Origin of the sequence: Pseudoramibacter faecis (genome assembly GCF_036289405.1) — a bacterium.
GTDB classification, from domain to species: domain Bacteria; phylum Bacillota; class Clostridia; order Eubacteriales; family Eubacteriaceae; genus Pseudoramibacter; species Pseudoramibacter faecis.
The window spans coordinates 1-48929 of the sequence record NZ_JAYFFI010000015.1; the positions used below are offsets into that span (position 1 = coordinate 1).

A 48929-nucleotide genomic window follows, 5' to 3' on the forward strand; every position below is an offset into this window, starting at 1 on the left:
TCCTTTGAACCGGGAGAGGTCAGCTTTGAAAAAGCACATGAGATCGGAAAGCAGCTTGCGGACGCAGTCACGAAAGGACAGTATGAATATGTCCTTACCACTCATATTGATAAAGGGCACGTCCATAATCACATCATTTGTGTGCCGTTAATTTCGTAGACTATCACAAATATAATTCCAATAAAAGCGAAAGAGCATTCGATCTGATTTAATGAAACTGGTTATTGAGGTTGATTATATTCTGTCTTGAAAGTTATATCTTAAAAGTTGTATTAAGCCCGATAGAAGTTTCGCTCTGGGGACCTTGTCTTGCTGATGTGAGTATCAATTTTTGTCATTATTCTATTGTCTTTGACGAACCTGATAATTAGTTTCAATGTTATTAGTTATATAACTCCCTTTTCTTAATCCGTTGGTTATCTCCGAATAAATATCATTACCATTGGAATTTTTGATTGTGATAATTAAAACGAATTCCTGAGGTACATATAGTCCATTTAAAACCATTTGCTACTCGCGCTGTTTCAAATTTTTCATCCCATTTTGATTCGAGAGAAACTTGTCCTTTATCATTAATTTTCCCACCATCCAAATAAGAATATGTTTCAAAACTAACATCAATATTAGTTCTACAATACTCACGATCGTATTTCGAGTTAAGAGTCGGTCAGTAGGAAAAGGGCATCCGCATTTCACCGATATATCTGTCGTTTTTGATAAGAAACTTTAGATATGAGAAATTATACATTTCCAGATGTGATCCCTGAGATATTTTTATATAAAAACACAGCTTTTTATCAATACCGGTCATTTTAAGCACAAAAATAAGCGACCGGGCTGACCGCTTATTAAATCCCTTTATTTTTTATCGGCTTATTTTTCGATATTGCCGGCTTCGACCATCGCCACCAAATCGTCGCAGCCGCCGATGAAATGGTCCCCGAAGAAAACATAGGGGACGGTGGTCTGGCCCGTCTTTTCAATCAGGGCAGCTTTTTCATCGTTCCTGCCCCAAATGTCGTGATCAATAAACGGAATCTCCAGTTCGTTAAGCAATCTTTTTGCCCGAATGCAAAACGGACAAGTCGGCCAAGTGTAAAGTTCAACATTTTTTGCTTTCATTCGAATCTCCTTTTTGCTTTGTAATGATTTGATGGTTCTTATCTTCGCGATTGCCGGCGAGTCAAAATGGCGTCAACCGTCATTTTAAGTAAGTCGACACAGCCATCTTCTCCCAGAACGCCGCTGTTCAGACAGATATCGTAATTTTCGGCATCGCCCCAGCGTTTATCGGTGTAATAAGCGTAATAATTGGCACGGCGTTTGTCCATCTTTTTAACCATCTCGGCCGCTTTCTTTTCGGTTTTATCGTAAAGCTTGGCGACCTGATGCACCCGCTCATCATGATCCCGATGGATATACACCGAGATCGCATCCGGATCTTTGCGCAGAATATAGTCGGCACAGCGTCCCAAAATCACGCAGCTGCCCTCATCGGCATAACGCCGAATGACGTCGCTTTGCGATAAGAACACACGATCTGTCATCGGCAGTGCCGTCAAGGCCGACGGTGTCACAGCACCGCCGTAAGCTGTGCCCGCCGCAATGGCATACAGCAAAGAATTGGTCGGCGTTTCCTCAAGCGCCTTGACCATATTCGGGGCAATACCCGTATCCTTAGCGCTTTCTGTAATCAATTCCTGATCGTAAAAAGGAATGGCCAGCTCCTTGGCAAGCCGTTTGGCAATATTACTGCCTCCGCTGCCAAATTGTCTTGAAAAAGTAAGAATGACACGATCTGTCATTGTTTGTCCTCCCTTGCCTAATTCTCTGCGATGTCGTTCCATCATTTTTTACCCTGAGCCGGCGTCGACGCAATTTCGCCGCGCGCCGATAAGGCCTTAAGGGACTGCGCCATCGTGACGCTGCCCGCCTGCGCCCCGGTGAGCATCGCGTTTTCAATTTGCGACAGTTTGCCCTCGCGGATCATATGGCAGATAGCCGGCGTTGGCATCATCACCTCACAGGCCAGCACCCTGCCGCCGCCTTTTCGCGGTAGCAGCCGTTGAGACAGCACCGCTTTAAGCGTCATCGACAGCGTCGTTCGAATCAACGGCTGACGGCCTTCGGGAAAAACGTTAACGATGCGGTCAATCGCTTCCACCGCCGAGCCCGTATGCAGCGTTGCAAACACCAGATGCCCGGTTTCCGCTGCCAGAATGGCCGTTTCTACCGTCTCGAGATCCCGCATCTCTCCCACCAGAAGGACATCGGGATCTTCCCGCAGCGCCGATCGCAGCCCCGTTGCAAAATTCGAGGTGTCGCGGCCGATCTCCCGCTGATTGATCAGCGCCAAATCCGGCTGATACAGATACTCGATCGGATCTTCCAAGGTAATCACGTGCACCGCCCGCCGATGATTGATGTGATCGATAAGTGACGCCAGCGTCGTCGACTTCCCGGATCCCGTTTCTCCGGTTACAAGCACCAAGCCTTTGGGAAAATCGGCAAAGGTGTGAACCACTTCTGGCAGCCCCAGGGTTTCAATGCCCGGAATGCCTTCGGCCAATAGGCGAATGGCAATTGACGGCTGTCCCTGCTGCAAAAATAAATGGGTCCGGCATCGCCTTCCGGCCAGTGTCACAGCCAGATCCTGTTCGCCCGCCTGCAAACACGCCTGCCAATCCGCGCCAAGCAGTTCCTCGGCCAGACGTTCACACCCCTGCCGCGTGACCCTTTTCTCTGAAAGATTGCTCAAAGCACCATCAACTCGGCATTTCAGGAGACTTCCGCTCACCATGTGAATATCCGACGCCCCGCGTTTTACCGCTTGCCCGACCATTTTTTCTGCAATCATCGGCTGCTCCTTTCCCGGCACCTGCCTTCTGTTGGCGATTTCATTTTAACATGTCAGCTTTCAAATAACAATGCAGAAAAAACGGCCGTTTCCAAATTTATTTTCGGAATAACATCCTTCTGTCCCAAAACAAAATCGCATCAAAAAACCACTGCAAAACAGCAGTGGTTTTTCAAATTCTCTTTCTAACACATCATCGTTTTATTTCACCACATTGGTGATCGGCTGATCTTTCGTACGATATTGCTCGTCGTATTTCTTGAGGTATCCGCGCAGTTCGTCGTCGCTCTTGCCATCCACTGCATTTTTGTGGAGAAACAAGCGACGAACGCGATTTTTCCGATCGAACATGTTGTTGTAAAGCACCTTCTGGTAATTCTGAACACTGGTATTGTACTTTTTGCCGTCTTCAAGTGTCAGGTAATCACCATCCGATGTTTTAACTCCCTTGATGCTGAGAACCGGCAAGGTATCCTTCAAGGACTGCTGATATTTGTCATAAGCGGTCGTTTTGAGTCCAAGCGTCTGGAGCAGGGTGGTTTGCAAGTAATTCACCGAGAGATCGTTATTGCTCTTTTCCTGAATGTCATAATTGGTCCAGATCACATAAGGAGTCACATATTGCTGTTGGGTTTCTTCATTGGTCCAATTATCTCGGGACTTGCCCTTTATATCGGTGTAGAAATTATCGTTCAGCCGCGGCTGATGGTCGCCAAAGAAAACGACGGCCACCGGTTCCTTTTGCGATTTGAAATAATTGATCATTTCTTTCAGCGCTTTGTCGGATTCGCGCATGAGAGTCAAATATTCCTCTTCGTAAGAATAATCGGTCGCACCTGATGTTCTGTGGGGCATGCTGGTGATATGCACCTGATCCATGCCTGCCGTCCCTACCGAATAGCCTCCGTGATTGGCGATGGTCACGTCGAAGATGAACTGCGGCTTACTGCCGCGGTTTTTATAGAGGTTAATAATCTTTTGATATGTCGCGCGATCACTGGTGTAATTGCGGGTCAATTCAGCATTTCGGAAAGAATCTTCATAGAAATAGGTGTGATCAAAGCCAAGATATGGATAGACTTTGTTGCGCTTCCACGCAGTCGACTGCCCCGGGTGCATAGCATAGGTTTCATATCCCTGAGCCTTCAGATTTTTAGCCAAGCTAGGCGTCGTATTGGTCACATACATCTGATACGGACGGCTGTTCTGAGGCACAAACGCCGTGGAGTTCCCCGTTAAGAAGGAGAATTCCGTATTGCAGGTCCCGGCGCCGTAAACGTCCACATAGAGTTTTCCGCGCACGGTGTTTTTTTTCAAACTGTTAAAGAAAGAAATATAGCTCTTGTCGGTCTGCATATTCCCAAGGACGGATAAATCTGAAAAGCTCTCGTTCATCACCGCGATGATTGTGGGTTTTTTCGTGTTGCTCCCCGTTGCTGTGGTTATAGCATTTTTGCCAGTCTGGGCATTGGCCCCCACTTCGTTTTCCGCCTTTTTCGCCCCCGAATGAACAATTCTCTTGACAGATGCCACCGAATAACCATCCGGCTTGGTGACGTGCAAAAGCTTCGCGTTAACGGCAAAGGCCGTAACGTATTGGTTGTTTTTCGGCGCCCACGAATCATAAATATCTTCTACCGGCACATGAGCAAACAGCAACGCAAACACGGCCGCCAATCCTACGGCGGAAAGACGCATTACCAAATTTTTGCGTTTGACCGGCGTCAACTTTTTCGGCAGGTGAAAACTCATGACAAATACGGTGATAAACAAATAAATCCCCGCAATGATATCGCCGCTGATACTCAAAGTATAGCCTTTAACCACCTCTAAACCGGTACCTGCGGAAATTAAATCACCAAAATAAAAAGGATCTCCGCGAAACAGCAGCAGAAAATGGTTGGTAATCCCTAGAATCAAAAGGATGATGGCCCCGGCTTTTACACTGATGCGCAGCCGTCCGGTAATGGCATAAAAAATAAAGAAAATCATCAGGATGATGAGGAATGCCAAAAAAAGATTGCCAAAGCCCATCGGATCCATGCGGCTACCTGTGAATTCCGGCATCCCGCAGGCCAATTGAACCATGCCCTGGGTCATCAAGAGAACGAGCAGCATCACGATGACCCGCCATGTTTTGGCCGCGCGGTCTTCAAAGTTGAGCTTAAAGGCTGTGAACAGCGCAGTCAGCCCAATCGAAACGACGACGATCCCCCAATAGCGCATGCGGATTTGAGTCTGCTCGAAATGGCCAAACACCGACATCGCCACGCCTAGGCCAATCATTAAAATCAATGCTGCGATCAAGCGAATTCCGCTGGTTTCAATCGGAATCTCGAAAGTTCGCCTCATCAGTTTAAGCAATCCTTGTTGGGGATTAGGATTCCCCGCGCCTTTCAAGCCAAGGCGAACTTTTGGCCGCGCGCTCTCTTTTTGTTCGCCGCGATCGGTTCGGCCAAAGTGAAATTTTAAACCCGATAACTTAGGCTTCAATACCTTGTCCGGCGTTGCTGTTTCCGGCGGCGTTTTCGCCTCAGTCGCATTCTGTTCGGACATTTGCTTTGTTTCTTCAGGTCGTTTTGTCGCAGGCTGTTTCGATTCTGCCACCATTCTACCTCCATGCTGATTCTATTTAATGATGGTGCGCCGGCCGGATTCCGTTCCGGTGCGTTAAATCACCACCGTTTTCTCACCATCGACGGCCCACAAAAGGTCCCATCCTCCAAATTTGCTTTAAAAAAGGGCAAACTGGCCCCGTAATTGGACTCCAGTTTACCCTTTTTTTATATGGTATGCAAGTTTTTCATTTAAAATTTAAAGGTTATTCCAAGCTTGGAAACACTCTCAAATGCGTTTATTGCGAACCGCGCCCTGATAAATCATCCCATTGAGCGGATCCACAGTGATCAATTTACCTTCATCAATCACGGAGGTCGCCTTTTGAACGCCTTTAATCACCGGAATGCCATAATCTTTCGCCACGTGATCTGCCTCGGTGTTAAAACCTGTCTCCGATGTGATCACGGCCGCCGCTTTTTCGATTGCGCCATAAATACCCGGCGTGATCACCCGTGTCACCACAATATCGCCTTCGTTGAAATCGTCCAGCGTATCCGGGGTAACAAAACGCGCAAAACCCGTGACCATCCTATCCCCGACGCCCATCCCGGAAAGAATGGCATTGCCGACTGTCCGCACACGAATCATGTTTGTATTGCCCTGAATTCCAAAGGGGAGTCCGGCCGACGCGATAACCAAATCGCCGACTTTGACAATACCCATCACTTCGAGGATGCGGTTAACATCGCTGACAAGATCTTCAATTTCGGTAATCTTTGGAATATAGATGCAGTAAACGCCCCACTGCAGACAGCAGCGCCGCACGGTTTTCATATTATCCGAGACCGCTGCAATCAAACAATCCGGCCGATACTTCGAGAGCATCCGCGGCGTATAACCGCCGGATGTCGCGGCAATAATCGCTCGGATATCCAAATTGTCCACCATGTTGACCACTGCCGAACATACGGCATTCGTCACCGTTCTTTCGCCATTCGTCACGTGATGGCGCATCTGGTAGGTTTTAGAATTTTCCGTTTTGCGCACGATTCGCGCCATGGTCTGGCACGCTTCGACGGGATAATCGCCGGCTGCCGTTTCACCTGAAAGCATCACTGCATCCGTGCCGTCAAAAACGGCGTTGGCCACGTCACCGACTTCCGCGCGGGTTGGTCTGGGATTGCGAATCATCGAATCGAGCATTTGCGTCGCCGTGATCACCGGCTTCCCGACGATATTGCAGCGCTGGATGATGTTCTTTTGTACCAACGGCACATCCTCTGCCGGAATTTCGACGCCCAAGTCCCCACGGGCCACCATAATCCCGTCCGAAACAGTGATAATCCGCCGGATATTGTCGACGCCCTCCTGGCTTTCAATCTTCGAGATGATCTGCACGTATTCCCCTCCGGCTCGATCAAGTACCTTGCGAATGGCAATGACATCCTGGGGTTTACGAATAAAAGAAGCCGCGACAAAGTCGATTCCCTGGGCTACCCCGAATTTCAAGTCCGCTTCATCTTTCTCCGTCAGGCCCGGCAAATTGATGGCCACACCAGGAATATTCATGCTCTTACGGCTGCCCAGTTCACCGCCATTATCAATACGACAGACGATGTCTTCCCCTTTAATTTCAGTTACCGTCATTTCAATCAGACCATCGTCGATCAAAATGGTGTTGCCAACTGACAAATCCCCGGGCAATTCCTTGTAACTGACCGAAATCCGTTCGGCATCTCCTTCGATATCTTTCGTCGTGATGGTGATCGTTTCCCCCTCGGTCAGAGTCGCTTTATTGTCTTTTAAAACGCCGGTCCGGATTTCCGGGCCCTTGGTATCCAGCATGATCGCCACAGCGATGCCGGCATCTCTTCTGGCTTTTTTAATGCGGGTAATGCGTCTGGCATGTTCTTCGTGATCCCCGTGGGAAAAATTCAGTCTAGCCACGTTCATTCCGTTGGCGATCAATGCCTCCACCACGCCGTCACGATCTGTCGCCGGCCCCATCGTACATATCATTTTTGTTTTCTTCAGCACTGCCGGATTTGGCATTTTCTCTTCCTCCTGCCTTTAAAATCAATTCATCTGCAAGATCAGTCTTCTGCATTCTCGCCTAAGCCGCCTTATCATTCACCGCATTGATCATTGATTGTTTTCGATCCGGCATGCTCTACATCGATAAAATCTGTGTCATCTGATACATGGCTTCATCAAAAACCTTGGGTGTTGCAAGAGCTTCTTCAAGTTCAACCGCCAGATATTTGCCGTTGCGATTGACAATGACCGTCCCCGTATTCCCTTCCAGAATAGCATTCACCGCCTGATACCCCATATTGCTGGCCAAATTCCGGTCGAAGTGGCTGGGTGCCCCCCCCCGCTGGATATAGCCGAGGTTCGTCCCTTTAGTTTCAACCCCGGTCAACTCTTGAACTTTTTTACAATAATCACGATAACCGCCGCAGCCTTCTGCCAGCATGATAATGCTGTGCATTTTGCCACGGTCCCGACCTTCGATCAACCGCTGACAAAGCACTTCAAGCGGCACATCCCTTTCCGGGATGATCATCGCCTTGGCTCCACAGGCCAAGCCGGCATACATGGCAATATCCCCGCAACGGCGCCCCATCACCTGCACCACATTAATGCGATTGTGGGAAAACGTTGTATCCCGAATCTTGCCGATGGCTTCAATGGCTGTGGATACCGCCGTGTCAAAACCGATGGTATAGTCCGAAGCGCCAAAATCGTTGTCAATGGTGCCCGGAATGCCGACGACTTCAATGCCCAGGCGCTTTAAACACATCGCCCCATTGAGACTGCCGTCGCCTCCGATCACCACCAAAACTTCGATTTCGTATTCTTTTAACACTTCGGCAGCCCGTTTCTGCCCGGCGGAAGTCGGGAAAAAATCCGATCGGGATGTTTTTAAAAGCGTGCCCCCGCGATCAATAATGTTTGCCACCGAATGACTGTTCATCGGATAAATATCCTGCTCCAAAAGCCCGGCGTAACCACGGTTGATGCCATACACCTCAATGCCGTTAAATACCGCGGTGCGAACCACTGCGCGAATAGCCGCATTCATGCCCGGTGCATCACCGCCACTGGTTAAAATTCCTATGCGTTTCATCGTAGTTTTACCTTATCCTCTCCGAGGATTCCTTTCAATTGATTGATTAATACCTGATCGAACCGGATCCACAGCCGCTTGTCGGCTTTAAATTTTTTCTGCTCATGCACAAAATACAACACGACTGGAGTCTCTCCCGGAAACCGCCGCAGAATTGGTTTAACCTGCTCAAGAAGATACTTCTTGGAAAAATCATTGAATGTGAGCACCAGCGACCGGACACACTTTGATGCATCGGTACTGGTGTTATTGACCGACGGCAACGGTTTGCCCCCGTTACGCACCTGATCGATGGGCAGAATCTGATCGGCAATGATCGAAATGTTCATTTCCTCATTATAGTTGATGCGCCCGCGTATTAGAAGCGGTTTATCTGATTTTAACAAAGTTCGCGACCGCTCGAAGGTTCTTGGAAAGACGACCACCTCCATGCGGCCATACAAATCTTCCAATGTCAGAAAGGCCATCTGTGCATTGGCTTTGGTCAACTGGATTTTAAGCTGATCCACCAAGCCGCCAACGGTGACCCGCCCGCCGTCAGGAATACCTGAAGCCACCAAATCTTCGTAACTATCCATCATGCCCGAATTGAGATTGGTCTCCGACGACAAAATCCCCACATAATGCTCAAGAGGATGTCCCGAAACATAAAGGCCGAGCACTTCCTTCTCGCGCGCAAGTTTTTCGGCCTTGCTAAATGGCGGCACTTCCGGAAAGGTGTCCCCTTTATAGGCGCTCAGTTCTCCCATATCGAGCAATGACATCTGCCCCGACAGCCGGTCCTGCTTTTCCTCGGCAACCTGCTGCACAATCAAGTCACTGCCCAGTACCATTCGCGCTCGGTCTATTCCCAAAAAGTCAAAGGCGCCGGCCAAAATCAAATTTGCAGCCGCCTTCTTGTTCACGGCATGACTGTCTACCTTCTCGCAGAAATCCCGGAATCCGGTAAACGCACCTTCGGTCTGCCGTGCATTGACAATGGCTGCAATGGGTTTATCACCCAAACCTTTGATCGCTCCCAGTCCCATGCGGACGTTCTCGCGGCCATCGGCATTGATCTCCACCGAAAATTTTCGGCGGCTGATGTTTACATCCGGCAACAGCACCTGAATACCGCGCCGCTTGCAGTTATCGATATATTGCGAAATTTTCTTTTCATTATCCATCACAGAGGACATGAGCGCTGCCATGAATTCTGCCGGATAACGCCGCTTAAGCCAGGCCGTCTGATAGGCGATGACTGCATAGGCCGCAGCGTGGGATTTATTAAAGGCATATTTAGCAAAATCCTTCATTTCTTCATAGATTCTGCGCGCCGCTGCTTCCGGAATGCCCTTGGCCACCGCACCGGGCACCACCACCCGGCCATCGGTGTCTCGTTCGCCATGAATAAAGACTTCCCCTTCGGCGTCCATCACCTCGCTTTTCTTTTTGCTCATGGCCCGACGCACCAAGTCGCTTCGCCCCATCGAAAAGCCGGCCAGATCCCGGAAGATTTGCATGACCTGCTCCTGATATACCATGCAGCCATAGGTCACGTTCAGAATGGGGCGCAGCGCCTCGTGGGTATAAACGATGTGTTCCGGATCTTTTTTATTGGCAATGTAGCGCGGGATCTGATCCATCGGCCCCGGTCGATAAAGCGAGATGCCAGCGATGATATCTTCAAAAGTCTGAGGCTGAAGCTCGCGCATAAAAGCAATCATCCCCCGGCTTTCCAATTGGAAGACGCCCAGGCAATCACCGGAAGCGATCATCTCGTAAACACCGGCATCGTGCATATCAATGTGATCAATATCCACCGCAATCCCCCGGGATTCCTGAATATTGGCCACCGCATCGGCAATGACGGTCAACGTGCGCAAGCCCAGAAAGTCCATCTTGATCAGGCCCAGATCTTCCAAAAAGTTCATGGTGTACTGAGTCGTAATGGCATCCCCGTTGCGGTAAAGGGGAACGTATTCCGTTAGCGGGGCATCCGAAATGACGACACCGGCCGCATGGGTGGATGCGTGCCGGGCGAGCCCCTCCATCTTTTCCGACATGGCAAGCAGTCGCCTGACCTCAGCGTCACTATCTGCCATCTGTTTGAGATCGGGATTTTCTTCAATGGCTTCGTGAATGGTCACGCTCTGGCCGGGACGCATCGGGATTTCTTTGGCAACTTTATCCACCTGTGCATAGGGAATGCCCAGCACGCGGCCCACGTCCCGAACGGCACCGCGGGCCGCCATGGTCCCAAAGGTAATGATCTGCGCCACCCGGTCCTTTCCGTATTTTCGGATGACATAATCAATCACTTCCTGGCGCCGCTCATAACAAAAATCGCAGTCGATATCCGGCATGGTCACACGTTCCGGATTCAGAAAGCGCTCGAAAAGCAGATTGTACTGCAGCGGGTCCAAGGTGGTTATATCGAGGGCATAAGCCACCAAAGAGCCGGCGGCGCTGCCACGGCCCGGTCCTACGGGAATATTGTGGGTTTTCGCATAATGGATAAAATCCCAGACCACAAGGAAATAATCGTCGAATCCCATCGTGTGAATGGTATTCAATTCATAATCCATGCGCTCGCGAATTTCCGGCGTAATCGTCTCGTAACGTTTGGAAAGACCCGCTTCACAAAGGTGACACACATAATCACCCGCCTCAGTATAGCCTTCCGGCAGTTCAAACTTCGGCAGATGAGCGCTTTCCAAGTCGAAGGTGACATGACAGCGATCGGCGATCTTCTGAGTGTTGGCCAACACCTCGGGATGATCCGGGAACAGGGCCGCCATTTCCTCCGGCGACTTCATATAAAACTGATCGTTGGCATAACGCATCCGATCGGTCTCGTCCACCGTCGATCCGGTTCCGATGCACAGCAAAACATCGTGCGCTTCATAATCGTCCTGGCGCACATAGTGGCAATCATTGGTCGCTGCAAGCCCGATACCGTATTTGTCGGCCAGATGAAAGAGAAATTCCCGAACCTTGGCTTCCTGCGGCAGGCGATGATCCTGAACCTCCAAAAAAAAGTGATCCTTGCCGAAAATGCCGATATAGGTTTCGCAAAACGCTTCGGCCCTGGCTGGCTGTTCCTCCAAAATCGCCCGGGGAATTTCGCCGGCGATGCAAGCTGACAGACAGATAATTCCTTCGTGATAACGCCGCAGTGTATCGTGATCAATGCGCGGCTTGTAATAAAAACCGTCGATGAAGCCCTTGGAGACAATTTTAGACAGATTGCGATAGCCTTCGTTGTTCTCCGCCAGCAAAATCAGATGATAGGGCCGGTTGTCCTTCCCCGCTTCTTTATCCAACAATGTTCGCGGCGCCACATAAACTTCACAACCAATAATCGGATTGATCCCCTGAGCCACACAGGCTTTATAAAACTCAATCCCGCCGAACAGAACCCCGTGATCTGTCAGTGCCAACGCGTTCATTCCCATTTCTTTCGCCGTTTGAACGTAATCCGAAATTCGGCCAAAGCCGTCCAATAAACTATATTCCGAGTGAACATGCAAATGGGTAAAGGAAATGGTCATTGTGGCGCCTCCTGTTTAAAAGTTACTCCTATTATATCACAATCTCTCAATCCTTCAAGAAAAAGTCCCAGTCGGTCGAATTTGTTCCCGACTGTTATCTGTCGTGCGTTCGGCTTGCTCGCCGCGCACGCCGTCTACTTAACCACCAACACAAAGCAAGTCCCACAATCACACCAGCACTGTCGATAACAACATCCCTGGGTTGTCCGGCACGGCCGGCAACCAGCAACTGGTGAGTTTCATCTGTCATGGCATAAGCTACTGCTATGACTGCCGAACGCCAAAGCTGACGCTTTAACAACGTTTTGAAGTCAAAACTGTTAAAGAGCAGAATGGCCAGAATCGCATACTCCGTCATGTGGGCACCCTTTCGAATAATGAGCACTATCATCTGCGCTGACAACTCTTTTCCACCCGGCAATCCCGCGATAAGCCAGTGCGCTATCGACGAACTCAGCGTGCCTGAATGACTGCCGTCCTGAGCGCTAAAGCTGAAAATTACCGCCATCCAAATGAGACTGACTATTCTAAAAAAATATCGCCTTCGCATGTATTCCCCCCTGATCCTTTAAAATGATGCCCGTTATTTTAGCATATTTATCAAAGCAAACCCTTTGCTCATTTTCTTTAAAGGCCACCATGTGTGATTGCGTTTTCTAAAAAAGCGCAAGCGAAAACCAATCACGCATCTAATGCGTGGTTTTCTTCACAACAATAAAAAACCGGCCAGTGGCCGGATTATTTTAAGATTGACACGGGATGCCAAACTCCATGCAAAACAAATACTTTTGTTCCGGACGAAGCGCCAAATAGGTTTCTGCTGCCGAAGCCTTCATCTCGCCGATGCAGCAACTGCCCAATCCCAGAGCCGCCGCCATCTGTGTGAGGGTTCCTGCGAGAATCCCCGCATCTAAAATTCCGTAAAAATAAGCTCGATCTCTATATTTAGGCGTCGCAATTGCCGAATTGTACACCATGAACAGCGTAAAAGCAGATGATTCAAAAATCGGTTTGTTCAAAAACAAATGCGCATTCGCCGTGAACCTTGAAGGCGGCGTCTGCCGCAGCAGCCGTCCGTGTTTGGCATCCACCCCGTAAAGGCCGCCCGGCACCTGCTCCACGCGATTGTCCTTGACCAGACAGTAAATATCCAACGGGTACAAACCGCCGGCACTGGGATAGGCACAGTGCCGGAACGGTGATGTCCTTGCTGGCATCTGGCGCATTACGGCCATACATTGATCAAAATGCGCCCGAGAAACGAACGGCCGTGTGTCAAATTGTCGGCAGCTTTCCCGCTCGCGGTAAACCCGCGGCAATGTCGCTGATGAAAAATCCACGGCCTCGGCATTATCCGCCCCGATCCACTCCCGGTCCAATTGCTTGCGCCGGTAAGCGGCCACATAGTCTGCATCCTGAAAATGCGTCTGCGCGTCGTTTGGATCCTCCGGCATCAACGCCGCCTGACCATAAAAAATTTCGTCAATGGTTTGTACTTCTCCGATGAGAATGCGCAGGCTCTCCAGCTTGGCGATAAAGCGCTTCAGCCTGACGGAATTGAACTCCCGGTAGGACTGAAGCAATTGCTCCCGTCCAATGCCTGACTGCGTCCAAAAATAAAATTCCGGAAATAGAATGACGTAGCTCTCGGAAAAATAATACTGAGCGATGCGCAACTTGCCGTCTTCACAGATGGCCCAGTGCACGCCCGGCGCCCAATACAGCCGCTTTGTTTCCATGAGTGCAGTCCTTCCTTTCTTCACCAAACGGCGGATCGCAGGCCGCCAAGATTTCGCCGATTGCTTTCTCTACCGATGCCGGATGCTCAAAAAGATAAAAGTGACCGCCGGCAAATGCTCGAATGTTGATCGGGGACGCACTCACCTGCTGCCAATCCGACAGCTTGTTCAACGCGATCTCCGGATCCGACACGCCATAAAACACGTGAACCGGCGCCTGTATTTTTGGGCGGCTCGCATCCTTCGCCGGTTCATAGGCATCTAAAAGCGCCATATCCGCACGCACCGACGTCAGAAAAAAAGACAAATAGTCCGGATGCTCCAAAATTATCGGTGGTATTCCGCCCAACACCTTAAGGTATGCAATGAGCTGCTCATCACTTTTTTCACTGTGATGGCTGTTGATGTTAAACGGAGTTGTCTGCCCCGACGCGATAACGGCCCGCACATCAAATCCCGGCGATGCTTCCAAGCGCTTCGCCGCTTCCAAGGCAACAAAGGCCCCCATGCTGTGACCAAGCAAAACCGCCGCCTGCGTTTCACCTTTATTCTCCGCGAGGATTTCCCCCGTGAGCACATCGGTGAGCGCCGCCATCGTGAGCATACAGGGCTCTCGGTGCTTGCGCCCTCTTCCGGGATATTCGTACAGGTTTACCGTCAATCCCGGCAGTGCCGTCTCCAATCTTTTGAGGCCATAATAAGCATTGGCACTTCCCCCGGCATGGGGGAAACAATACAAGGTAAGCGCCATTTCACTCCCTTTCTTTCAGAACGGCCACTGCCTGGGTTTCCTTCCGCCGCAGATAGCGGGACAAGGCTGCCATGACCAGCGCATACACCAAGCAGGCAAACCCCATGACCATCAGGTAGTGCCGCGGCTGATAGGTCAAGTCGAGGCCGACCGAAACATGAGCTACAAACATGGGCCACAAGGCATCCATGATCGCTTTTCCCGCAAAGGTCGATACCGTCAATGCCATCACGAAAATAGGTAAATCGCACAACATGTACAATTTGCGGATTTCCCGGTGCGAATAGCCGAAGATGCGCATCAGTGAAATTGAAAATTCGGACCGATCCAGAATAAATTTCATCATCAGATAAATGATCGCCACGAAGATCACCATGGCAATGATCGTCGTCATCGCGGACAAGGGCCGCATGTTTTTCTGCAGGGTGGCCGCAAAATCCCGGATATCCTGTCGGCTCATCCGGGAAGCCACGATGGCATGATCCAGATGCAGCGGTTTTTTTGAAAAGAGCACATTATAAGTACCCGGGCGCTGCCCTTCCTTTTTCAGCAAGGTCTGCTTATCCATGAACACCGTTGTCCCGATGGAATACGAGCCCACATTAGCAATTCGATAGTGCACCTTGTCATCGGTCGTTTCATCCTTTAAAGTCAGGATATCGCCGGCTTTTGTCTGCGTTTTAATCGCCACGGAAGAAGACGCGATCACCTTCTGCCCTTTGACCGTGTGAATCTGCCTGAAATAGCTGCTCTTCCGATCGATGCCCAGCACCGTAACCTCGATATGCGATCCGTCCGCCGCGTCGCAGCTGTAAATTTTAGCATAAGCCGCCTCGCTGCCTTTTGGCTGCGTCTTTGGCTGCCGTTTCAAAACATACATGTAACGATAGGTGCAGTCCCGGCGATTCTGGGCGACCAGATTTTGCACACAAACCTGTATGTTCATTGCCATCATCAAAAGCAAAACCGAAAGAAAAACGCCGACAATCATGGCGATGCGGCATTTGTATTCCCGCAGCAGCTGGCGGATCATAAATCGCGTGTTAAAATCAAATCGCTTGAGCGGCAGACCTGACGTTTTAACGACTCTCCGCTGGTGTCGCAGCAGTTCAAGGGGACTGCGCGCCAGTTTGCGATTTAAGAGAATGCCATTGACCGCCACGATGATCAGCGGCGGCACGAAAATCCCATAGACAAACAAATACTGGGAGTAAACGGTCGGCAGCAGGGGCAGAGAATAATAGCCCGTCGTCGATGACAGTTGCAGACCGATACCCGCCTTGGAGAAGCCGAGTAGGGTGCCGGCGATTCCTGCAAACGCGGTCACGATCAGCGGCAGCGTCAAATAATGGCGAATCATCGTTTTTCGGTTAACGCCCATGGCGAAGAGCGCACCGATGACCGCACTTTCCTTTTCAACAGCGTTGGCCTGGAAAATCGAAATCACAAAACCGATTAATGTCAGCAAAATCACCCCGCCGACAATACCGGACACGCGGTTCATCGAAAGATCCTCCACCGCCTCACCGATTCGCGCGTTGTTCTCGGCCCTGGTCTGAGAAAGCACCACCGCCCCGTTGGCCGAGAATAGCCGTTTCACTTTCTGATCGGAGAGTTTTCCGTGCCTGCGGTACGCATAAGTAAAACTTTGAGCAGAAACCGCCCGGCGGGTTGCCAATAATTTTTCATAGCCTTCCTTTGTAAAAAAAGCCGTGCCGAAATTTTTGCTGTCAGCGCTGACGTCGCTCAAATTTTTCAGCGGAGTTTCGTAATCCGGCGAGCAACCGACGCCGACAAGCCTAAACGTCTCGCCGGCCAACGTCACATCATCTCCCACGCGCCATCCGCGCGCTTCGCTAAAATGCTGTTCTAAAAAAATCTCATCCGATCGGCGCGGCAGCCGGCCCTTCGTCGCCGTTATCTTGTTGATCCCGCTGCGCTTGACAAATGCGCGAACCGTCGCCTTCCCGCGTTTAAAATCCAGATATCGCTGATCCTCGACGCTCACCCCGGCAGCCGTCAGCGCCTTTACGGCCCGATCACCGGCGGGCATCAGGGTCGTGATTTCGCCGTCTTCCGCGTGAACCCTCCGGGCATTCGCTCGCATGCGCAGATCCACCGTATCCGCCGAAGCAATCATCGAAACGATAAAATACATGCCCAGTGCGATAAGCACAAACAAGGCAAGGTAAGCCGGCAAATGCTGTCTGAAATTTCTGAAAATACGTTTTTTTAACACGCCGCTGCCTCGCTACCATTCCAACTCGCCGGCGGCCAGAGGATGATCATGATACAATTCCTTGGCTATCTTTCCATCCCGGATCTCCACCACATGATCGGCCATTTCCCCAATGGCCATGTTGTGCGTGACGATGATGATCGTGGTGCCGTATGCCTGATGCACGCGGGTCAAAAGCCCCAGCATCTCTTTTGAAATCGTGTAATCCAGGGCCCCTGTCGGCTCGTCGCAGAGAAGCAGCCTGGGATTTTTGATCAGTGCCCGAGCGATGGCACAGCGCTGCTGCTGTCCGCCGGAGAGCTGTGCCGGAAACAGATCACGCTGATCCTCGAGCTCCAAGGTCGCCAGTAGCGATTCAAGACTCAAAGGCTGCGGCGAAAGATTTTGACATACCGCAATGTTCTCCACTACGGTCAAGTCCGGAATCAAATTGTAAAACTGAAATACAAACCCCAGCGTATCGCGGCGGTACACCGACAGCTCATCGCCGTTCATCTGCTCCAGATGGGCACCGTCAACCACAACCTCCCCGCCATCCACACGATCCAGAGCGCCAATGATATTGAGCAAGGTCGATTTCCCGGAACCGGAGGGTCCGAAGATCACACAGATTTCACCCGCCTCAATTTGAAGTGACAGCGTCTTTAAAACCTCATTGCGATTTTCCGCCGTACCGTAGCCTTTTTTAATGTTTTTTAATTCAACCAGCATTTTTTCTCTTTTCTTTATTTACATTTTCTTCGCTCATTCTGTCTTCCCAGCCGAATCATGTCCTTATCTCTCAAGCATGGCGCGTATCTTTTGCGCAATGACTTTTGCATTTTTTGCCAGAAAATAATGATCGCCGTGCACTGTGAGGGTTTCGCGCGGCCCGAGAATGTACGCTTGCCATTTTGCTAAATCCTCTGCAGGCGCCAGCGAATCCTCATCCGCCTGCACGCAAAGCAGCGGACAGTCGATTTTAAAATCTGCCGGATAACGGTATTTGCCCAGCAATTGCATATCCGCTTTTAAAATCGGAAAATAGTAATCCATAAAGGCCGGCATTTTAACAGCGGCTTCATCGATGCGCCCGGATTCCAAAAGAAAGGTCAGCAGATCCGCATCCGACATCGCCGCTACATTGGCACCGATGGCCTGATTATCGGGCGGCGTACTCCCTGAGGCCACGAACAGTCGCGGCGCTTTTCCCTGTGCCTTTAAACAACGCGCCGCTTCATAGGCGATCAGGCCGCCGGTGCATTGCCCGAAGAGAACCGCCGGCTTCTCAAAAACCTGTGCGTTTTCCTCGATCAAAGACGCGGCCAAGGCTTCGACGCTCTCGGGCATCGTCTCGGCCATACGCCGTTCCCGCAGCGGATAAAGCACCGGATAAATGCCGTACGCCTCTGGAAAAAGGCCTTTCCATTCGCTGAACTGACTCGCCGTCCCTCCGGCAAAAGGGAAACAGACGATATTAACCGCCGCCGATTCCCGCGATGCGCCATGGGCAAACCATGGCGTTAGTGACGTTTTTGCCATTACGCTTCCTCCCAGCCGAAGACGGCTACCGCCATTCGGCGCACCTCCTCCTCGGAGTCGGCATAAACCTTCATCGTGCAATGCATTTTATCACCGGAGGTGAAAATTGTCAGACGATTTTCTTCAATATTTTCTCCGAGCTTGGTCAGCTTGGCTGCGGTTATTGACGATCTTGTGATCGGCACCACCTGAAGCAAATCCTCGTTGGTTCCCTGATATTCGGGAAACAGACCGACGTAATTCAGAATCGGAAGGTGATGTGCCAGAAAGCGAGAAGACCAGCGCGGCATAATTTCATAAATCAGCTCCGGATTGGCCTCGCTGGAAAAATCGGCCGAATTATGCGTGGTTTTCATTACCTGAAATCGGGGATTATAAATCGCCACAATCGTATTGAGCCAAAGCCCTAGCGTGTTGGCGTTGTGACGATTCCGACCGTTAGCCAGCACCGCGATAGGCAAACGCCCTGCATAACCGGTTGTGAACGCGTGACATTGGACGTAAAGCCGGGCGGTTGTCTGCAGGGCATCCTGCTGAAACCCCTTGCGCATGCTGTCGCTCATGGTTTTGCAGATGGTCATCGAATAAAAGCGCTTTCCCCGAATGGACCGCATGTATCGCAGCAAAGCTCCCGTCAGGCGAACGGCAATTTTCCCCAGCACGCGTACCCGTTCCTCCAGGGTCGGCCGCCTTGTCCGCACGTATTCGCTGTAATCCAATATGCCGTCACCGCTTTGCGCCTCCCCTTTTAAAATGGCCTCTAAGCGATCGGCCACCACCAGGTGTGACATCCGATCCCAGATACTGTGGTGCGCGTAAACACGGACCAGATGCTCGTCGTCGGAAAGGATAATGATTAGTACCTTGGCCAACAACTGTCCTTCCCCAAATAAATTCATGGCGTTGCGCGCGTCGGCCAGCCCTTCACAGATCGTTTCCCGTGTTTCCGAGCACTGTGCCGTATCAATCACCGGAATCTGCCAATCTGCGCTGTCGTATACATGCATGCGATGGCCCGAAGCCACACCGGTCCGCAGCGCCTCCTGTTCCTCAATGAACTGGCAAACGGCCGCCTTTACCCGCTCCGTGGTCGCCCCCCAAACATGCACCCGGGTGGATAGAATGCCTAAATAATTTTCCTTGCTCATCTCGATCAGATAACGCTGAAAACGAAACATCCGATAGTTCTTGCTCACAGCATGCAGCGCGTTGTCATTATACGCCTCAAAGCTGTCCCGGATCACCGCACTCGTCAGTCGGCGGCCCGCATCAACAATCTCTGTGTCGGCCTTTCCCGTCACACTGATCGTTTTCGGTGCCGTCTGCTCTCCGATTAAATGCAAAAATGCTTCAAGGGTTTCGTGCGCATAAATATCTTGGATGCTTAAGTCGACGTTTAACTCCTGTTTGATCATCTCCAGCATGATCACCGCCTGCAAGGAGTTGCCGTTCATGTCGAAAAAGGATTCCGACCGGTCGATGGTCTCTCTTTTCAATACTTCTTTCCAAATCTCCGCCACTTTTTCTGCCGTCGCTGCTGTCACCGCATTGCCTCCCGTTCTTGTTCACAAAATTGCGTTAATGTTTGCAGTGTCACCTGATTAAAAACAGGCATGGTTTCTCCGAAAAATGTAATCACGTTGTTTTTTCTGGCCGTATTTTCGTGCCAAAGGCCTGCCCGGCGTCCACAAAATCCCACAAGGGGTGTCATGTCCGTCGCCTTTAGCTCGCCACTCAGCCCGATCCCTCGGTATTTCCCGGCGGCCTCCTTGAGCGACCACAGCTGGGTGAGCGTCACCGCGCTGCGATGTTTCCGCCAATAGCGCATTTCCGGCGCCGATAAGAAAAATGCCGGATCACATACCGTTTCAGAAAAATACGCCTCGACATCCACGCCCACCGGCCGGTCGGACACGGCGCAGACAACCGTCGCGTCCCGATGACTGAGATTAAAATACGGCCCGTTTGAATAATAGGGTTTGCCGAACGCTCCGCGTCTGAGCACGCCCGGATCTTTCCCCAGGTATTCCCGGCGCATTGCGAGTCTCAGCAAAAGCGCCCCGACGATGAGACCGCGCTTTTTCAGCGCGTTCTGCTGTCGCCTCACCCGTTCTTTTCGCGCCTTTGACAACAAACACAAAGACCGTGCGCACCACCGTTCGCTCAATCGATCAGCTTCATCAAAAATGTAAATCATCCGTGCTCCTCGGTTTTAACCGGATTGAAGATTTCACTGGTATTGAATTTATCCTTCAGAATCCGAGCATTCTCAATCCATTTTTGATACGCCTTCTGCTTGGTATTGTCGATGCTCACTGCTTTCTTCGCCCATTCCCGGCAATAGGTGCAGTCGCACTTCGTCGGTTTTCCGGCAAGGTCGCTTTCCAACCAGCAACTTTTACGATCACATTGATAATCGTGGATGAAATGCTCGAGAAAGCCGTCCAATTTTTGATTGTCAATATAGATATCCGGCAGCGCAAAAAACGCTGAATACCGGATCAGAGTATCCATGTCAATCTTTCCCGCCCGCAGGCTCTGGACATAGCCCGCGACATCAAATTGCTTTTGACTGTCGGCGTTATCACTGCCGATCCAATTCATGATATCCAGCAGATTTCCCTCGTATTTCTCTTCAATATAGGCTTTGACCACCCGGCATAAAAAAGCTGTGCTCTTTGTCCGTTCCACCAATTTAAGCACCAGGCGATCATTCCCCGTGCGCTCGCAAAGGGACTCATAATAATGCTGATCCTCCGGTCGAATCCAGTCCGATGCAATCATATTCGCCGGATGGGTCACCTTGCGTGTGTAGCAATTAACCAAACTGAAGTCGAAATAGTTTTTCTGTGAACGGCTGCCCATCTGACTGGAAGCAGAAACAGCTCCCGCATGGTTCAGCGCGTAGGGGCAATCATGCAGGCAGCCGTTATTGGCAATGATCCGAATCTTTACATTCCGATCGCGGTAAGTCTGAAGCACGGCCTCGAGCAAATCGAAATTGCGGGTGCAGTTTTCCGTTAAGGTCAGCTCATCGGCGCCCATCTCAACCCAGCTTTTCGCCTTGGACAGCGATCCGACAAAAGCGTAAATGCCGATAGTCACTTTGATGTGCGGAAACTGTCTTTTGACCAGCTGCAGCAAATAGGGCGAGCAGACAGTCAGCCAGCGAATCCCCATATCGCTGAGGGTCCCGATAAATTCGACGAGACGCCGATGATCCTCGGGAATGATGTCGCGATTTTGCAGCGTCAGTGTGTTCAACAGATAATTAAAGTCGATACCCATAGACCGGCAACGCGCATTATAGCGCGCCACCTCGTCCAGGCTGACCTCGTTTAAGGCGACCGATGCCCGCCCGCCGCCGACAATATCCGTTTTGAGCTTGCCAAACATGCTGACGATCTGGCCCCGCGTGTCCGTCTTCTCGATAAAATCCAGCAAAGTCGGATCAAAATTCGTCCCCACATCCAGCTTGATTTTTCCCATGATTCTTCCGCTCCATCATTCTCTGTGCTCGGCCACAATATCCGCCATCTCTTCAATGGTTTCAAACGCGAAGTATTGTTCCCGGGGAAACTTCAGCTGATAATGACTCTCCACTTCGTTGATGATCGTGAAGAGCTTGATCGAATCACCGCCAATATCGTAAAAATTTTGATCCACGCCGATCCCGTCCACGGTGAGCACCCGTGACCAAATCCGCTGGATCTGAGTTTCAAGCGGTGTCGCCGGCTGTTTTTGTGCTCCGGATCCAGCCAATACCTCCGCCTCCGCCAATTGTTTGCGGTCCACCTTGCCATTGACTGTCAACGGCAGGGTGTCCAACGCCACGACCGCCACCGGTACCATGTAGTTCGGCAACTGCCCCTTCAAGTCGGCCTTGACGGCTTCCGTGTCGACAGGCTTATCTGACACGACAAAAGCGAGAATTTCCTTCGCCTGGTCCCGTTCCTGCACCACCGCCGCGCTCTCATCAATTCCGTCCAATGAGGTCAGGGCCTTTTCGATTTCGCCGAGCTCGATGCGATGTCCGCGGATTTTCACCTGGGTATCTTTGCGGCCGGAAAAAATGATGTAAGTCTCTTCGCCCGCTTCATGCAGTCGGCCCATGTCCCCGGTCCGGTAAAGTCTGCCCAGAGCGGGATGTTCGATAAAGGACGCCGCGGTTTGAACCGGATTATTTAAATAGGCCTGTGCCACGCCGGCACCGCCGATAAAGAGCTCGCCCTCCACCTCCGGCGGACACAATGCCCCGGTGTAATTCAACACATAAACCTGCTGATTGGCCAGCGGCATCCCATAGGGAATGCTTTGCCAGTCAGGCCGGATCTCGCAGATCGGGTATTCGATGGACCAAATGGAGGCCTCGGTCGCGCCGCCCATGCTGACCACCTCAATCCCCGGCAGTAAATCCATGATCGTCCCCGGCAGGCTTACCGGAATCCAATCGCCGCTTAAAATAGCCAACCGCAGCAGATTATCGGTTACCGTGATCATCTGGCCGCCCGCTTCGGCAAAGCTGCGGCTTGCCTGCCGCTTCAATTCTTCCGCATACATCTGCATGAAAGCCGGCACAGAATTCCAGACGGTCACCCCCTCGCGGGCCACCAACGCAGCCACCTCACGGACATCCCGCGGGTCCTGCACCATGACCAGACGCGCACCGGCTGCCAGACTGCCGAAAATATCGTACACCGATAAATCAAAGCAAATGGAAGACAACCCGATGAAACGGTCCTCGCTGCCGACGCCGTAACGCCGATTGACATCCAAAATGGTATTAGCTGCAGCCTTGTTGGTAATCACGACGCCCTTCGGCCGGCCGGTGCTCCCGGATGTATAAATCGCATAAGCTACTGCATCGGGATCAGCCGCCGTTTCCGCGCAGGACAAATCGTTTGTGTCAAACGCATCCATGCTGTCGATCACGAGTCTGCAGCCCGCACTCGTCACAATCTTTTGCCGTCTACTCTCGGGATTTTCGGGATCCAGCGGAACATAAGCCGCGCCGATTTTTAGAATCCCGAGAATTGCCGCGATGGTCTCTTTCCGGCGATAGCCCATAACACCCACATAGTCTCCCTTGGACACGCCCCTGGCGGCGAGTCGTGAGGCCACGCAACCGGCCGCCTCGTGAAGCTGCGTGTAGGTATAAAACCCTGCGGCATCCTGCACGGCGACGCTTGCGCCATGCACGGCGACGCTTGCGGCAAACAGTTGATAGAGGGTTGTTCGGGGTATGGGCGCTGCCGTTTCGTTGTAGCGTTTCCATTTTTCGTGGCAGACCTCACTCGGCTGCAGGTAATCCGCGACGTTTCCGGCCTGATCCAGCGTTTGAAGGCAATGTTCGAACAACGCGAATATATCCCTCATCAGATCATCGTCAAAAAGGACCTGCAGATAATCCCAGGTCACCAAAATTCCCGCCGGCGTCTCCCGGGCCTGGCAGTCCAGATAAACCTGGGAGGTTTGACTGATGGCGTATCGCAGATCGCCGAGCTCGACCGCCGGCGCATCGGCCTGATCCAGCGTGCTGGTGAAAACGATGGGCATCGCGGCTTTGTTGCCGGTGCCCTGTTCCTTTTTGATATCCCGGAGCAATTCCACCCCGGTGTAATAGCGATGCTCCAATCCACAGAAAATTTCGTCCTGTATCGCCTGAAAGACCGTTTTGATCGGCGGGTTGTCCGCGAAGTCAAAAGGCAAGAGCATGGTCGAAGTAAAATCGCCCATCATCCGCGCGACATCCGGATGAAAGTCATATTTATTGAAGATGGTAACATTCAGCGTGCACCGCGGCTGATTGGCATAGGCCGACAGCGCCAATGCGTAGGCCGTGCAGATCGCCGAGGATAAGGAGATGCCGCTTGCCGTGGCCAGGGCGCGAAGCCGCGCAGTCTGATCCGACGAAAGGGTCAGACTCAGGCGTTTAAAAACCGCTGTTTTAGCTGCCGTGGTATCTTTGAGCCCCGGCAGTTGAGGCGCCGGCGGAATGGCGGCCGCCCGCGCCTGCCAAAAAGCCTTGTCCCGCGCATATTGCTCTGAGGCGTGAATCGCGTCAATCCCCCGCATAAAATCCCGGAAGGTGAAGGCCAATGGCTCCAGCGTCTTCCCGGGATGATCGTAGCACCACAGGAGCTCGCGTTTGAACATTTCGATGCTGCTCGCGTCCATGATGAGCAGATCGATGCCCAAAAAGAGATCGCTTTCCCGGTCGTTGATGCGCAAAGCCTTGAGTTCGAACAACGGCCAACGTTCCGCAGCAAACACCGCGTGGGACATCCGCGCCCGCTCCTCGGCCCGGATAGCTTCAAGCGTTTCGGCGTCCTCGCCCCGCCCGTCGATCACCTCGATATGATAGTGCGGCACCGCCTGTAAAATTTGCTGCCGGCGATCTTCGGTCATCACCAGGCGCAGATTATCCTGATGGGCAATTACACGGTTAAGCGCATCTTCGAACCGCGCCAAATCCAAATCCGTACGGTATTCATAATAACCGTGAGTCGAGATGCCGCCCATATCAAAGGCCTCTTCCCGACCCAACAAATAAGCCCGCTGGATATCCGTCAACGCAAAGGGCTCTGCCCGGCGCGCGGGATCGGGTTCGACGGAAAGACGCACCGGCGCCGCCGCTTCGTCCACATGCGCCTTGACAAGCGCCACAAAACTTTTTACATCAAAAACCCGCATCAGCGCTTTAAGGCTGAGGCGAATGCCGAAATGCGTCTGAAGTTTTGTGGCCAGCTGCATGAGCACGATAGAACTGCCGCCGGCTTCGAAAAAGTTTTTAGAATGCCGGTTGCCGCCGCTCTGAACGCTCTCGTTCCACAGATCCTGCAACTGCATGGACAGCGAATCGCCAAAGACAACCGGAACTGTTTCGTCTGCCGCAAGCGCTGCACGAATATCGCTGATAATCGGTTCAAACATCCCATCCTGATATTGTTTAATGAGTGCCGAGCGCTGAATTTTCCCGCTATTGGTTTTCGGGATGGCTTCAATGGGAAGATAATAATCAAAGGCGATGAATCGCTCCTGTTTGATGGCCAGATCCAACCGCCGAATTTTTACTGCAAAATCAGCCGTCGCCTGACTGCTTTGAATGAACAAAACGAGCTCGGGCTCGTTGTGACGGTTATAGATCTGAGAAGCGACAATCCGATCCTTAAGCGCCGGAAAAATACGCGCGATCCGATTTTCAATATCCAGCGGATAGTAATTCTGCCCGTTGATAAAAATAATGTCTTTTTTCCGGCCGGTAATGACGATCTCTCCATCAGAAAGATATCCCATATCTCCGGAAGCCAAGTATTCGCCGACCATGCGCTTTTGCATTTCGTTTTGATGGAAGAAATAGCGTTCGCTGATCGATTCCCCGGCATAGCATAGCTCGCCGATCGTTTCCTCCGGCAAAGCATGGCCTTCGTCATCTGCCACTAAAACCTTAAGCCCCGGAATCGGCGTTCCCACAGAGGCATACCGAACCTGCTGCCGATGTTCGTTCGTCTCGCCGGCACGTATTTGCGCGCGATTTTCACCCAGCGCATCAAAATCCAGGCGGTCCACGCGCATGGGCTTCCCTGCTTTCCCCAGAGAAACCGCAAACGCCGATTCCGATAAGCCATAGGCCGTTCGCAGGGCCACTGGCGAAAGACCCGCCGCCGCAAAGCGGCCGGCAAAATGATCGGCCAGTTCCGCATTGACCGGCTCTGCCCCCAGGAAAAAGTTTTTGACACAGGAAAGATCCAACATTTCTAACTCGGCGTCCGAAACGGCCGCATCCAATAATTTAAGGGCAAAATTCATGCCGCCCAGGACGGTGATCCTCCGATCGCTGACCTGGCGAAGAAACCAGTCCGGATGCTGCACAAACAACGGCGGCGGCATCACGCCCTGACTCGCCCCTTTCGCAATGGGAATCAAATGAAATCCGATAAATCCAAACGCATGGGTCAAAGGCAACCAGCTCAAACTCCGTTCCGAATCGTCATAATCCATGATGGAAAGCGCTGAGCAAATGGACGCCGCCATGGTTTTCTGCTTGAGCACAACCCCTTTGGGAAGATCCGTACTCCCGGAGGAAAAAAGAATGCAGCATTCATCTTCCGGAGTAATCTTCGGATAGACCATTCCCGTATTGCTGATGCGCCGACCTTTTTCCATCAGATCTTCATAGACCATCAGCGTTATGTTTTCAAAGGGCGCAATCGCTTTCTGATAATCTTTGAGCGACGCCTCGGGAATTAAAATCGTCAGTCTGACAATATCCCGACAAATATTGAGCTGTTTATCGAGAACGTCCCTGCCTGCCGCATCGCCCATAGCGAAGGGCAGCGCCATGGGCACGGCCCCCGCGTATTGAATCCCCCAAAAGGCTCGCGCATACTGTCCCGGCGTCGGCAGCTGTAGCAAGATCTTATTTCCCTTTTCGACGCCTGCAGCTATCAATGCATCGGCCAGCTTTTTGCCCTCCGCATTTAATTCGGCATAGGAAACCACTTCTGCCTCCACTGCACTTTTCCAAAAGCGTGCAGTCTTTTTGCCATAGAGTTTCAACGATTGGTCAAACATCTCCGTCATTGTCTGAAATAGTCTATCTCTCATTTCTCTCCCCCTGAAATTATTAGATCGAGTTAACATTAGAATCATTTTAAAACACCGTGTCCCGGTGTTCATTTAAATTTTAAAAATTAAACGAGTATTATGATTATACGCTTGCCGATAATTATCTGTCAATATTTATTCTTATCTTTTACATTATTATTGATTTTGATATGGCCTTCCATCTCTCGAATCCCTTTTTCGGCTGCAGACCATTGCCCACACATTTCAAGTTTTACCGGAATATGTCTTTCGGAAGTGACACAAAAAAACAGCGGAAGCCCTGGCCTCCGCTGCTTAGATCAAATTTTTGCACGCTTATCGCGCTTTTGCCGCATCAATATCAAAAGACACGATGCCGTTCGCCGACCTTTTCTCTTTGATTAAGACATGCTGTCTGCTGCATCTACCCGTTTCTGGGCTCTTTCAAACAATCTTTTAACTGCCGGAATACACAGCACGATCACCGTGACGGCGCCTTCCGCCGCGATATAAGTTAAATTATACCACAGCGACCAAGTCCAGGCATTAAATTGTTTTGGCGCATAGGCGCCAAAAAAGATAACCCCTGAGACCACCGCGCAAATATAGCGCCCAAAAATCCCCATCAGATACCCTTTAATCAAACCGTTTTTCTGATACCGCACTAATCCACCAATGCCCAAGGCGCCAAATGCCAGGATATAATCAATAAGCAGCTGCGCCGGATGAATCACGTACGGATCAAACATCAGATTGATCAGCCCCAGGCAAACCCCAGCCATGATGCCCCGCTTCGTCCCAAACAAATAAGCGCACAGCGCGATGGGCAACATCGAAAAAGCGGTAACGGATCCGCCCTGGGGCATTTTGAACAATCGGATCTGCGAGAGCACCATGGCCATCGCAATCATCAATGCTGAAATGGTCAATGCCCGGACATCAAGCGGCCGAGAATTGCCCGTCTCATCCCGATAACCGCGATCCATCAGCGAAAGTAACGCGAGCAGAACGACCACCGCCGCAACAATCGCGGTCTTGCCGATTCCCGCTTCAAAAAATCCCTGCAAATTCTTAAACATAAAAAACCTCCTTGATTTCAGGAGGGGCTGTGCTTCACTCCCCGCGCCGGCATTGTCCGGATCAGGTCATGAGGGTCAGGCATGTGCCTTTCTCAGCAAGAGCTCCCCTGTGATATTTAAAGCTTAACGATAATGTTAAAACTTGTCAATAACAGAAATCATTTGGTCACAATCATTCAATTATCCAACTCTCAGCACAAAAAACTGCTCCAAATTCAAAGGAGCAGTTTTTGAATACTGATGCTTCAATCGACTTTTGGCAATTCCGAAAGGCTGCCGCTCAATTCGTCATCGCCCGGAATCGTATCCCCCATGACGTGGTCGTTAAATTGTTCATAGGCCGTCATGTCAAAGAAGCCCGTGCCCGTCAGGCCAAAGAGAATGGTTTTGGCTTCGCCGGCTTCCTTGCTTCTGAGCGCTTCGTCAATAGCCACACGAATGGCATGCGCGCTTTCCGGCGCTGGCAGAATGCCCTCAACCCGGGCAAATTGTTCCGCGGCGGCAAAGACCGAAGTTTGTTCCACCGCCACGGCCTCCATCAGTCCGTCGTGATAGAGCTGGGAAAGAATCGGGCTCATGCCGTGAAAGCGCAGTCCGCCGGCGTGATTGGCCGATGGAATAAAGTCGCATCCCAAAGTATACATCTTCGCCAACGGCGTAACTTTGCCGGTATCACAGAAATCATAGGCAAATTTGCCCCAGGTAAAGCTCGGACAAGAGGCCGGCTCTACGGCCACAAAGCGATAGTCCTTTTCGCCGCGCAGCTTTTCTCCCATAAATGGCGAGATCAAACCGCCGAGATTAGAGCCGCCGCCGGCACAGCCGATGATCACGTCCGGCTCGATACCGTATTTCCGGCAGGCTGTCTGCGCTTCCAGCCCGATCACCGACTGATGCAGCACCACCTGATTGAGCACCGATCCCAGCACATAACGATAGCCTTCATGAGTTGTGGCTGTTTCTACTGCTTCAGAAATAGCACAGCCCAAACTGCCGGTGGTCCCAGGATGTGCTGCGTTGATTTGCCTGCCGATTTCGGTGGTCATCGACGGCGACGGGGTTACATCGGCGCCATAGGTGCGCATCACCTCCCGGCGGAAAGGTTTTTGCTTGTAGGACACCTTAACCATATAGACCTTGCAATCGAGGCCCAGATACGCACAGGACATGGAAAGTGCCGTCCCCCATTGGCCGGCGCCGGTCTCGGTGGTTACGCCTTTAAGCCCTTGCTTCTTGGCATAATAGGCCTGCGCGATGGCCGAATTGAGTTTGTGGCTGCCGCTGGTGTTGTTGCCTTCAAATTTGTAATAAATCTTTGCCGGTGTGCTCAGCGCCTTTTCGAGATTGTAGGCCCGAACCAACGGCGAAGGGCGGTAGGTTTTATAGTATTCTCTGATGGCATCCGGGATATCAAAATACGCCGTGTCATCGTCCAGTTCCTGGGCCACCAAATCGTCGCAGAAAACCGACGTCAAATCGTCAAAAGTGACTGGCTGTTTGGTTGCCGGATTTAATAACGGCGCCGGTTTGTTTTGCATATCGGCACGGACATTGTACCATTGTTTCGGAATTTCCGATTCTTCGAGATAAATCTTGTAGGGAATATGCTTGCTCATGTTTTTGCCTCCGCTGAATTGAAATACTGTCGATCGCCATTGCGAAAGATTGTAAATAAAAAGTCCCCGCAACACGATCTCAAAGGATCTGATGCAGGGACAGAAAATACACTTTGATTTCTGCGGTGCCACCCGGCTTGACTGCCATTATTGGGCAATCCACTTAGCGCATACGCGGACAAATCCGAATACGCCGTCTTTTGTTAACGAAGGGACTTGCTCCGTCTCCCATAATAGCGGATTGCCGTTCACAATCCGCGTTCCGGTCGCGCTGGGAAGGCCATTCATTCAAAATCGCACGCACTGTTTCGCACCAGCCAACAGCTCTCTGGATCAGCTTTATTTTGAATTACTTCTCTTCCGTTCCACTTTAAATTGTTTCTTTATATATCACAACACACACTTTTTTGTCAAGTTGGAAATCACTATCAAGCCAATATATCCGCCACAGCAAAACGATGATTCCGCGTTAAAATGCCTCGTAAACAAACCCCGGCGAGCTGAGCATGCTGCCGAACATCGAAAACAGATAAAGCACGACCATTAGGATGAAAAAATAAAGCGTGTAACGCCAGGAAATCGTCCCGAGAATTTTTTTAATTTTGCTGATAATAGGCATTAATTTTCTGATCAATTTGAAACCATCCTTCGTTCCAGGGATGAACGGCGTCCGTCGTGATGTACGGTCGATAATCGTATTTCGACAGCGAAACATACCTCGCGCCGTAAGCAGCCGCCATTGCCTTGACTCTGCGGTTCACCACACTGCGCTTATCGGCCGTCATTCCGGTATAGTCATACCAATAACCGTTGACCGGCAACACGAGCAGCATCGGCTTGATACCCCTGGCCTTGCAGATCTTTAAAAAGGCACGCAAATCGTCGTATTCCGCAGTCTTTTCCCAGTTTGCATGGGCGTGAGCCCCGGCCATCTTCGGCGCAAGCCTGGCATACTTGCTTCGCCACATTCTATCGGACATATAAAATGCATTGTTCGATCGTTTTTGGCTGGCTTTGCGCACCTGCTGCCAGACTTTTTCGCGCGCCATAAATTGTTTGAGATCTTTCGACGTCACAATGCCTTTCCGCCTCAGTCCCTGAACCACCTGCATCCGGGCTCTCTTCCGCAAGGGCCCGAGCACCTTCTCTACCGCCCGGTTGTGGGTATTGCGGTCTGCCATAAAGGTCATGGCCACTCTCATAGTAATATAGTCCGTGTCTGTGGCGTAACGCTTGCTGGACAGATACAGAAGACGCTGAAAAAGCTTCGGGTTTTTCCCAAGATTTACCTCATTGCAATTTTTTACAAAGCGACTCAGCTTCGGATCGTGCGCCAAAAGTTTCTCTGAACGTCTGGCCACGTACCGCTTAACATCGACTGGAATTTTCGGATTCTCCATAAAAGCCATATATTCTGTTTTGGAAAACCGCAGCGCATAGGCCTTTGATTTAACGCCCTTGCCCGCAAACCACGTCGGCGAAACCAGCAGTACTACTTTTTTACTCTTCACCTGATCGCCGATTGCCCCGAGTGCCACTGTGTGAAAAAGAGTCTGGTTGAAGGGACCGCCGATCGTCATCAGCCGAACATCCGAATGGGCAAATATATTGCGTGGATGATAGGCTGTGTTTTTGCCATGCCGAAATTCTGAAGAGCCAAACACGGCCATGGTCTTCTTTGCGATATTCATCCGCAGCCCGTTATAAGACAGATCTTTATAGCGATTGTCCCAGGTGCCAAACCGATGATCCTTCGCTTTAAGTCCGGTGCTCACGCAAATGGCGTGCAACCCCACAGCAAAGCAGCAAAACAACAGCGTCGCCACGCAAAACGCTTTGACTTTTCGCATCGTAAAAGCCTACTGTACCAAACGCTTTTTAACCTGAGCGATGATTTTATTCGGCGTGTCCATGTCTTCCCGGGCGACCTCTGATGGCGAGATCACGATACCGAAAGTCGATTCGATTTCCGTCAACAGTTCAGCATAATCCAAAGAGTCGAGCAGGTCTTCTTCCGTTAAATTAATATCCAAATCTTCCCGAACGACTTCGTCGCCGCATAATTCCTCTAAAATCGCCAAAATTTCTTCTTCCATTTTTTTCTCCTTCTTTCTTTGTTTTCCTTTGCTGCTCCGCATCTATTTTTCAGCCGTCGCATGCTTGCTGTCTTTCATCCGTTAAAGGTGGAGCAAAGCGTTCAAATGCCCTGAAAAAATCAAAAATCCAAACATGACCAAATTAAAAGTCACAAACCACGATATCACTTTAAACCCTTTATCTTTTTTGTGTCGCTTATAAAATTTCGATTTCTTCTGAAAGATCTCCGTTGCCGAGAGCAGCGCCCCGTGATACAGGCCATAGGCAATATAATAGGACGTGAGGCCGTGCCAGCAGCCCATGATGCCCATGTTGATAATAAACGCCACCGATGCTCGAGTCAATTTATTTTTAAATCGCTTCTTGCGAATCATGTTCATCGTGATGCGCGAAAACACAAAATCTCGGAACCAATGGGACAAGGTGATGTGCCAGCGATCCCAAAATTCTTTGATATCCGCACTCACAAAAGGCTTGTTGAAGTTGTCCGGCGTCTTGATGCCGAACAGATAGCTCGCCCCCACGGCCATGTCGCTATATCCTGCAAAATCAAAAAACAGGTAGAAACCGTAGGTATACATATAAATCAAACCGCCACGCAGGGAATGTCCCATGCCAAACCAAATCATTAACTGATAAAAGCCGGTCGCAATGGCTTTTTTATAGACCAGCCCCCGCAGGATCCTAAACAATCCAATCCCAACCAGATCGAGATATTCCGCCTTGGGCATCACCTGGCGAAGATCATCGTTAAAACGCCGACTGCGATCGATGGGGCCCGAACTGAGTGCCGGAAAGAATAGCAACAAATAAGCATATTCAAGAACGTCGACGCTTTCAATCAGGCCGTCATAAATCTCGATGACGATCTGTGCAGATTTGAACGTCATGTAGGAAATCCCCATGAACCGCAGGATATCATGCGGGTCGTGGGTGGCAATGAATACCTTGTTCAGTGCCAGGGGCAAAATCGCTAAGCCCAAAAACAGATGATATAGCTTGGCATTGCGCCCCTTTGTTTTGTGCACCTTCAAATAAATCTGAATCAACACAAAAGTATAAATCAGAAAGCCAATGAGGTAGGCCAGCGCCTTGGGATTGTTCCCCATGGCCATCCACACAAAAAACAACGTGACCGCCGCACCGTAATATTTGATGGGCTGCTCATGGACACCCAGCCAAATCGCCGGAAGAGTCAGCACCACAAGCCAAATAAAAAATAAATTATCGCCAAATAATTGCACGATGTAAACCTCTCGCCCTATCAGAGGCTTTGCGCCAGCTGTTTTTTGTCAATCTTGCCATTTTGGCTCAGCGGGAAATGGTCGACAAAAACCACCTGCTTGGGTACCATATAATTCGGCACGATCTGTTTGAGACCCGCACGCACCCATTTGCGTCCGGCATAGCCGTCGGCGAGCATCCAACCGTCCGGCGTTCTTTCAAAAACGTCGGCCTCCTGGATCGGATGAGGCGCCGCCTCGCGAATCACAAAAGCCACCAAATGTTTGATTTGATCGCCGCTTCGCTTGGGGACAACCGCCGCCTTAGCCACGCCATCAAGTTTAAGCAGGTTGCTTTCGATATCGCCGAGTTCGATGCGATAGCCGTGCCATTTAATCTGCTGATCCATGCGCCCTTCATAATAAAGCAATCCGTCCGGCCCGTAATAACCCACATCGCCAGTGCGATAACCCCGCACCGGCCGGCCGTTCAGGGTCGTGGTGAAAAAAACAGCAGCGGTCTTTTCGGGATTCTGATAATATCCCGGACTGACCGTATCCCCGACAATGGTCATCTCCCCCTTGTCGCCGGGTGCCGCGGGGCCGCCATCCTCGGCGACAATGCGCACCGCCAAATCCGGCTTGGGGACTCCGATGGGCAGGGCACCTTCCGCTGCGGTCATCGCCTTAGTGATGGACACTGCCGTCACGCAGACCGTCGTTTCCGTCGGGCCATAGGTATTAAACACCTGCGCCGCAGGAAACCGCGTCAGCAGTTTAGCCGCCGTTGCCTTGTGCAGTGTCTCACCGCAGAACAAAAACAAATCAATGCTTGGAAAGTGTGCGCTGTCAAAACAGGTTTCGCTTAGACAAACATCCGCAAAAGAAGGGGTCGACACCCATGTGTTGATCTTCCCCGCCTGAATATAAATCAGCATTTCCGGCACATTCTGCTGCAGTGGCTTGTCCACACACCACAGCGTTCCCCCGGTCACCAGCGAGCGGTAGAGATCCATCACTGACAAATCGAAAGAAAACGGCGCCTGATTGAGATAAATCTGAGGGGCGGCCATCCCATCATTGCCGATGCCGACGATCCAGTCCAAATAATGACCGAGATTACCGCCTGTAATCATGACCCCTTTGGGTTTGCCCGTGCTTCCGGATGTAAAAATAATATAATGGTTGGTCGCCGGATCGTAACAATTCATATAGGCCGCCGATTGCTCTGCCAGCACCTCTCTGATGGTTGCTGACGTCATCACCCGGCTGCTTGCCGGCACACGGCCATTCAGCATTTCCGTCGTCAGCACCACCGGATTGGCCACCATCTGAATAATTTCACTCACCCGCTCCGGCGGCATGTTGGTGTCCACGGGACAATAAGCTCGGCCAGAGCGGGCACATGCTAAAAAACACACCAGCATCAGCGGATCCTTGTGCCCGTAGACCACCACCGGATCCCGATTGTCTCCCAGAATGCTGTCGAGCCAATTAGCCAATTTCCCGGCATCGCGCCACATCTCATCGTAACACATGCTGCCCGACCGGGAGGAAAAACACAACCGATCACCATGGACCTGCACCATCGCCTCGATTTGCTTGATCACATTCATTGTCTTTTACCTTTCGTTATCCTGAATGATCGAGCATACCTGTGCTCTGATCTCTTCAATTTTTTTCTTGTTATTTTATCGGAGTCTATCTTATATCCGTTGTTATGGTGTGTCAATAAGATAATACAATTATTTAATATTTATTAAAATATGTTTTGATATTAATGTATTCTTTTGAATCGCTTTTTTGCATTGCTCTTTCTATTTTTCCCATGCGGTTATTTTTTAGATTTTTCGAGGATTACACCGTTTTCATTTCTCCTGATTCTGTTGTTTTTTCGCATCCGATTTCGTAGCTCTTTATCAATAGCGTTATCATCCCTTTTAAAAATCACTAAAGAATTTTACACTTTCTAACTTTTATAATATTATTGTCGTTTATTTCCCGTATTCTTTATCAATACCGCCATCAGTACGGCCGACCATTTTGTGTCACGATTTCATCTCACCCGGAATGCATAATCTAAAATGCCCGGACTTTCACGCTGTGGTGAAGGTCCGGGCATTTTTCGGTTGCATTTTTATGGCGCTTTCACAACACAGTTTCGTCTTTCTGTCGCCACGATGGACGCGAGAAGTCTTGGTGCGTCAATGATAAAACAAATCAAAATGATGTTGATAACTGCAATCATAGATACCCTCCTTTGTGTTTTATCAAGCTAAATTTTCGAATGCTTAAAGCACCAAAATCTGAAACATTTCGCAATTGATATACCATTTGAAATTTTACTAATTCGCAATTTTCCAAGTAGTAGTTTTATTTTTCATATCTATCAAAGTTTTATATAGCCTTTCTTGTCTCATAAGCTCTTCATGAGTTCCTCGTCGTTCTATTTTTCCATTGTTCAAAACGAAAATTTGATCGGCATTTCGTATTGTAGAAAGCTGATGAGCAATCATAATAATCGTCTTATTTTTCGTCAATTCCTCAATGACGGCTTTCAGCTTATCTTCATTTTCCGGATCCACATTCGCTGTCGCTTTATCGAAAATGACAATCGGCGCATCCTTCAGCATCGCTCCCGCAATGGAATTCGCTGTTTTTCTCCGCCGGAAGGACTGGCGCCGCCTTCTCCAATCGGGGAGAACTTCGATAAAATCATGACGCATAGCTTTTTTCGCAGCCTCTATAACTTCTTCCCTTGTGGCCTCTGGCATACCGAGCTTGATATTATTCTCTATCGTATCTTCAAAGAGATACACATTTTGAAACACCATAGCGATATTACTCATCCGATTCGGCAATATATATTCCTTAATATTCTTGCCGCCGATCATTATTTCGCCGGAGTTTACATCCCCAAAACCTTGCAATCAGATGAAAGTTGTCTTTCCGCTTCCTATCAGGCGAATTTAAGATCAAGCTTATTTCCTTATGTAATGGTGCTTATTCTGGATAAATCAGCCATAGAATGGGACCTATAATATTTGCGGTCATTTCAAGAATAATATATGCCAAAATCGTTTCCTTTGAATCGACCTGATCAACGATAATATTCCTTAGTTTTCCGGATGGGATATTCAAGACACTTTCTTTAGTGCTGTTTACCAGCGCTACAATCACATTTGTCAGCAAAATATACGCAAGCGGTCCAGAAATCACGCCTGACAGAGTTAATATAATAGAGCCTATATAATATTTTATCTATATCTATTTTCTCATCCATTTGTTACTTTCTCAGACCATATACAATCAGCGCTTTTCACTTTAGCTTTACCCTTAAAAAAGCTTATAATCAAATCTTCATTCCCTCTAACACAGATTTTTTTATGACCTTTCTCTGATATGAGATAAGCTGTGTTGCAAGTTTTAAATAACAACTCCAAATCATGTGTAATCAGAATAACCGGAACATCCTGTGTCTTTTCCTCTATAACAGAAGAAACCAACATCATTCTTTTATAATCTAACCCTGCAGTTGGTTCGTCCAAAATGACAAGTTTTGACTCTTTTAATAATGCAATCAAAAGTGCAAGTCTCTGTTTTTCTCCACCGGACAATTCATGTGGGTTCATCATTCGTTTATCCCACAATTCCAGGTCTATTAGATATTCCTTTATCTTCTCCAAATATGCCTCATCCGATTCCTTTTTTAAGGGGATTAACTCTCTTTCAACGGTTTCATAAAAAAACATATTTCCGCAATTCTGCAAACTTGCGGCAGTATTTTTCAGTCTGTTCTTTTGAGATGCCCCATAGGATACTTTGCCGCTTTTCATCGGCAAAAGACCGATGAGTTCTTTTGCCATCGTTGTTTTACCAATCCCATTTTCCCCAATCACCGCCATGCACTCTCCCCGGTTTAAGGAGAAATTCACATAATCTTTCAGCTGATAATCCTTATTCTTGATGAGTAACCCATCCACTTTAATGAGTATATCTTCACCAACTTTGGGTGCTGCGCTCCTTAAATTTGTATAATCAAAGCACCTAAGCATATTTTCTTTACGAACACTTTCATTTAAATCTTTTGGTAAAAAAATTTTTTCAAGGTGACCGTTTTTAAGAAGAATTAAACGATCTATCATATATTTCAAATAAGATAATCTATGCTCTGCAATAATGATTGTTTTCCCTTGATCTTTAAGTTTTTTCAAAATATCTTTTAGTTCTTCGATGGATGCAAAATCCAGATTCGCAGTTGGCTCATCTAAAATAACAATACTACTGTCATATACCAAGGTAGAGGCGATGGCTACTTTTTGTTTTTGTCCTCCTGAAAGGTCTCTTATTTTTCTTCCTCTAAGATCCGATATCCCGAGTTGCTGCATCGCATATTCCACTCGTTTTAGTAAGAGGGCGCGTTTCATTCCTGTATTTTCACCAACCAAAGCGATTTCATTTTCAACTTCATTAACAAAGAACTGTTCGTCAGGATTTTGAAAAACATTGCCAACATATTTCGCAAGCTCTCCGGTCTTATATTCATTGACGGATTTGCCCAATATCTTTATTTCTCCTGCCAAATTACCATCATATAATTCCGGAATCAGACCATTGAGTAATCTCATTAAGGTTGTTTTTCCAGAGCCGGATAATCCCGTTATGACTACAACTTCACCTTTTTCTACTGTAAAATTAATACTTTCTAATACCGTTTTGTCGGCATAAGAAAATTTATTGATATTTATTTCTGCAGCTTTTCCCATATCGCTATCCCTATAAATCCTATGCCGACGATCATCGCTGCATAATCACACCATGTTAATGATAAATCTGCATAAGAAGTTTTTTTACAATCAAACTCAATCCCTTTTGTGATCAATGCGCAAGTCAAAACATTGCCTGTTTCAAATGCTTTATAAATCATAGGTACTAAATACATTTCAATGCTATGTATTGGTTTCAGTATATTAAACGAAATATTTCTAACTTTTAATCCTTCTTTGATTTCATTTAGATAGCGTTTATATTCCGGTATAAAACGAATAAAAACGGAAACACCAATGCATAAATTATTAGGTAATTTAGTCTTTCTTAGCGATGCAATAATTTCTGAATTGTTAAAGTTCGTTGCGATCCCCGCCAAACTCCAAAGCGGAAATAACTTAATTACAATAAGTCCCATCGTATAAATGGAACCCAACCACCCATTCATTATAAAAATCTTTGATAAAATCTTTATTCCCGTGAACAAGAAAATATATACCAAGACAAAAGAAAATGCTTTTTTTGGACTTACCAAAAAAAGCAGAAAAAAACTAAAAAGAAGCATGCACCAGTATACAAGCATTTCGCTAAAAAGCAAAACGCTTGTATACATAATTATGAGAATGCCAATGGTCAATGGTTTTAATAGCAGACGATTCTCGAAGCTCATTAGGACAAAATATCCTTTTTCTTGCTGGTTTTATCGAAGAATTTTCTATTGACGTATTTCCCAAACAGTGTTCCAAGAATGGCCGCAACCATCTCTACAGACAATATAATGGCCATATTCTTCGGGTTGAAAAAGGTATCTTTTACCATTTGAGCTTTTTCCGTTGTGAATAAATTCGGAAACGTTTTTACTAATCCTTCTACACCTAAGAAAAGGATAAAGAAAAATCCATGCAGAGCATAGATAATCTGCGATACAACATACGAAACACCAATTCTGCCATCGTTGATATAATTGTCTCTATTGCCTATGCAAAGTTCTCCAAGCAAACCGGCTACAACCATAATGGGCAGCATTGGAATAAAGCCCATAATAGAATAAATGATGCCTGCTAATAAATAATAAATAAATATTGCTCCTCTTTTAGGAATTCTATGGCACATAACAAAATAAACAGGAGCGCATAATAAACTTCCTATTGAAACATGCACGAAAACCCCGTAAGTTCCAAATATTTGTGTTATCATTCCTGACGCCATACTGATCACAAAGCCTACAACTCCGAGCAAACTGACGATAATCACATCTTTTAATTTTAATTTCATTTATTTTTCCTCCCTTGCCATTTATCGAGATATAGTAAAATCATTTTTTTTACGATATCTTTATTCTCCTGAAATGATTCTTTGCTTCCTAAAGGTTCGAATGAAGCATATCCGATCAGTAAAGAATGGGTGAAGAATATTAAAAAACGATCCTCTAATATATCCTTTGAAATGCCTGAATCTTTAAATGCTCTATGAAGAATATCAATATATTTAATATTGAGTTTTTTATATATTCTCAACAGCTTCTGATCTCTCGCAATCCCCTCCAAAAGAATTGCAAATAATTCTTTGTAGTCATTATCATCAAAAATTTTAGCCATTATAAAATCAACAAAAGTATCTAAATCATGTCTTTCTCCTACCTTCAAAAAATTTCTCTCCTCACCATAATCAAGCCCCTGAGACATCATGTCATAAAAAATCTCATAGACATTTTTATAATAGTGATAAACTCCTCCAACCGACATGCCTGAACATACAATGACATCATCCATCGTTGTGTTAAAAAACCCTTTTTCTAAAATGATCTTTTTTGCAGCAAGTTGAATTTGGTTTTTTCTTACATCCTTTGATAGTCGCTTACTTGACAAAATTCCCTCCTCTTTTATCGAGGAAATCCTCGACAAAAATATGTTAGCATTTTCTAACTACCTTGTCAAGAGTCAAATTTTAGATACGTTATTTACTATCCCTTTTGTTTAAACCATATCGCTGAATTGAATAAAGCAACTGTTAAACGACATAAAAAAAGGGATTCGAAGAATCGTCTAGGTTTGAGCGGTTTGCCGGAATCCTTTGATTCAAAATCTTTTTATCCTTATTTATTCCCCACTCCTTGATAGAAGAGCGACGGTCTCCACATGCCCCGTTCCAGGAAATAAATCAAAAGGCGTCACTTCTTCCAAACGGTAGCCAGCGTCGGCAAGACAGCGGCAGTCCCGCGCTAAGGTCGACGGATTGCAGGAAACATAAACGATTTTAGGCACACCGCAGGCGACAATGGTTTCAAGCAGTGACTTGGCACAACCCTTGCGCGGCGGATCCACAACCACCACATCGGCCGCATCGCCGGCAGCCAGGCGTTCCGGCATGATCTTCTCTGAGCGGCCATAAAAAAACTGAATATTATCGATGTTATTTCGGCGGGCATTTTCTTTCGCGTCGGCAATCGCTTCCGGCACCGCTTCAATTCCCGCGACTTTTCGGGCGCGATCGGCCATACAGATGCCGATGGTTCCCGTGCCGCAATACAAATCAAATACCGACTCCCGCCCGGTCAGCCCCGCATAATGAATCGCCTGCTGATACAGTTTCTCAGCCTGCCCGGTGTTTACTTGGAAAAAGGAAGCCGGCGAAATCTGAAATTCCCGGCCGCATAACGTTTCTGAAATGGTCGGCGCACCAAAAATCACCCGGGTTTCTTCCCCCATAACGCGATTGCCCCGATTGGGGTTGATGTTAATTGAAAAACTAGCCAATTCCGGAAGACTTTCCCGCAGTCGGCGAGCTAATCTCTCCATATTCACGCCGGAAAGGGTCTTCGCGATTAAAATCACCATGATATCGCCACGGCGATTGGCGCGCACCAGAATTCCCCGCAAATTACCCGCGCCGCTATCTTCCCGATAAATCGGGATTTGCGAATCCTTTACCCATTGATTTAAAATCGAAATCAAATCATCATTCGGCGTCATCTGATTCAGGCAATGCGCAATCGGAACCACTTGATGGCTGCCCTTCGCATAGAAGCCGATCCCCTCTTCGCTGACTTTAAATTGTGCCTTGTTGCGATAATGCACAGACGAATCAGCACTCACCATGGCGCGCACTTTACCCGCAATATCCACAAAACCGCCAATATGCACAAGATCGTCCATCACCCGCCGCCGTTTTTGTTCAGTCTGAGCCGCGGCATTCAGATGCAGCCACTGACAACCGCCGCATTTGGGAAAATAATCACAAGGCGACGTTTGCCTGACCGCCGCCCTCACTTGAATCGCTTCTAACGTTCCCACCAGATATTGCCGCTTAATAACAGCAACCCGGATCCGAGCCCGTTCTCCCGGCAAGGCGCCGCCCACAAAAACAGTCAGCCCGTTGTGACGGGCGACCCCTTCACCGCGGGCTGTTAAATCTGTCACATCGACGACCAGACGATCGCCGATGTGATATGCATTTTTTTTCGTTTTATGCTTCACTTTTCTTTTGGATGATCTTTCATGAATTTTTTCATCTGACCAAAGGTTTCTTCGGAAATGATGTGTTCGATGCCGCAGGCATCATTTTCGGCCACAACCGGCGAAACGTTCAGCGCTTCTTCAAAAAATTTCGTAATGGTCACATGGCGGTCATACACGCGCTTTGCCGTTTCAAGTCCTTCTTCTGTGATGTAAATCCGCCCGTAACGCTCGTGCTTCACGAGTCCGCGTTCTTTCATCTTTTTAACCGCATCCGTCGCGCTGGCTTTGGTCACGCTCATGGCTTCTGCTAAATCCGTGATGCGCACGCCTTCATTTCCTTTTCGGTAATTCACATAAATTTCTTCGATATAATCTTCGACCGACTCTGTATAGCTGCTGCTGCTTCTTCCACTTGTTTCTGGTTTGTAAACCATATCGCTTACCTCTTGTTTCCTTTCTTCTGATGCATTGTTTCCGTGCTTGGTTCTGATCCTGGCTGTCCGCTTTTCGTTTGTCGTGCTTTTCATGTTTTGACTGATTCGTCTGAATGTGTCCCAGCAGTATCGGCGCGATCAATACATGTCGTCCGCGGCCGATCAAGTCGGCTCGCCCACAGGATATCAGCGCTTCTTTAACCCATTGATAATTTTTGGGGATCCCAGAACTGCAATAAGGCGCGCTGTAATTTTTTCTCCCGCCTTTTGGGCACATGAATTTCCTCCATCGTGAGCGGATCGTATCCCGTGTAATACATCGCCGTCGACAAAGATCCCGGCGTCAGATAAAAATCCTGAACCTGTTCCGGTTCCAGATGATGATCCCGCAGGTATTCACTGAGCGCTATGGCATCCGCCAACGTTGTCCCAGGATGGAAAGAAATGAAATACGGCACCAGGTATTGCTTTTTCCGGAACGTGCATTGATCTTTTTAAACTGCTCGGTAAATGCCTGATAAACCGAAAGATGGCTTGAGCATATGGCCCAACACCCGGTCCGAAATATGCTCCGGGGCCACCCGCAGTTGACCGCTGATATGATAGTCTACTATTTCCTGAAACAAATCGCTTTTGTGATCGGCCGTCAGAAAATCATAACGAATTCCCGATCGCACAAAGACTTTTTAACCCCGGGAATTTCTCGCATTTGCTTTAAAAGATGGCAATATTCCCCTTCGTCGGCATTGATATTCGGACAAACCTCGGGATACAGACATTCGCGATGGCGGCACGCGCCGGACTGTCGCTGTTTTTCACAGGCGAGGCCATAAAAATTAGCCGTCGGTCCGCCCACATCGTGAATATAACCTTTAAAAGCCGGAAGCTTTGTCATCATCCGAGCCTCTTTTAAAATTGCATCTGCGCTGCGGTGTTGAACAATTCGCCCCTGATGCATGCCGATGGCACAAAAGGCACAACTGCCAAAGCACCCCCAATTCGCCGTGACGGAAAACCGCACCTCTCCAAGACTGGTTACCTCCGGTCCGGGCGACCATTGCCGACCGGTATAGCCGCGGTCATAAACGTCGTCCATTTCCATTTCGGTCAATGGCATTTACGGTGCATTCTGCACAAAAACCCGATGGTCACACCGTTGATAGTAGGGAACTTCCACAAAGGGATCGTTACAGGCATAAATGATGACCGCCGCTTTCGCGAAAGCTTTTTTATCCGTCGATACCGCTTCAAAAGATGGGATTTCGATGCCGTCGTCCGGCACATAATCTAACAAAACCGCCGTCCCTTTGATATAAGTGATGTCGCGGATGGCAAGACCGGCATCCAAGGCCTCAGCCACCTCGACAATGGCCTTTTCTCCCATGCCATAAACCAACAGATCAGCACCGCTATCGACTAAAATCGAACGTCGCACCTGATCCTACCAATAATCGTAATGCGCAAATCGGCGGAGACTTGCCTCAATCCCGCCGAGGATAATCGGCACCCTGCCAAAGGCTTCCCGGATCCGGACGCAATAGGTAATGACGGCACGGTCCGGACGCCTGCCCGTCTTGCCTCCCGGTGTGTAAGCATCATCGTGACAGCGTTTGCGGTTAACCGTATAGTGACAGACCATCGAATCCATATTGCCGGAACTCACCAAAAAAGCCAGCCACGGCCGTCCAAAAATTTTAAATACTTCTGCATCTGTCCAGTCGGGCTAAGCCAGCATTCCCACACGATAGCCGCGATCCTTTAAAAAGCCGGCAATCATCACAGAACCATAAGACGAATGATCGACAAAAGCATCCCCTCTGACAAAAGCAAAATCTACTTGTTCCCAGCCAAAAGCAGCCATATCGGCATCTGTCATCGGGAAAGGTTTTTCCGCCGCGACCGTCATGCCAAACGGCCTCCTGTTATTTGTGTCAGCACAGGTGCCGCATCTATCATCGCAACGGTCGCAACCATAAAAACCGCCTGGGTCATTTCAATCGTGAGACCAATCTGATCACCGGTAATCCCCGCGAATTTTCGGTTGCAGTACACCATCAGCAACAGGTTTAAAACCACCGTAATCACGAAAGCAAGCAATAAAATCGGCCGCAGCCACCAGGTCAAACCGCCGATGAGAATCAAATAAACCAGTACATGACAGGGCTTGGCAATCTCTGTGATCCTCTTGCCTAAACCACCGCCGCCCTCGGCATAAGTCGAAAAAGCACAGGTCTGAACAGCACAATAGCGGCCGATCACCGGCATGAGAAAAAGCGAGATCGGCAATGCTTTAATGAGAACTTGATAACTGCCCCACATCGTGAAAAGCAGCAGGACCAGGCCAATGGCACCAAATGCTCCAAGGCGGCTGTCCTTCATGATAGCCATCATCCGATCGCGGTCCCTCGCGGAAAACAACGCATCCACCGTATCCGCCACGCCGTCGTAATGCAGACCTCCGGTGATCCAAATATAAAAAATAAGCAAAGCCACCGCTGATAAAGCCGTCCGCTGCCAATGACCCAATAACCATCCGGCAGCAAACATCGGTGCCCCGATGAACACGCCAATGACCGGCATATAAAGCATGCAATGATAAAACTCATCTTCTGATACTGACTTCAGTTGAATGGGCACGCGCGTGTAAAAAGAAATTCCGACAGCCAACTCTTTTAAAAATTGACGCATAAACTCCTCGTCTTTAAAATTTCGTTTGTACGTCCTAAAGCAAAGGGACTACGGCAATATTATACCATAGCCCCTTTTTTATTCAAATTCTATTTAAATCTGTTCATCATTCACAGCGCAAGTTTCCCGGCGATCATTTACTCATCCGGCAGGCCAAATTTATTATTGATTAATGCTGTTAGGCGATCCATAGCCGCTTGTTCATCATCGCCATTACATTCTAAGGTCACTTCATCTCCCTGGGACACCGACAAGATCATCACCCCCATGATGCTCTTAGCGTTGACCCGAGTTGACCCCTTACACACATAAATCTCGCTGGTAAACTCATTGGCCGTTTGCACAAAAAGTGATGCTGGCTTGGCGTGTAAACCGGCTGTGTTCTTGATGATAATATTTTCTGTTAGCACAATTACACCTCTCTAATTTATTCCCAAATTATTATACACGATTTCATTCGTTTATTCAAGATTGTTTGTCATCTATTTCACATGTTTTTTTATAAAACAGCTTTTTTCAAATTTGTTTTTCTAAATATGCTCTCGTTTCAAAAAGATCCGGCAGAATTTGCTCTGCCAGATTCTCCATCTCTCCATCCGGCGCCACCTGATCCGGCACCATGATTGGCCGGGCGTTTGCCGATGCCGCCGCTCGGATCCCATTATACGAGTCTTCAATAACATAACAGCCGTTCGACGGCAGCTGAACGGCCTTGGCAGCACTCAGAAAAATATCTGGGGCCGGTTTGGAACGCGCGATCATATCACCGCCGACAACGATATCAAAATAACCATCGATACCCGCGTCCGCCAGTTCCCTTTGCGCTAACGCGGCCCGAGTGGATGTCGCCAAGGCAATTTTCACATTTCGCTGCTTTAAAAATGACAGGATCTCCACCGCGCCGGGTTTTAACGGCAAATGCCCCAACGTTCCGTAAACGGAGAAAAAATACGTCCGAACCTTCGCCTTGTGCACATCATAGGGGAAATCGTCTCCGTAATGCTCGGCAAAGATTTTCTTGGTTGCCGCTTCATTGGTGCCGAAGCATCGCGCAAGTACCGCTTCAACATCGGGGATATCGGCGTCTGCCGCTACCTGCTGCCACCCTTTCAAAATAAGTTTTTCCGAGTCGAAAATCACCCCGTCCATATCGAACAAAACTCCCTGCGGCTTTTTGATCACATGATTTTTTTGCATTGGTTCTCCCCGCGCCTCTCTCTTAAAAGGCCATCCGAATCTGTCCGTCTGTCCAAGAGCGCTGATCCGCCTCGTGGATTTGATCCTCAGGATATGGGCGGCCGACCAGAAGCGGTGAGCTCGGATCGTGACGCGCCCGATTGCGGGCCACTGTCCTGGCATCGCTATTGGCATAGCAGTACCGACAGCCATGCCCGCAGGTATTGTAGGCCCCAATGTCTGCGCCAAGTAAGCAATCACAACCCGCGCGGGTGGCCGCCGCCTTTCCTCCGGGCACCTGCAGATGGATGCCGCAGGCCTTCTCCAATACGCGACGTATCATACAGCCGCCGGTATCCACACCGTCATCCATCAACTGGGTGCCCTCTGAGCAAGTCCGCAGTAACATGCCGTTTTCCCGGGTGATAGCGGCCATCTTCCTGCCGAGAACGACGCGTTCTTCTGGCGTTACCTCACGCACCTCAGGGAATTGCCGGCGCGTTTTCCGATACAAATCGATAAAAGAGATTACGCAGACGTCGGTATAAGGAGTCAGAAGATGCGCCATTTGTGCAAAGGTACGCAGATGATACGCCACCGTGTATTTTTCTGAGATAAAAATCGGATCGTAACGCCAATGCACGGCTTTTCGGCCCACGATTTTCGACAATGCGGCAAAATCAGTCATCACCTGCATTTTATCCGGCACCTCTGGCTCAATTTCCCGGCCGTAGGGGGTAATGGTGACAAACCAGAAGGTTCGAAATGCCGCCAGCGCCGTCAAACGCTTAAGCATCGGCCGGGGATTTTTAGTGCAGAAAGTCATCACGTCCACAATCCTGGGATCCAGGCGATAGCGCGTCACCTGTCGAGCGTTAAAGGGATTGCGTGCCATGACAAAGCCCTCCCGTACACGATTCATCCACCAATCGCTGAAAAAAGCTGGAATGTCGGTCCGACCGCCGGTATTTAAAATCATAGCCGCCTCCTTTCCGATCTATTTGCATCTTTCTGTTTGAAATGCTGTCATTATATCACAATTGTCAACGCCTGCCGTCTTTGCTATAATGCCTTTAAATCACTGCTAAAAGGAGCACAAAACGCGAAATGGATATTAAAATCACAAAAGATATGGGCATTTTGGATGCGATCCAACAGTATCCCGAAAGTGAAAAATATTTTTCCATGGTGGGCATGAGTTGCTTTGGCTGCATGGCCGCCCATTTTGAAGATATTGAACAGGGCTGTCTGGCCCATGGTATCGATCCGGATGTGTTCGTCCGCAATCTCAACTTCTTTTTGTCCGGCGATACCCCGACAGAAACCAATATCCCGGAAGCTTAACCGGCAAAATAAAAGACCGCAGGCCTGCGGTCTTTTATTTTGCTTTTATTCCTTGCCTTTTGCCAAAACACGACCTGTCTTCTTTTCATATAGAGGAAGGCCGTTTGCTTCTGTATAATTGCTTTCCGTTATTATATCTTCTGGTTCTGTCCAATCGTCTACCCCGCAGGTCATCATCGCGTGATAGCAATCAGGAAAATGTCGACAGCAATAGTAAAAACACTTTTCTCTGGACATGATAGTGCCCGCTTATTTTTATCTTTGAGGAATTCCGGCCTCTTCCAACGCAATCATAATAGCTTCAAAGGTATCTGACTGCCAGGCAGAGCGGCCGATAAATAGGCCATCGACATCCTGGCACTTTGCATATGGCACAGCATTGTTGATATTGACACTGCCGCCAAAGAGCAAGGGCACCATCTGTCCTTTTTCTCCATAAAGATCTATTAAGACCGATCGCAAATAAGTGTGTAATTTATCTACCACCGGTGACTCGGCCGGAATTCCTTCAACCCCAATGGCCCAGTAAGGCTCATAGGCCACCCAGATATGATCCAGATCCTCGGTTTTCACGCCATGCAAAGCAATTTTTAATTGTCTTGCCAACACTTCCGCAGAGACGCCATAAGTCTTTTCCTGCATGCTATCACCAATACAAATTAGCGTCGTAAACCCATGGCGCAATCCCGCCAGTACTTTTTGGTTGACCGTATAATCTGTTTCATTAAAATACTGCCGGCGTTCGCTGTGCCCGATTTCAAGTCGAAAATGCAATTACAACTTGAAACACCTTCTTTACAAATTCACACAACTACAAGTAAGATGCCAATCGACACTATAATCTTAATTTCAGTGCTATTTTTCTTGCCCTGTTACATATTTAATTCTGCCATGAATTTTGCGATACAAGTATTAATGGTGTCAAAATTACCAGTCATCCCACCTTTTGTCACTATGTGTTTATCGGGAAAATCTCCTGCAATAAGCACACCTTCAACTGCTAGCGGGACAGGTTCCGCAAGCAACTTTAATCCCAGTGTATGACAAGTTTTACAAACTGCGGCCGTTATATCTCCTTCGCCGATATATAAATACCTTGTATTGAAGGTATACATTCGACTATTTTATGCGCCATTTCAGCTATAGAAAAATTAATCGTGTCACTCGCTGTTTTATTCATTTTGACTGCATATTGCGATAGATTCAATCGATAATCAGGCTGGATACCATTCCCAGTCACACTAAATAAAGTATAGCGATCAATATGGCCGACAACAATTTTGACGACACGATCAATTTCCTTCGATTTAGATTCATCGTTTTCAATAAACTTTTCAGTTTTGATATACACATTGAAAACCTGCTATGTAAGCCAAAAGTTTTCCATCTGTGTTTCAGCAACTGGGTTAATACTTCCTTTAACAACTAAGATTTTTTATCTTTAGTTGATTTTTTTGCACGATTAATTTAGGTTCCAATATTGCTGTAAATGGTCCTGGATCAACAGAAATAAATTAATTCTGCTCAAAGTAACCGCTTCACCGATCGTATTAATATCTTCTTGTGCAATCGGCGTCGAAAATAATAATCCGATTTCTAATATTAGCCAAATGACTGATTTCATTCGCCAACCATTTTTTGCCGAGATTCAAGTCTCTAATGTGTATAGACGCAACCGAATATTTTATCTGCTGCTCAAATGATTTTTGAACTCTAGAATCTCGAATAAGAGTTTTTGGATCTAAAGCGACCTTTGTTTTATACAAAATGACTCTACCGAAAGACATGTAGCCACCTACGGTTACGCGCCCCGATGCTGGTGTGCAAAGAACAACAATAGACGTGTAATCATCCCCCAAAGCGTCTAACATAGCATCCGTCTCAGAGCCTAAATTTCCTCCTAAAGTACTATCGATTCACTTATTGAGGAATGCTAGCTGTTTATTCTTAAATAAAAAAGGTAGATTGTAAGATCAACTTGAACAACTGAATAAAAAGAAGATCCATAGAGACCCCTTTTGGCAGAATTAAGCTGCTGCACAAAAAACACCGAAAGGAGAAACCCATGGATCACTATGATTCTCCCATTGTTACACCCTGTCGCGAAAGAGGACAGCACCTGAAATTTGAAG

At 48.7% G+C, this 48929-nt stretch carries 38 protein-coding genes, 2 pseudogenes and 1 riboswitch; of the genes and pseudogenes, 2 read left to right on the forward strand and 38 right to left on the reverse strand.

Annotated features, from left to right (window positions below):
- Positions 1-185 (forward strand): annotated as a pseudogene (locus tag V3C63_RS09245) (relaxase/mobilization nuclease domain-containing protein); the annotation flags it as partial.
- Positions 186-873: 688 nt separating this feature from the next.
- On the opposite strand, the gene V3C63_RS09250 reads toward V3C63_RS09245, so the two are convergent.
- The 35 genes and pseudogenes from V3C63_RS09250 to V3C63_RS09435 all read right to left on the reverse strand — a co-directional run bounded on the left by V3C63_RS09250 (position 874) and on the right by V3C63_RS09435 (position 46432).
- On the reverse strand, positions 874-1122 hold the full coding sequence (locus V3C63_RS09250) for a glutaredoxin family protein (protein ID WP_329887497.1): 249 nt from the start codon (positions 1120-1122) through the stop codon (positions 874-876).
- A gap of 38 nt (positions 1123-1160) precedes the next feature.
- A complete protein-coding gene (locus V3C63_RS09255; protein WP_273268669.1) occupies positions 1161-1805 on the reverse strand; it encodes a cytidylate kinase-like family protein in 645 nt (214 codons plus the stop codon).
- A 41-nt stretch (positions 1806-1846) separates the two neighbouring features.
- Complete coding sequence (locus V3C63_RS09260; RefSeq protein WP_329887498.1) at positions 1847-2857, reverse strand: type IV pilus twitching motility protein PilT; 1011 nt, start codon at positions 2855-2857, stop codon at positions 1847-1849.
- A gap of 201 nt (positions 2858-3058) precedes the next feature.
- Entirely contained in the window at positions 3059-5464 is a 2406-nt protein-coding gene (locus V3C63_RS09265; RefSeq protein ID WP_329887499.1) for a sulfatase-like hydrolase/transferase, read from the reverse strand.
- 237 nt (positions 5465-5701) lie between these two features.
- On the reverse strand, positions 5702-7468 hold the full coding sequence (gene pyk, locus V3C63_RS09270; protein ID WP_329887500.1) for a pyruvate kinase: 1767 nt from the start codon (positions 7466-7468) through the stop codon (positions 5702-5704).
- 118 nt (positions 7469-7586) lie between these two features.
- On the reverse strand, positions 7587-8546 hold the full coding sequence (pfkA, locus tag V3C63_RS09275; RefSeq protein ID WP_329887501.1) for a 6-phosphofructokinase: 960 nt from the start codon (positions 8544-8546) through the stop codon (positions 7587-7589).
- Positions 8543-12079 carry a DNA polymerase III subunit alpha gene (locus V3C63_RS09280; RefSeq protein ID WP_329887502.1) on the reverse strand — a complete coding sequence of 1179 codons (3537 nt, stop codon included), beginning with the start codon at positions 12077-12079 and terminating at the stop codon, positions 8543-8545. The genes pfkA and V3C63_RS09280 overlap by 4 nt, the downstream gene beginning before the upstream one ends.
- 94 nt (positions 12080-12173) lie before the next feature.
- Entirely contained in the window at positions 12174-12629 is a 456-nt protein-coding gene (locus V3C63_RS09285; RefSeq protein WP_329887503.1) for a VanZ family protein, read from the reverse strand.
- Positions 12630-12822: 193 nt separating this feature from the next.
- Complete coding sequence (locus tag V3C63_RS09290) at positions 12823-13818, reverse strand: SagB/ThcOx family dehydrogenase (RefSeq protein ID WP_329887504.1); 996 nt, start codon at positions 13816-13818, stop codon at positions 12823-12825.
- Entirely contained in the window at positions 13766-14569 is an 804-nt protein-coding gene (locus V3C63_RS09295; RefSeq protein WP_329887505.1) for a thioesterase II family protein, read from the reverse strand. The genes V3C63_RS09290 and V3C63_RS09295 overlap by 53 nt, the downstream gene beginning before the upstream one ends.
- Position 14570: 1 nt before the next feature.
- Complete coding sequence (locus tag V3C63_RS09300) at positions 14571-16808, reverse strand: ABC transporter permease (RefSeq protein ID WP_273269337.1); 2238 nt, start codon at positions 16806-16808, stop codon at positions 14571-14573.
- A 12-nt stretch (positions 16809-16820) separates the two neighbouring features.
- A complete protein-coding gene (locus V3C63_RS09305; protein WP_329887506.1) occupies positions 16821-17519 on the reverse strand; it encodes an ABC transporter ATP-binding protein in 699 nt (232 codons plus the stop codon).
- Positions 17520-17582: 63 nt separating this feature from the next.
- Positions 17583-18329, reverse strand: coding sequence for a thioesterase II family protein (locus V3C63_RS09310; protein ID WP_329887507.1), 747 nt, complete (start codon positions 18327-18329; stop codon positions 17583-17585).
- Entirely contained in the window at positions 18329-19873 is a 1545-nt protein-coding gene (locus tag V3C63_RS09315) for a phosphopantetheine-binding protein (protein ID WP_329887508.1), read from the reverse strand. The genes V3C63_RS09310 and V3C63_RS09315 overlap by 1 nt, the downstream gene beginning before the upstream one ends.
- Positions 19870-20526: a 4'-phosphopantetheinyl transferase family protein gene (locus tag V3C63_RS09320; RefSeq protein ID WP_329887509.1), complete on the reverse strand. Its 657-nt coding sequence runs from the start codon at positions 20524-20526 to the stop codon at positions 19870-19872. Before V3C63_RS09320 ends, V3C63_RS09315 begins: the two co-directional genes overlap by 4 nt.
- Positions 20523-21818, reverse strand: coding sequence for a hypothetical protein (locus V3C63_RS09325; RefSeq protein WP_329887510.1), 1296 nt, complete (start codon positions 21816-21818; stop codon positions 20523-20525). The genes V3C63_RS09320 and V3C63_RS09325 overlap by 4 nt, the downstream gene beginning before the upstream one ends.
- A 15-nt stretch (positions 21819-21833) precedes the next feature.
- Positions 21834-26936, reverse strand: coding sequence for a non-ribosomal peptide synthetase (locus V3C63_RS09330; RefSeq protein ID WP_329887511.1), 5103 nt, complete (start codon positions 26934-26936; stop codon positions 21834-21836).
- 380 nt (positions 26937-27316) lie between these two features.
- The gene (gene thiT, locus V3C63_RS09335) at positions 27317-27994 is read right to left on the reverse strand and encodes an energy-coupled thiamine transporter ThiT (RefSeq protein WP_329887512.1); all 678 of its coding nucleotides are present in this window, start codon (positions 27992-27994) and stop codon (positions 27317-27319) included.
- Positions 27995-28015: 21 nt separating this feature from the next.
- Positions 28016-28113, reverse strand: a riboswitch (TPP riboswitch).
- Positions 28114-28239: 126 nt separating this feature from the next.
- Positions 28240-29610: a TrpB-like pyridoxal phosphate-dependent enzyme gene (locus tag V3C63_RS09340; protein WP_329887513.1), complete on the reverse strand. Its 1371-nt coding sequence runs from the start codon at positions 29608-29610 to the stop codon at positions 28240-28242.
- A gap of 596 nt (positions 29611-30206) precedes the next feature.
- Positions 30207-31460 (reverse strand): D-alanyl-lipoteichoic acid biosynthesis protein DltD, encoded by a 1254-nt coding sequence (gene dltD, locus V3C63_RS09345; protein WP_329887514.1) that lies wholly within the window; start codon positions 31458-31460, stop codon positions 30207-30209.
- A gap of 9 nt (positions 31461-31469) precedes the next feature.
- Positions 31470-31706: a D-alanine--poly(phosphoribitol) ligase subunit DltC gene (gene dltC, locus V3C63_RS09350; RefSeq protein WP_329887515.1), complete on the reverse strand. Its 237-nt coding sequence runs from the start codon at positions 31704-31706 to the stop codon at positions 31470-31472.
- A gap of 81 nt (positions 31707-31787) precedes the next feature.
- Positions 31788-32951 (reverse strand): D-alanyl-lipoteichoic acid biosynthesis protein DltB, encoded by a 1164-nt coding sequence (gene dltB / locus V3C63_RS09355; protein WP_329887516.1) that lies wholly within the window; start codon positions 32949-32951, stop codon positions 31788-31790.
- A 20-nt stretch (positions 32952-32971) separates the two neighbouring features.
- Positions 32972-34546, reverse strand: a complete 1575-nt coding sequence (gene dltA / locus V3C63_RS09360; RefSeq protein ID WP_329887517.1) for a D-alanine--poly(phosphoribitol) ligase subunit DltA — start codon at positions 34544-34546, stop codon at positions 32972-32974.
- 729 nt (positions 34547-35275) lie between these two features.
- Positions 35276-35824, reverse strand: coding sequence for an ABC transporter ATP-binding protein (locus tag V3C63_RS09365; RefSeq protein ID WP_425355377.1), 549 nt, complete (start codon positions 35822-35824; stop codon positions 35276-35278).
- Between the two features lie 381 nt (positions 35825-36205).
- Positions 36206-37696, reverse strand: a complete 1491-nt coding sequence (locus tag V3C63_RS09370; RefSeq protein ID WP_329887518.1) for an ABC transporter ATP-binding protein — start codon at positions 37694-37696, stop codon at positions 36206-36208.
- Positions 37675-38367 carry an energy-coupling factor transporter transmembrane component T family protein gene (locus tag V3C63_RS09375; protein ID WP_329887519.1) on the reverse strand — a complete coding sequence of 231 codons (693 nt, stop codon included), beginning with the start codon at positions 38365-38367 and terminating at the stop codon, positions 37675-37677. Before V3C63_RS09375 ends, V3C63_RS09370 begins: the two co-directional genes overlap by 22 nt.
- Entirely contained in the window at positions 38367-38972 is a 606-nt protein-coding gene (locus V3C63_RS09380) for an MptD family putative ECF transporter S component (protein WP_329887520.1), read from the reverse strand. The genes V3C63_RS09375 and V3C63_RS09380 overlap by 1 nt, the downstream gene beginning before the upstream one ends.
- Positions 38969-39565: a TetR/AcrR family transcriptional regulator gene (locus V3C63_RS09385; protein ID WP_329887521.1), complete on the reverse strand. Its 597-nt coding sequence runs from the start codon at positions 39563-39565 to the stop codon at positions 38969-38971. The genes V3C63_RS09380 and V3C63_RS09385 overlap by 4 nt, the downstream gene beginning before the upstream one ends.
- A 231-nt stretch (positions 39566-39796) precedes the next feature.
- Positions 39797-41173, reverse strand: a complete 1377-nt coding sequence (gene rlmD, locus V3C63_RS09390; RefSeq protein WP_329887522.1) for a 23S rRNA (uracil(1939)-C(5))-methyltransferase RlmD — start codon at positions 41171-41173, stop codon at positions 39797-39799.
- Entirely contained in the window at positions 41170-41589 is a 420-nt protein-coding gene (locus V3C63_RS09395; protein WP_281672430.1) for a metal-dependent transcriptional regulator, read from the reverse strand. The genes rlmD and V3C63_RS09395 overlap by 4 nt, the downstream gene beginning before the upstream one ends.
- Positions 41486-43495: pseudogene (locus V3C63_RS11835) on the reverse strand (YgiQ family radical SAM protein). The gene V3C63_RS09395 and the pseudogene V3C63_RS11835 overlap by 104 nt, the downstream one beginning before the upstream one ends.
- Positions 43492-44277 (reverse strand): adenosylcobinamide-GDP ribazoletransferase, encoded by a 786-nt coding sequence (cobS, locus tag V3C63_RS09420; protein ID WP_329887526.1) that lies wholly within the window; start codon positions 44275-44277, stop codon positions 43492-43494. Before cobS ends, V3C63_RS11835 begins: the two are co-directional and overlap by 4 nt.
- 137 nt (positions 44278-44414) lie before the next feature.
- Positions 44415-44687 carry an HPr family phosphocarrier protein gene (locus V3C63_RS09425; RefSeq protein WP_006598366.1) on the reverse strand — a complete coding sequence of 91 codons (273 nt, stop codon included), beginning with the start codon at positions 44685-44687 and terminating at the stop codon, positions 44415-44417.
- A 106-nt stretch (positions 44688-44793) separates the two neighbouring features.
- A complete protein-coding gene (locus V3C63_RS09430) occupies positions 44794-45474 on the reverse strand; it encodes an HAD family hydrolase (protein ID WP_329887527.1) in 681 nt (226 codons plus the stop codon).
- A gap of 22 nt (positions 45475-45496) precedes the next feature.
- Entirely contained in the window at positions 45497-46432 is a 936-nt protein-coding gene (locus tag V3C63_RS09435; RefSeq protein ID WP_329887528.1) for a DUF1848 domain-containing protein, read from the reverse strand.
- Between the two features lie 128 nt (positions 46433-46560).
- Here V3C63_RS09435 and V3C63_RS09440 point away from each other — a divergent pair, with 128 nt between their 5' ends.
- Complete coding sequence (locus V3C63_RS09440; RefSeq protein ID WP_329887529.1) at positions 46561-46797, forward strand: DUF1858 domain-containing protein; 237 nt, start codon at positions 46561-46563, stop codon at positions 46795-46797.
- 255 nt (positions 46798-47052) lie between these two features.
- Here V3C63_RS09440 and V3C63_RS09445 read toward each other — a convergent pair whose 3' ends face one another.
- The 3 genes from V3C63_RS09445 to V3C63_RS09455 all read right to left on the reverse strand — a co-directional run bounded on the left by V3C63_RS09445 (position 47053) and on the right by V3C63_RS09455 (position 48713).
- On the reverse strand, positions 47053-47571 hold the full coding sequence (locus V3C63_RS09445) for a triose-phosphate isomerase family protein (RefSeq protein ID WP_329887530.1): 519 nt from the start codon (positions 47569-47571) through the stop codon (positions 47053-47055).
- A 292-nt stretch (positions 47572-47863) separates the two neighbouring features.
- Positions 47864-48148: a hypothetical protein gene (locus V3C63_RS09450; RefSeq protein WP_329887531.1), complete on the reverse strand. Its 285-nt coding sequence runs from the start codon at positions 48146-48148 to the stop codon at positions 47864-47866.
- A 199-nt stretch (positions 48149-48347) separates the two neighbouring features.
- Entirely contained in the window at positions 48348-48713 is a 366-nt protein-coding gene (locus V3C63_RS09455) for a four-carbon acid sugar kinase family protein (protein ID WP_329887532.1), read from the reverse strand.
- Positions 48714-48929 lie beyond the last annotated feature (216 nt).

What these genes read in the sequence shown, in the direction of transcription:
- V3C63_RS09290 (WP_329887504.1), bottom strand. Translation starts at nt 13,818, where the DNA reads ATGGAAACAAAGCGGCTGTATTGGGCGCCGGGCGTGCACTGGGCCATC.
- V3C63_RS09330 (WP_329887511.1), bottom strand. Translation starts at nt 26,936, where the DNA reads ATGAGAGATAGACTATTTCAGACAATGACGGAGATGTTTGACCAATCG.
- V3C63_RS09365 (WP_425355377.1), bottom strand. Translation starts at nt 35,824, where the DNA reads ATGATCGGCGGCAAGAATATTAAGGAATATATATTGCCGAATCGGATG.
- V3C63_RS09295 (WP_329887505.1), bottom strand. Translation starts at nt 14,569, where the DNA reads ATGGCGCTTACCTTGTATTGTTTCCCCCATGCCGGGGGAAGTGCCAAT.
- V3C63_RS09430 (WP_329887527.1), bottom strand. Translation starts at nt 45,474, where the DNA reads ATGCAAAAAAATCATGTGATCAAAAAGCCGCAGGGAGTTTTGTTCGAT.
- V3C63_RS09435 (WP_329887528.1), bottom strand. Translation starts at nt 46,432, where the DNA reads ATGATTTTAAATACCGGCGGTCGGACCGACATTCCAGCTTTTTTCAGC.
- pyk (WP_329887500.1), bottom strand. Translation starts at nt 7,468, where the DNA reads ATGCCAAATCCGGCAGTGCTGAAGAAAACAAAAATGATATGTACGATG.
- V3C63_RS09380 (WP_329887520.1), bottom strand. Translation starts at nt 38,972, where the DNA reads ATGAAATTAAAATTAAAAGATGTGATTATCGTCAGTTTGCTCGGAGTT.
- dltA (WP_329887517.1), bottom strand. Translation starts at nt 34,546, where the DNA reads ATGAATGTGATCAAGCAAATCGAGGCGATGGTGCAGGTCCATGGTGAT.
- V3C63_RS09325 (WP_329887510.1), bottom strand. Translation starts at nt 21,818, where the DNA reads ATGGGAAAAATCAAGCTGGATGTGGGGACGAATTTTGATCCGACTTTG.
- V3C63_RS09280 (WP_329887502.1), bottom strand. Translation starts at nt 12,079, where the DNA reads ATGACCATTTCCTTTACCCATTTGCATGTTCACTCGGAATATAGTTTA.
- V3C63_RS09375 (WP_329887519.1), bottom strand. Translation starts at nt 38,367, where the DNA reads ATGAGCTTCGAGAATCGTCTGCTATTAAAACCATTGACCATTGGCATT.
- V3C63_RS09285 (WP_329887503.1), bottom strand. Translation starts at nt 12,629, where the DNA reads ATGCGAAGGCGATATTTTTTTAGAATAGTCAGTCTCATTTGGATGGCG.
- V3C63_RS09340 (WP_329887513.1), bottom strand. Translation starts at nt 29,610, where the DNA reads ATGAGCAAGCATATTCCCTACAAGATTTATCTCGAAGAATCGGAAATT.
- cobS (WP_329887526.1), bottom strand. Translation starts at nt 44,277, where the DNA reads ATGCGTCAATTTTTAAAAGAGTTGGCTGTCGGAATTTCTTTTTACACG.
- V3C63_RS09320 (WP_329887509.1), bottom strand. Translation starts at nt 20,526, where the DNA reads ATGATTTACATTTTTGATGAAGCTGATCGATTGAGCGAACGGTGGTGC.
- V3C63_RS09260 (WP_329887498.1), bottom strand. Translation starts at nt 2,857, where the DNA reads ATGATTGCAGAAAAAATGGTCGGGCAAGCGGTAAAACGCGGGGCGTCG.
- V3C63_RS09305 (WP_329887506.1), bottom strand. Translation starts at nt 17,519, where the DNA reads ATGCTGGTTGAATTAAAAAACATTAAAAAAGGCTACGGTACGGCGGAA.
- pfkA (WP_329887501.1), bottom strand. Translation starts at nt 8,546, where the DNA reads ATGAAACGCATAGGAATTTTAACCAGTGGCGGTGATGCACCGGGCATG.
- V3C63_RS09255 (WP_273268669.1), bottom strand. Translation starts at nt 1,805, where the DNA reads ATGACAGATCGTGTCATTCTTACTTTTTCAAGACAATTTGGCAGCGGA.
- V3C63_RS09395 (WP_281672430.1), bottom strand. Translation starts at nt 41,589, where the DNA reads ATGGTTTACAAACCAGAAACAAGTGGAAGAAGCAGCAGCAGCTATACA.
- V3C63_RS09310 (WP_329887507.1), bottom strand. Translation starts at nt 18,329, where the DNA reads ATGGCAAAAACGTCACTAACGCCATGGTTTGCCCATGGCGCATCGCGG.
- V3C63_RS09250 (WP_329887497.1), bottom strand. Translation starts at nt 1,122, where the DNA reads ATGAAAGCAAAAAATGTTGAACTTTACACTTGGCCGACTTGTCCGTTT.
- V3C63_RS09370 (WP_329887518.1), bottom strand. Translation starts at nt 37,696, where the DNA reads ATGGGAAAAGCTGCAGAAATAAATATCAATAAATTTTCTTATGCCGAC.
- dltD (WP_329887514.1), bottom strand. Translation starts at nt 31,460, where the DNA reads ATGCGAAAAGTCAAAGCGTTTTGCGTGGCGACGCTGTTGTTTTGCTGC.
- V3C63_RS09440 (WP_329887529.1), top strand. Translation starts at nt 46,561, where the DNA reads ATGGATATTAAAATCACAAAAGATATGGGCATTTTGGATGCGATCCAA.
- thiT (WP_329887512.1), bottom strand. Translation starts at nt 27,994, where the DNA reads ATGTTTAAGAATTTGCAGGGATTTTTTGAAGCGGGAATCGGCAAGACC.
- dltC (WP_329887515.1), bottom strand. Translation starts at nt 31,706, where the DNA reads ATGGAAGAAGAAATTTTGGCGATTTTAGAGGAATTATGCGGCGACGAA.